We start from the raw sequence: 57,671 nt of genomic DNA, 5'->3' as shown, positions 1-57,671 counted from the left end.
GAGTCATTCGGGGCGAATAAGTTGAAAGATGCTGTATATTCTAAATCAGAGCCGGATGGTATTTCTACAGTTGTAGCGATCGCGCCATCTTCCTGTACAGCAAAAAATGGCAGTGTTCCCGGCTGAGGATTTTTGGCAACATAAATACCTGGAAGCAACTTGGCTTTGCTTTGCAGAACTGTTTGGAGTTCTTGCCAGTAAGGCGCAATGGTGTAATTGTGGGGTGATGGATTACTAATTCGGAGACTTTTTTCTTCGATGTAGGCACAAACATAAAATCCCGCATGATCAAGATAAATCGGGATTTCGTTGGGTTGCCAGAAATGGGGGTTCTCTTTTGCTAATTTGGCTTTGTCGATATCAAATAATTGTAGGTCAATGGCTTCAAACATCAAGTGATGACCGAAGGTGTTGGGATGCGCCGGGTCAAAAGATATCCCCTCCCGCCAGCGTCCCTGGCCATTATCTAATCCAGGCAACCAATTCAAAATCGGCACGCCCCAATTTAAAATTCTGTTGTGGGTATCTTTTAACAGCCAGTAATGCTCAGAAGAATAATTGTTATGAGGATAAACCCCCCCTAAAACTGGCAACGCGCCTAGTTTGCGCGTCATTTTCACCAACTGCTGCAAACCGCTTTCAAACCGCCTTTGTACTGCCCGCCGTTCGTGGGGCGCACAATCAGCCAATCCTTCGTTACCTAAAGATAAGGCAATAATTACGACATCAGGTTGTTCTGGTGTAACTACTGAAGCAAAGCGGGCGATCGTTCTACTGACATTGGCTCCCACTTCCGCTACATTAACTACTCTATGCCCATATTTTTGTTGTAAAGCTTCCTCTAGCAGACTAACCCAACCTTTCAATAACCAAGCTTTATGACCCAAAGCCACAGAACTACCAATCACTACTATTTTTAAACTGTCAGAATCTGCTGTGAATACTTGTTTAGTAGTTGTTGGCTGTTCAGGGTAGCCGAAGGGATACGGCTGTAAATAACCGAATGCCCCATCATCCACAATAATAGTACTGAAATGCTCATGATTAATTGGTATCCAACGATTCCACCCAAAAGCTTCCCATTCCCCATAATCACTAGCATTAAAACGCACATACTTATATTCAACTTTCTGATCATTGCCCGCATTTAAAGATGGCTGAATGTCAACTTCATCTGTCCACCATAAAGGATAGCGATCGCCACTGGTGCGGAGGCGAACACATCTAGTAATATCCCACGATCCCAACTCGGAAGTAGAACCAACCAGCCCAATGGATTCACCAGTTTGGGTATATGCACTAACCTGGAAGCGATACATAAGATTTTTTGTGAATTCTTAGAATAAAATGCAACTGGAAAGGTTGAATCCTCCAGATGCTTTGACAGTATCACATACTACATCTAAAGTCTGTATTCCAAGAACCTTGAGTGCAATCTCATCTAAATAATAAGACCTCCTGCATTTAGCAACTTATACTAAGTTGCGTTCAGAAATAGTATTCCTACTCCCCACTCCCTACTCCCAGCCCAAATGACTATCTTTGATTGCAACTTGGTATTATTTAACAGTTCTTCTAGCTGTGATACTGGCTCAAATAATCTATGAGCTATATTCTTGCAGTTTTGCCGCCAAGTTTAACTAATATCTCTTGCAGGTAAGGCGACTGTGCGAATTGCGATCGCCTGTTTTTTGCCATTACGATTAATGGTAATTTGCATGACATCACCAACTTTGGTAGTTTCTACTTGTTGTTGCACTTGTCTAATATCTTGAATTGCTACACCGTTAATACTGTCAATAATGTCGCCCGGACGCAAACCAGCACGGGAAGCTGGGGAGTTTGGGGCGACTCCTAAAATAATTACACCTGTATCTTGATTAACTTTTAAACCTGTATCACTTTGATTAATTTTGCTGCGTAAATCAGGAGTTAATTCTCCCATTTGAATGCCAACATAAGGATGATCTACTCGTCCTTTAGTGATTAATTCATTAGCAATTCTTTGGGCTGTTTTGATGGGAATGGCAAAGCCTAATCCTTGCGCTCCTTGGATGATAGCAGTATTCATCCCAATTACTTCTCCTTGAGCGTTAAGCAAGGGGCCGCCAGAATTACCAGGGTTAATAGCCGCATCCGTTTGAATAAAATCAACTCGTTCTGTGGGTACTCCTAAATCAGCAACAGAACGTTGAGTTGCACTGATAATTCCTTGGGTAACTGTATTATCTAATCCTAGAGGATTGCCGATGGCGATCGCCCATTCTCCTGCTAACAAATTATCGGAGTTACCTAATTTAACTGTTGGTAATCCTGTACCTTTAATTTTGACTACTGCTACATCGGTTACGCGGTCAACTCCTACTACCTTACCTTGCAGACTACGACCATCTTTTAACACAACTGCGACGTTATCTGTATCTGCTACCACATGGGCGTTAGTCAAAATAATCCCATCACCACTAATAATAAACCCTGAACCAATCCCCCGTTGTACTTCTTCTCGACTCGGCTGTTCGCCAAAAAAACGCCCTAAATAAGAGTCTTGGGGAGATACTGCGACAGTGCGAGTAGAATTGATGCGTACCACAGCTGACCCGACTTGCTGCACTACTTGAGTGATGTAATTGGCATCTTGATTGGCATTGACTGGTGCTGTTGCTAAAGGATTTTTCACTTCTTTATTAGCAACACATCCAGTTAATAGCAAAGTTAGATAAAGCGAGAATTGCGAAATCAGGCGTTTCATTATGGGTTAATGGGGCTATTGAGTTGTAGTAATAACCAAGTTAAATAAGTGCCGAAAGGCCCCCATAGTGCATAAGGCAGAAATAGCCACGCAGCTGTTTGCGAAATTGGTTTGACAACAAAAGCTAAAATGTATACCAAAAGAGTTGCTAAACCGCCCACAATCATACCACCAATCAAACTGCGGAGTTCTACCACCACCGGGCTATACAGCGATGTGAGTAAGGCAATAGCGGCATAAACTAATAGCAAATTCCCAGGGCGAGAACCTTTCTTGCTGCTTTTTTCCCAGACAATAATTGCAGAAATCGTCAGGCAAACCCAAATGAACGTCCAAATAAAGGGAATGAGAAATTCAAAAGTTAACCAACTAGGACGTTGCAGATTTTGAAACCAAGGGTCGCGTAGCGATGTGAACAAACTACCACCAAAAAACAAAGCTGCTGAAGCTGCTGTAATTATCCATCTAGCTTTCACAACGACTCCTGCTAAAGTAATACATTTGTATGTTAAATCGAATCTGCGATCGCTGCACCTATCCTGAGTCTGGATTCATTGGAGGGGTTCAACCTGGATTTCTCACAAGAGAGAAATCCAGGGGTGTGGGAAGGGTGGGAGGTGTGGGAGGGGTGGGAGGATGGTGAAGAAATCTTTCCCCCACACTCCCCACACTCCCCTCTCTCCCCACACTCCCCACACTCCCTACCCATACGTGAGAAATTCGGGTCAAGGGTGTAGGGGTAAAAAAACAAATGACAAATGACAAATGACACAGGACAATACTAACGTCGCAAAAATAACTGCGTCATGTAGTACGTATTCCCAACGCGCCAAATTCCCACACCAGTCTCTTGAAACACCGGACGCAGAACATTAGCCCGATGTCCAGGGCTATTCATCCAACCTTTAATGGCGGCTGGTACAGGTTGCGGTACGTTCGTACAGGTAAATAAGTTTTCTCCCACCATCAAATAAGAGATTCTCCCTGCACTTATTCTGTCTTTTAAGGTGCTACCATCGGCACCAGTGTGACTGAAGAATTTTTGCTGCGCCATCTGGCGGCTGTAGTTGCGGGCTACCTGGGTGAGTTTGTCATTATTTTGCAGAGGCGGAAGTCTGTTTTCTTGCCGTACTTTGTTGATACCTTGGCGGACTGCGGCTTCCATATCTGCAATTTTGGCAGAGGCTGGAGGAATTATAGGACGGGGTGGTTGGTTAGATGGTAATTCAATGTCGGGCAATGGTGGTGCGTATTTGAGCATTTCTTCGCAGCCACTTACCAAAAGTGCGATCGCGGCTGAAGCTAACCAGATAATATGAGGTAGTTTATTTTGCATCTACTTATCACAACCCAATTACCTCACCCGCATAATTCTTTCTCCAGACAAGAACTATCAATTTAGCTGTCATGATGAAGTTGCTGTGAGTTCTGTTCTTAAGGTAACAAAAATCGCCAAATTCAACTGACCTAGATTTGAGAGTTGCATTGCTGGAGAAAGAAAAACAATGAGTCCCAGAGGATGAGATTGGATAATAATCTCACTCCTCTGTTATCTGGTATTTACAGGCGACCAATATTAGTTAGTCCTAAAACAATACCAATGCCAACAATGTGACCAAAGGCCATAGCCGCGATAAAGGTGGTAACACTTACGGGCAACCCTGGTAATTTAGGCCCAACTTGAGGCTGCTCAATGCGGGTAGATAGCAACAGCATAACTACGCTGGTAACGCTAATAATGATGCCAACGGTAGGAGTCCACGCAGGGGTGGCGGGGACATTAGCTGCTGCTGCCAGTAAATTTGATAACATCTAGATTTGGTCTCCTAAATGAAAAAATTCATAAAACCTTCAAAATTATAGAATTAGTGAGTCAGCAACCAAAAATTGTTAGCAAAAATTCGCTCTTTAGAACTATGCGGGTTAAAATCTGTGGCATCACTCAACCACAACAAGCAACTGCGATCGCATCTTTAGGCGCAACTGCTCTAGGATTTATTTGTGTACCTAGTTCACCTCGTTACGTAACTGCCACCCAAATCCGCGCAGTCGTTACCCAATTACCAGATAACATTGATAAAATCGGCGTTTTTGCTAACGCTCACATTCAGGAGATTAACCAGATAGTTCAAGATGCTGGTTTAACTGGCGTACAGTTACACGGCGATGAATCACCGGAATTTTGTTACCAAGTCAGGAAAAATTTCCCCAGTGTCGAAATTCTCAAAGCACTGAGGATACGCAGCCTTGACCATCTGGAACTAGCCGCCATCTACGCTCAATACGTAGATACTTTGTTACTTGATGCTTATCATCCCCAACAGTTAGGCGGTACAGGCAAAACTTTAGATTGGGCAATGCTCGAAAAATTCCACCCCGGCACACCGTGGTTTTTAGCTGGCGGATTAACCCCAGCAAATATCTTAGAAGCTTTAAGTCTGGTTAACCCTGACGGTATCGACTTATCTAGTGGAGTCGAAATTCAACCAGGAAATAAAGATTTAAATAAAGTAGCTGAGTTATTTCAGAAGTTAGGGAGTAGGGAGTAGGGAATTGGGAGTAGTAAATTTCCCATTCCCTACTCCCAATTCCCCATTCCCTACTTAAAAGAATGATGGTTGATGGCGAATCAAGTTGAAGAATTCTTCACGGGTTTTTTGTTCATCTTGGAATACGCCTAGCATGGCACTGGTAACAGTCCAAGAACCGGGTTTCTGCACACCCCGCATTACCATACACATATGAGTGGCTTCCATGACTACTGCTACACCTTGAGGTTCCAAAATCGTTTGAATTGCTTCGGCGATTTGGCGAGTTAACCTTTCTTGGACTTGCAAACGGCGAGAATACATTTCCACAATTCGGGCTAACTTACTTAAGCCCACAACTTTTTGATTGGGAATATAAGCAACATGCGCTCTGCCCATAAAAGGTAGCATGTGATGTTCGCAGAGGCTAAAAAAGTTAATATCTCGGACGAGTACCATTTCGTTATGCCCTTCATCAAAAATGGCACCGTTAACCAGTTCGTCTAAAGACTGGTTATAACCACTGGTGAGAAACCGCATTGCTTCCGCCACACGTTTGGGAGTTTTGAGCAATCCTTCGCGTTCAGGATCTTCACCAACGCCGACTATGATATTCCTGACAGCATCCATCATTTGCTCCATCTGTTCCTCAGAAGGCGGGTGCAAATCTGGTTGTCTGCCGTCGTGGGTGTTGCGATCGGGTCTGGTATTGATGGCATCTGCCAATTCAGAAATCAGAGGAGATTGAAAACGATTGGAACCGTTAGAACTAGCAATAGTCATGATGTAATTTTTAGTTAGTTTTTGGATGTTTGCTATCAGTCATTGGTCATTGGTCATTGGTCATTTGGCCTTTGTGATTCACTCATAACAAATGACTAATGACCAAGAACAAATGACTAAAATGTGCCTGCATTGGGCATCAGAACCAATTCATCAATCACTGCTTGTGGTGGCAATAAGACAGTGTGGAGAATTGACTGTGCCACAATTTCTGGAGTTAACATTTTTGAACGGTCAAAGTTGGCGTGAACGGTGTCTGTGTCCCAAATTTCTGTATTTACAGAACCAGGACAAATGACCGTGACACGGATACCGTGGGCGCGTTCTTCTTGAGCCAGGGTTTGAGAAAGGGCTAGAAGTCCGGCTTTGCTAACACAATAGGCTCCCCATCCAGCAAAGGTTTGCTTGGCAGCGATTGAGGCTACGTTGATAATTGTGCCTGTGCTGCGATCGCGCATTCTGGGTAAAATTCCTTTGATGCACTCAAATACACTGGTGAGATTGATGTTAATAACGTTTTGCCAGTCTTCTAAGCTTGTGTCGCTTAGATTACCTGTATAGCCTATTCCGGCGTTATTTACCAAAATATCTATGTTGCCAAAATCTTGGGCGATCGCGGTAATTTTCGCCGCTACTTGGGGTAATTCAGCTAAATCTAGGGAGTATGCTTGAGCTTCTACTCCGCTTTCCTTGGCTGCTGTTGCTACCGCCTCTAATTTATCTAAAGAACGGCTGACTAGGGCAACATCTATGCCAGCTTTGGCAAATGCCAAGGCGGTTGCTTTGCCAATTCCGCTACTCGCCCCAGTAATCAGGGCGCGTTGTTTCTGCTTACTACCCATAGTTTCCCCCATTATTTTGGCAGTGACTCCAGCCCTTTGCCACCCAATTATTTAAGTCCTTCGGATTGGCTACATTAAAGTAACCTTAAATTCCGATAATTTTTTTTGACAATTGCTATATTGAATTGTCAGTATGGGAAATTTCCCCAATAAAATACCTCCCAAAGATAAAAATTAAGTCTTTATCTGGGAGTTTAGGCTGTCTACTCGCAAAACTAAACGAAATCTCTCATTTAAGTGAGTCGATTGATCACAGATACAAATGCCTGTGGTTAAAAAGATTGTTAAAAATCTTTAAGAACCACAGGCAATTATAACATTGTCTTGAATTAATGACCCAGCTTTAGCTTGCTAGTGGGGAATTTCTGTAAAAACACCGATTTTGCGGAATTTATCATAACGCAGTTGCCGTCTTTCTTGGGATGTTAACTGTTTGAGTTCATCTAAATTATCTAAAAGGGCTTGCTTGAGGGTGGTTGCGGCTTCTAAGGGGTCTGAGTGAGCGCCACCAATAGGTTCTGCCAGAATTTGGTCAATAATCCCTAAATTTTTTAAATCATGGGAAGTAATTTTTAAAGCCATAGCCGCTTGGGGTGCTTTGCCGGCATCTTTCCAAAGAATTGCGGCACAACCTTCAGGGCTGATCACAGTGTAAACAGCATGTTCAAACATCAGTAGGCGATCGCAAATGCCAATCCCTAGCGCCCCACCAGAACTTGCTTCACCAATCACTGTGCAGATAATTGGTACATCCAAGCTAAACATTTCCCGGAGATTGTAAGCAATGGCTTCGCCGGCACCTTGATGTTCGGCTGCGACGGTGGCTAATGCGCCTGGTGTATCGACAAAAGCTAAAATCGGCATTCCAAATTTATTGGCATGTTCCATCAGCCGCATTGCCTTGCGATAACCACCAGGAGCCGCCATCCCAAAGTTCCGTGCAATGTTATCCTTAGTGTCACGCCCTTTTTGTTGACCTAACATCACTACTGGCTGCCCACCTAAACGAGCGACACCAGCAATTAAAGCCGGATCATCAGTCCCACAGCGATCGCCATGCAACTCCATCCATTCATCGGTAATAGACTGAATATAATCCAGGGTACTGGGACGACGAGGATGACGGGCGACTTGTACCTTTTGAGCCGGAGATAATGTACTAAAAATCTCCTCACGCAGTTTTGTGGCGCGTGCTTCTAGCTTGCGAATTTCGCCGGATACATCAACACCATTTTCTTCTGCTAGTTGCCGAATCTGCTCAATGCGGTTTGAGAGTTCGGCTAACGGCTTTTCAAAATCCAACAGTAGTGGTTTACGCTCGGTAGTGGCCATAATTTAGGGATGAGGAACTAGGGATTGGGGATTAAAGAAGTAAAAAGCAAAAAGGCAAAAGTAAAAACATTCTTTTACCTTTTAACTTTTTACTTTTGACTTTGTTAAAGCAGCAAAGGTCTAAAGCCATGTTTCACCGATGCTTGACCAATCTGCTCCATTTTGTCTACGGTAATCTGATTACGCCCCCAAGAAAAGTTCGTATGTAACTTCTCAAATTCCAGCAGCATCGCTTCGGCGAAACAAGCAAATAGCTGACGTTCTGGCACTTCCATATTGACGATTTTCATGATTTTCCAGTCAATATCCAAAGAATGCTCAACAATGCCACCGTTGAGTATATGAACGTCAGGATGTTGAATTTTTGTGGCTAAATTTTTGGGATAGCCGCCATCAATCAGGACACAAGGTTGTTTTAAAACTTTGGAGTCAATTTCGACACCTTTGGGCATACTTGCCACCCAAACCACAATATCAGCTTCGGGTAAGGCTTCCTCTAAGGCCATGATTTTGCCCCGCCCTAGTTCGTCTTGTAAATTTTGCAGGCGTTCTTGGTTACGGGCGATGAGCAGAATTTCTTTGACATCTGTTTTGGCATCTAGCCAACGTGTGACTGCACTACCGATATCCCCAGTTGCACCACAGATAGCCACTGTTGCTTTCGACAGTTCAATTCCAACTTGTTTGGCAGCCGCCTCTACTTGCCGACAGATAATATAAGCAGTATGTGTATTACCTGTAGTGAAGCGTTCAAACTCTAATGTGACGTTACGGACTTGGCTGAACTGCTCTAAATTAAAGTTTTCAAAAATAATTGATGAAAAACCGCCTAAAGCCGTGATATCAATATCATGCTTTTGAGCATGAGCCATTGCATTTAAAATTTTGCGAGTTGCCGCTTTAATTCGTCGATTTGCCAGCATTTCTGGCAAAAAGCACGATTCTACGTACTTGCCTTCGATTGTTTCTCCAGTCAAACTGGTAACTTTAATGTGATCAACAATTTGCGGCGGGGCGCTGCACCAAAAATCTAGACCTTGATCGGCATATTCCGGGTATCCCAATTGTTGAGCTACCGCTTGAGCGTGTTCCAAACTAGTCAGATGTCCAATTAGACCAAACATGTAGTGTGTATTAGGCGTTTGCTGCGTCGAAAGCGTGGAATTGAGTGGTAAGTGAGAATACCTAACCTTAAAAATACAACAAAGTGTGAAGTCTGAAGTATGAAGTATGAAGTGTAAAGTCTGGAATTTTAGCAAAATGATGAATTTAATTCTGACTTTTTAGTTTTTTTTAACTTTCATTACCTCATGCTTCATCCTTCATACTTGTTTAGGCAGCTGAGAGTCCGTAGGCTGATAAGCGCATGATATCTCTGGTTGTGAAGCCAATATTACTTAAAGCTTCACCGTATTGAATCATGAAGTCTTCGACTAAAGCTTCTTTTTCCATTGCTAACACTTCAGCATCGGCCGCCACTTGGTTAAGCATTTTCCAAACAATGGGTAAGTTTTGGCGGTTTGCTTCTTCTAGTTCAGCTTTTGATGCTTCAAAGTTAGCTTTTAGCCAAACTTCACCAAAATTTAAATGACTGTATTCATCTTTGACTACACCCTCAGTAATTTTGCGGGCAAAAGCATCAGCAACGGGGATGTAGATGTTGTAGGCTGCGATCGCAAAACATTCAATAATCAAAGATTGAATCAGTAAGCAGGTGACAACGTTACCTTGGGCGGCGGCGACTTTAAAGTTATCGTGTAGAGGTGCAAAAAACTCCTTAGCAAATTGCAAATCTGGTGTCACGTTTAAATTGCGTCCGCAAGCTTCAAAGCCTTTTTTATGGCGGCTTTCCATTTTCGACAAGCGAATTAAATCATCACGATTATCAGGCAGCAGTTCAGCTAGTTTAATGTAATTCTCATAAGCTTCTTGTTCCCCTTCAATCACGATCGCATTAATGCGACTATAGGCATCTTTATATGTCTCACTGTGGAAATCTATTTCTAATCCATCTGCTAACTGCTGCATGGTATCGTCACTCCTGTAAAATGAATCATTTGATACTAACGCTTAATTTACCCTGTAATTTTAGGGCAATCTTCACTGTTGTTTAATTTAACTTAACAAGTCACTATGTAATAGATTAGCTTTTGCTGGGGGCGATACTCTAGTACTAAAGAAACAAATGCAGAGAGTCGATTAATCGTCAAGAGTCAATCATTAATTTTCTCGTTATTCCCTAGCCTTTAGCCCCTAAGCTCTGCTATCTCACACTTATGATGAAATCAAGTTGGCAAATCAAATTTGGCGATATTTTTAGTTTAGCGGTACTGCTGTTAGGCGCATTCATTGTCTTGCTACCGCTATTTGTCGTATTTTTCACTTCTTTTGCACCCCCTGGCGCGACTCCAGATATCACGATGCCGCGAAATTGGTCGTTAGATAATTATCATGATGCGTGGCAACGAGGGAAGTTCCTTTTAGCTTTTGCTAATTCTACTGTAGTAGCGATCGCAGTCACCGCATTTCAGCTAATCACCTCTGCTTTGGCTGGTTACGCCTTGGCAAGATTGAAATTTCGAGGCAGACAAGCATTGCTGTTAGTTGTTTTAGCAACCCTGGTGATTCCTTTTCAGCTGTTGGTTATACCTATATTCTTGGTGTTGAAGTGGGGACACTTAATTAATACCTATGGGGCGCTGATTTTACCCACGGCTGTCAATGGCTTTGGCATATTTCTTTTACGCCAGTATTTTCAGACAATTCCTGTAGAACTAGAAGAAGCAGCCATCATTGACGGGGCAAACAGGTTACAAATCTTATGGCGGGTGTTATTACCTTTAGCCCGTCCCGCTTTGGTGACGTTGTTTTTGTTCACCTTTATCGCAGAATGGAATGATTTGTTTAAGCCGTTGGTATTTACCACACGCCCAGAATTAAGAACCGTACAGTTGGCATTAGCCGAGTTTCAAGAACAATTTACCAACAACTGGCCTTTGATGATGGCAGCCGTAACTATTGCAACCGTACCAGTGATGGCACTATTTTTAATTGGTCAGCGTCAATTTATTCGGGGAATTGCTACAACGGGAATCAAGAATTGATGTTGTCAAGAAGTTAAGGCCTCCTCCCCTTCCTCTCCCTATCAAATAGGACTGCTAAATCAGCAAAGGGTGTTCTATGTCTTGCCAAAAATCTTTGCCAATAATTTTGGGCTTCAGTTTGGGTGCAATTTTGCTATTACCAATTTCTCCTTCATTAGCAGAAATAGCTGCTGTTCCCTTACCTTCAGATGCGCCGTTGGAACTAGACTTATTAACTAAACCTAACAGCAACGTAATCACAGCGAATACCATTAACCCACAAGGATTAACAACTCCAAGTTTATGGTTAGCGCAAGCTAATTCTGAAAGTAAGTTGTTGGATAATTGGATAGCGTATCCTGCTACTGCAACCACCCCTGGAAGAGTAGATGTCATTGTCAATCAACAAGTTTGGAGCATACTAGATTATCTAGAACGCTACAGCTTTGTCAATCGCCTCGGCAATGTTGCGAGAAAGGATGTTTATAATTTGAGGGTGTTTAATTATCAGCAGGAACTTTTAGGGAGTTATACCTGTAATTTTCAAACTAACCCAACATCATGCCGCATTCAAATTAATTCTTTAAATAGATTAGTATTGCAGCAATCGTCTGAATGAAGTTGATAGGTGATAGGCTACAGGTGAAAATGTTATTAGTATTTTTAGGTTAATTAAACTAAAATTTTCTTTACTTCTGCCTCCTGCCTTTTCCCAACTATTTAATTAACTGGTCTTGATTTTAGTAAACAGAGATTCATACTGCTTTACTGTCGATGCTGATAATGGGAGCAAAAATTCACTTTTCGAGAAAACTTGCTGATTTGTTTGTAATAAACTGCGTATTGGTTCAGCAATATCGGTAATTTTAATATCAGAAATAATCGGTGAATTGGTTTTAGTTTTGGTGGTGATTTGTTTGGCGATTTCCTGTTGCCAACAAAAGTCAATCCATTTAGATGATATGTCGTTTTTGCTGGCTTTAGAGGGGCGTACCCATAAATCTGCCCAAATGGCTGTTCCTGATTTGGGAATGACTACATTAAGTTGGGGATAACGTGACAAAATTGGTAATACATCACTTGACCAACCAACGGCTAACCAAGTATCTCCTGTAATTAAAGGTTCGAGGTAGTTGTTAGAACTGTAGAGTTTTACTTGTTGGTTTAAAGCTTGCAGTTCTTTTTCCAGGTTAGGTACGGTATCGAGGTTTTCTGTGTTGTAGGATTGTCCGAGTTTTTTCAAGACTAGACCGATTACTTCTCTTGGATTATCCAGTAAAGAAATTTGCGATCGCAACCCATCCCGCCATAAATCACTCCAGTCTTGGGGTTGCCAGCCTAATTCTTGAAATTTCTGGCGATCGTATACAATCACTGTACTACCCCAACGATAAGGTGCAGCCCAGACTTGTCCTTGCGGATCTAAGTTTCCTTGGTCATTGCGAGTTACTAATTGTCGCCACCTTTCATCCAAATTCGACCAAGATTTTAATTGTTGGACTTCTGCTGCTGCTAGGGGTTGAATTAATTTTTGTTCAATGGCACTTTTTAACCAGTAATCTCCCAAACCTACCAAGTCTACTACATTAGTTGTTTGGGAATTAATAAATGGAATCCAGCGTGTCCAATTTTGTTTATCGTTGGTTTTTGCTTGTTCTTGCCAATGTTGCAATTGCTGATATAAATTTTGAATTTGCTCAACGGGAGAGAATTTTAACTTTGGCTTTGGCTGCAAAAATTGGCTAAATTGATCAACTACTTGAGCAGGAATAGAATTTTTTAATAACTGAACGCTGAGTTTGGTTTGGTTTTTATTCTCGCACCCCACCAGCAGTTGCGACAGTGCCAATCCACTTATACTGAGTAAAAATGAGCGTCGATCCATTGATTTTGGATATGTAAACTTAGATTCTAGACTATTGTCTTACATTGCAGTTAAAAGTGAGGGAATAGGGAGTGGGGAGTAGGGAGTAGGAATATTACTATTTCTGAAAGCAACTTGGTATAAGTTCTATTCTTTTCCCCACTCCCTTACTCTCGACTCCCTACTCCCTACTTTCAAGGCAGTATTATTCCCAAAATAAATGCCTCCCAGTCATGGAGGCAAAGCGTAAAGCATCCTAATATTTCTGGTGAAACAATAACATAGACGGTGTGAGATTGAATGAGGGCAGTCACCCTTCATTAAACCTGAATTTCTCTCTTGTGAGAAATCCAGGGGTGTGGGAGAAGTCGGAGGATGGTGAAAAAATAAGAAATCTTTCCCCCCCCACCCCCCACACTCCCCGCACTCCCCACACTCCCCACACCCCCCACACTTCCCACACTTCCCACACTCCCCACACTCCCCACACCCCCCACACTCCCCACACTCCCCACACTCCCCACACCCCCCACACTTCCCACACTTCCCACACTCCCCAAACTCCCCACACCCCTATGATCTCTAAGGAAAGATTTTGGCTAAGAACGTGGTGATTTCTAACCAAGCGGAGGTAGCTGCAACAGCATCGTAGCGATAACCATCATCGCGCATAAATGTATGTTCGGCTTCGTATAAGAATACTTGATGAGGTATATTAGCATCTGTAATTGCTTTAATTAATGTATGGCGATCGCTTTCGGGAATGTGAGGGTCAAGAGTACCAAGTATCAGCAGTAATTCGCCTTTAATTTCACTCACTCTATGGATAGTATCTGCTATGCCTTGACCAAGTTTGCCACTGGGGATACCAGTCGGGTAACAGCAAACCGCAGCTTTGATTTCACTGTGGAAGGCGGCGCGAAAAGATAAATGTCCGCCGATGCAAAAGCCAAGAGTAGCAATTTTATCGGGGTTAACCGCAGCGTCGGTTTTAAGAAAATCAATCACAGCCCGACAATCTGCATCATACTCTGCGATCGCTGTTCTGCGTGCATCATCATTACCCCGCATTCTCCCCAAATCATCGGGTTCAATGACTGTACCAACAGTTTCAATGCGGTGAAAAATTTCGGGTGCGGCGACAACATAACCAAACCCGGCTAGGTAGTTAACCAGGCGAATCATCGGACTACCTAATTGATAGATATCACTGTAAAACAAAATGCCTGGGTAAGTTCCGGCTGGTTTAGGAGAGGCGACATACACCCGCATTAAGCTGTCATCTACCCTTAACTCGACATTGCGCTTAGTAATTTGCACTTGTTTGGCTCCCAGTCATAATTGTTTTCATTAGCTTTTACAGAATGACGTGATGATATCGGGATTGTAGAGCGATGCCTCACCACGGAAATAAAGATACATTTAAAATTAGGTAAAAAACTCATATTATCGAAATATGTAAGTACATTGAAGAAGAATTCAGGCTTCTAACTAACTTGTGTTATAAGTTCAAATCAAACAAACCAGAAAAATTAAAATGTCAGGCAAAACTTTATAATCTCGCCAATCTTATGACAGCACTCATGTCTAAGTAAAATATTTATTCAGCATCATCAACTAAAAGCAAAAACACTTCAAACTTTGATAAATAAATTAATCAAACAGTGTTAAGCTGACTATAGGAATCAAAAAGCAAGAACGCAAAAGACTTCAAGAAAAATATTGAGTTTACCTCAATAAAGTCCTTTTGCTCTGGTAAATCCACTTCAATATCGTGACGCTTTTGCCAACGGTAGAAATTAGCCAGGTAAACAGGATTGTAACTTCATTACAAACTTGAAGTCAGTGATAACTTGCTTAGGTAATTACTAGTAATGAATGACTATACAAGCTAGTATTATCAGCCAGAAAAATTACTCTAAGAACCTGGGAAGAAAGACTCTTAGTACAAGCTGGCATTCTGAAAAAATCAGCATGGTTACTGAGAATAATGCAAGCTAAATTAACTCTATCTTTGTCATGAAAGATTGATTTTATTGCATTAATGATCAGCAGATTGAGTAATTGAGCAGGAATCATTGTCAAAAATATCAAAGTAGGAATTACCAGCATAAATTTTGAAAATTTGTGACACATCCAAAACAGGAAATTTGTAAATAAGCACCATTCAGAGTGGAGTGCAATTTTGGTTGGTTGGGTTTATCAAAACCCAGGGAAATGTCAATTGTCACTGTCACCATTCTTAAGGCTTGAGCAACCGATGGGGATTTAATTACACCAGCCTGTAAAGTTTATGTCCAACTTTTCTCAAATTGGCGTTATTGAAACCTGCATTTGGTAATACTTGCAATATTTCTGCAATCCCAATTCTCGTGTATGCCGCCTTTAACCATTATTGACTCTCGAACTTTGCAATCAAATTAATTGTAGGAAAACACCAACCATGAGTACTGACAAAAAAATCAGACAAATCGCTTTCTACGGTAAAGGCGGTATTGGTAAATCTACCACTTCTCAAAACACCTTGGCAGCAATGGCAGAAATGGGTCAACGCATTCTCATTGTAGGTTGCGACCCTAAAGCTGACTCCACCCGTTTGATGCTGCACTCTAAAGCACAAACTACAGTATTACACTTGGCTGCTGAACGCGGTGCAGTAGAAGACTTAGAACTCGAAGAAGTCATGCTCACCGGTTTCCGTGGTGTTAAGTGCGTAGAGTCTGGTGGCCCTGAACCCGGTGTAGGTTGCGCAGGTCGTGGTATTATTACCGCCATTAACTTCTTAGAAGAAAATGGTGCTTACCAAGATGTTGATTTCGTATCTTATGACGTATTAGGCGACGTTGTATGTGGTGGTTTCGCAATGCCTATCCGCGAAAACAAAGCACAAGAAATTTACATCGTGACATCAGGTGAAATGATGGCGATGTACGCTGCAAACAACATCGCTCGTGGTATTTTGAAATACGCTCACTCCGGTGGCGTGCGTTTGGGTGGTTTGATTTGTAACAGCCGTAAGACAGACCGGGAACACGAACTCATCGAAACCTTGGCGAAACGGTTGAACACCCAAATGATTCACTTCGTACCCCGCGACAATATTGTTCAACACGCTGAGTTGCGCCGGATGACAGTTAACGAGTATGCACCCGACAGCAACCAGGCTAACGAATACCGCACCTTGGCTAACAAAATCATCAACAACGACAATCTCAAAATTCCTACCCCAATTGAAATGGAAGAATTAGAAGAATTGTTGATTGAATTCGGTATTCTCGAAAGTGAAGAAAATGCTGCCAAAATGATTGGTAAACCTGCTGAAAGCACCAAGTAATTTTGATGTAGTCATCAAGTCTTTCTAAGCAACCAGAACCTCGTTTTTGTCAAAGTCGGGGTTCTGGTTTTTTTCATTATTACTTTTTTTGCCATCATTCAAGTAAATTGTGTGGTACATGGAGTTCTGAAGCTCAATGTTCAAGTTCTGAGGGTGAACGTTGAGCCTTTTTACTCGAAGGTTGAAGTTCTGAGGGTGAACGTTGAGCCTTTTTACTCGAAGGTTGAAGTTCTGAGGGTGAATGTTGAGCCTTTTTACTCGAAGGTTGAAGTTTTGAGGATGAATGTTGAGCCTTTTTACTCGAAGATTGGTGTTCTGAGGGTGAATGTTGAACCTTTTTACTCGAAGGTTGGTGTTCTGAGGGTGAATGTTGAGGCTTTGAGGTGAAAGTGTCAGGAAATTTTCTGCGTTGGGTGTTGTGGGATGGGAGATTTTCTCACGCAGAGGCGCAGAGGCGCGGAGAGGAAGACGGGAGTTTTTGATTTTTTTGACAACTTGTTTGCGAAAATTGCTGAGTCCGGCATGATTTACTTAACAGTCATCAGTGAACAGTCAACAGTAATCAGCAATATATTTTAAAGTCCCTCACTTGTAAAAGGTGGTAGTTAACAAGAGTCAAATCTTGGACTGAAATTGTGATAACTGTTCCCTGATAACTGATAACTGACTTATACAAGCTGGTGAGTTGACTGTGAAAAAGTTATTCAGTGGGATTAATGCTGCGGGTATTTGTCTTGCACCTTGGATGGTGGTGGGTGCGATGACAACAGGGTTAGTTTTAAATACACCAGTCGCAGGGATAGCCCAACAGCAAACCTCTGAATATTCACCAGAGCAACAAGCAGCGTTAAAAGAAGCGTTAGAACTGTATCAACAAACACAAAAGTTATACCAAGAGGGTAAATACAGTGCAGCCATCCCCTTAGCAGAACGCTCCCTTGCTATCCGAGAGAAGGTGCTGGGGAATGTTCATCCCAATGTCGCCCAAAGCTTAGATAATTTGGCTGCACTGTATGACGCACAGGGAAAATATCAACAAGCCGAATTATTGTTGCTCCGTTCTCTGGCTATTTATAAGAAAGTGTTAGGTAACGAACATTTCTTTGTCGCCACTAGCTTGAATAATTTGGCTGCACTGTACCATGCACAGAGAAAATATCAACAAGCAGAACCATTGTATCAACGCGCTCTGGCTATCTTTAAGAAAGTGTTAGGTAACGAACATCCCAATGTCGCCTCTAGCTTAAATAATTTGGCTTCACTGTATCAAGCACAGGGAAAATATCAACAAGCAGAACTATTGTATCTCCGCGCTCTGGCTATCATGGAGAAAATTTTGGGCAAAGAACATCTCAATGTTGCCGCAAGCTTAAATAATTTGGCTGGACTGTATCAAGCACAGGGAAAATATCAACAAGCCGAGCCATTGTATCTCCGCACTCTGGCTATCTTTGAAAAAGTTTTAGGTGACGAACATCCCAATATCGCCACTAGCTTAAATAGTTTGGCTTCACTGTATCAAGCACAGGGAAAATATCAACAAGCCGAACCATTGTATCTCCGCTCCCTGGCTATCATAGAGAAAACTTTGGGCAAAGAACATCCCAATGTCGCCTCTAGCTTGAATAATGTGGCACTACTGTATCAAGCACAGGGAAAATATCAACAAGCCGAACCATTGTATCTCCGCTCCCTGGCTATCAGAGAGAGGGTACTGGGAAAAGAAAATCCTGATGTCGCCAATAGCTTGAATAATTTGGCTGTACTGTATCAAGCACAAGGAAAATATCAACAAGCCGAACCATTATTACTCCGTTCTCTGGCTATCTTCGAGAAGGTGCTGGAGAAAGAACATCCATTGGTCGCAACTAGCTTGAATAACTTGGCTGAATTGTATAAAGCACAGGGGAAATATCAACAGGCAGAACCTTCGTATATCCGCTCCCTAGCTATTTTAGAGAAGGTGCTGGGTAAAGAACATCCCAATGTCGCCTCTAGTTTGAATAATTTGGCTAGGCTGTATCAAGTACAAGGCGATATCACTCGTGCTGTTGATTTCTTACGCCGTGGATTAGAAGTTCAAGCACAAAATCTCAATCTGATTTTTGCTACTGGTTCAGAAAAAAGCAAACAAGATTACATTAGAACTTTTTCAGGAACAACCGATAGTATTGTTTCCCTATCTTTACAAGAAGCTCGGAATAATCCAACAGCCACATCTCTGGCTTTAACTACTGTACTCCGTCGCAAAGGGCTGGTGTTAGATGCCGTAGCTGACAGTATTCAAATCTTACGCGCTCAACTTGACAAAAATCCCGAAACGCAAAAATTATTCTCTCAATGGCTGCAAGTACAACAGCAACTCTCAGCATTAATCTACTCCCAGTCAGGAAAACAAACCGCTAACTTGAAAACTCAGCTTGAGGAGTTGGAAGCACAAAGAGAAAAATTAGAAGCCGCAATTAGTAGTAAAAGCGCCGAATTTCGTCAGCAAACCCAACCAGTCCAATTAGCCGCCATTCAAGCCAAAATACCCAAAGAAGCAGCTTTGGTGGAGATTGTGCAGTATCAACCATTCAACGCCAAAGCTAAAACGGATGCTCAAAAATTCGGTAAACCGCGTTATGCGGCGGCGGTGTTACGCTCATCTGGCGAACCAAAGTGGCTTGATTTAGGTGAAGCGGCAGAAATTGATAAATTAGCCATTGATTTTCGTACAGCGTTAGCTACTGGAAGAATATTTAAAAAACTCGCCCGTACTTTAGAGGAGAAATTAATTGCACCCATTCGTCCTTTATTGGGTGATGCCAGTCATATTTTAATCTCGCCCGATGGACAATTAACATTAATTCCCTTTGAAGCATTAAAAGATGAGCAAGATAAATTTTTAATTCAAAGTTATGCTTTTTCTTATCTCACCAGTGGAAGGGATTTGTTGCGTTTCAACTCAAATGTTAACAATGGTTCTGCACCTGTGGTGTTGGCAGATATTGACTACAACAACCAAACCCAAACTGTAGCCTCAGCAAAACCATCTGGTGTACGCGGTTCCCAAAATCCCCGTTCTGGTGAGTTGGCTAACCTAGCGTTTGACTCATTACCTGCTACTAAAGAGGAAGCAGCAGCGATTAAAAAAGTTTTACCAAATGCCAAGTTACTGTTAAGTAAAGATGCCACAGAAACGGCTGTTAAACAATTACAAAACCCTAGCATTTTACATTTAGCAACTCACGGTTTCTTTATTACTGATGTGGAACAAAATCTCAACGCTTCACTAGATTTAGAATTAACACCACGCCCAAAAGAAGTGATAGAAGTGGAAAACCCGTTGTTGCGTTCTGGGTTGGCGTTGGCTGGGTTTAATCAACGCAAGCAAGCGACAAATAACAATGATGATGGTGTGCTGACGGCGTTGGAGGTGGCGGGTTTAGATTTGCGTTCTAATCAATTAGTTGTACTTTCTGCCTGTGACACTGGTAAGGGTGATGTGAAAGTTGGTGATGGGGTGTATGGTTTGCGTCGGGCTTTGGTAATTGCTGGTTCGCAAACTCAGGTTTTAAGTCTGTGGTTGGTGAATGATGAAGCGACGAAGGAATTAATGGTGAAGTATTACCAGAATTTACAAGCCGGAAAGGGAAGACATGAGGCTTTACGTGCTGCACAGTTAGATTTGCTCAATAGTCAAGAGTATAGTGAACCGCAATTTTGGGCGGCGTTTGTTCCTTCTGGTAATTGGACTCCTTTGAGTGGTAAGTAGGAGATTTAGATCCCCGACTTTTTTGAAAAGTTGGGGATCTGGTTTTTCCCCACTCCCTACTCCCTACTCACCACTCCCTGAACAAAGTTAACCGTGTATGGTTCCTCTAAAGATTGCTGGGTGCTGGCTTTGACGGCGGCTAAATAGCGACGCAAGGCTGATAATTGCTGGGAGTTGGGACGATAGCTGAGATTACCTTGTTTTTCAAATAAAGGTGCAGTTGCGATCGCCTGATAATCTAAATTCTGAGATGAGTTTAGGGTTAGCCATGCTGACTCCGGTGGTGTGGGAATCAAACCGGCTGGTAATTCTCCTTCTAAAAATGCCAATAATCTCTGCTGACAAATGCTTGTATTAATTCCTCTGCCCTCAAACAACTGAAGCACTTCGTTAAATGATAAACTCCGCTCTGGCAGTAGGCGCAGCAATTCTGTAAACAGAAAATAATCGGTGTACTGTTGTCTTGGTTCTTCTAAAATCTGGGAATGCAAGGGTAACATTGCCAAACCCAATGCAACTCGGCTGCAATTCGGTGCGCCATTCTCTCCTAAATATGAGTCTTGAATAATCTTGGCGTTGGGGAGTTTTTGCCGTAGCCAATGATAAACAACTCCTAAAGATGCGACTCCACCAGTCAACACGGCTTGATTAATGTCTTCTGTGGGAATACCCCGCGCCACGAGTAATTTATTCAATTCCCGGTTCAGGCGGCGCACAAAGGGGACAAACACTTGACTTTCTAAGTCTCGCCGTTGCAATGTCCACTGTTGATCTGCCAATTCTAGGATGAAGTTTTCTTGATGTTGCAAAATTAACTTCAAAGCCAAGGCAGCTTCGAGGGCAGCTTGTCCTAAAACTGAACTTTCCAACCGTTGCTGTAACCGAATCCGCACACCAAGATCAGGCTCTCCCGCCCTTGGTAAATCAAATTTATCTAACCCCAAACTTTGCCACTGCATTCTGTCAACATTGGCAAAGGCTGGTTGCCAATACCCAGAACTACTAGTATTCTTTTGACCATTAACTTGGTTATTTTTCCGTGGTTCTCGGTATTTTGGCGGAATGAGTAACTGACAAATAATATCCTGTTCTATTCCCTTGCTGGCGTAGGGGAAACTGTGCAGCATGAAATCTGTGTGTGCTAGTTGCAGCAGATTTGCTGGGATATCAACCAAAGCCATTTCGCTGGCGGTTGCGCCAATATTAATTACCAAAGTATTGCCGATTAACGGTTCTGTGGTTTCGACGGGACGTAAACCAGTACGATCGCTCACTTGAATGAGTTGGCTGTCACTTTTATCAAATAAACTAATTAAACTAGCGATCGCTTCTTCCACAAAAAAGACTTGCTGGGGATGTTGGACAATTTTGCTAGTTAATAAAGCTTCCCGCACATTAAATCTATATTGTTCTGACCAACTCGCCGGACAAGTACAAATCACCCCAGCGATTTTACTCATAATGGTGTGGAAAGTCTGCTGATTAATTCCCACCGCCATAGCAATTAGACCTTGGGTGGTACTCTGGCGATCGGATTTGAGGGTTAATAGTAATTTAGAAAGCGATCGTACCACCCAAATTAATGGCCCTGCGGAAAATTCATTAAATTGCAGTACAGGTTCCCATTTTTGCTGTTCACCTTTGTAAGGTACAGCTATTTGTAAATAAGGCTTTAACTGTGCAGAACATTGACTACTCTTAACATTACTGTCACCTTGTACCACGGAAGCATTCGGGAGATAAACTTCCGCCGGTAAACGAAATGAATGTTGAAAAGCCGTCGCACCAGGAATATTTTCTGCTGACCAATATATCGGGTATACCACCGACTGAGTGCGATTTAACAACGCCGCAGAAATTCCAGTTGTGCCTAAATCAATACCCAAATACCAAACCGAGTTATGCACATCTACCGGAATTTCTATCTGAGTTGGGGAACCAGAACCCGATTTCTCTTGCTTTTTTTTTTCGTTGGACGGAGAGAAGTTTAAATCAACTTCGGTTTGTGGCGATGATATGGGTGCAACTGGCGCTACAGCCGGACGAGAAAAAGCCACATTTGGCGTATGGTCTAGGGTTTGTGCATTGGGTAAGGTGACATTTGGCGGTTCTTCTATATCTGCCAAAGTGTAGACATCTGTTAACTGATAGTTGAGTAACTCATCAAAGTTTGCTAAATCTTGATTTAATTGCTGCAACTGTTCTTCATTTAAAGAAATATCCGGTATGCTTCCCGACTGCATCACCTCTGGCGCAAGCAAATTCTCCTGGGGAGAAGCCGCAATATATCTATCGGACGCATTCTCCAGCACTTCCCCCTCAGATGTCACTCCCACATCAGGAGTAGGTTCAGGTTCATCTAAAGTCGATGCAATTTCCGTCGGCGACAAACCCGGCCATAAATTCTCTGCACTACTAGCATCGGCAAACAGTTCAGTTAAAGAAGTAATTGTATCAGTATGTTCTGGCTGCACAGGAATATTTTCCCGCATCGCCGGCGAATAGCTGAGTGTAGTATTGGAAAACTCCGGTTCTTCAAAAAATAACTTTTGTTGAAAATCTGAAGATAAATCAATAAATGGCGGCGAATTAGTCGCTGTGTTTTGCGGTGGTAAATGATTTGCTTCTAACAAGCCTGCATCGGACTGAGTGAATATCGACTCTGGTAAGGCGACATTTTCCTCAAATAACGGTGCGGTTGTTGAGTTAACAGCATCTTCTGTGACAGTCGTGAATGATGTTTCTGGTTCTGCGGGAGGAATTTTTGCAGAAGTATCGGGTGTTGGTTCTGTAGAAGTCGGTGGGGTTACAGAACTGGGTTGAAATTGCTGAGTGGATGTTTCGGTCTCTATTTCATATTGGGTTGTGGGATTTTCTGGTGATTGACTGACGTGAAATAAACTGGCGTAAAGTTGATCTACCTCATCATTCAACTCTAAAGTTGGTGGCGACAAATCACTAAACATCCCAGAGATTTCTGGCGGTGGTGTTGCGGCTTCTGGTGTTGGTAAAAGTGTCGGCGCAGTTAATGGTTGTGGGGAATCATCCGCCAATGTTTCTAAATCTTCCAACCCCTCCATTTCCAGGGGAATAGCAGCATCCATTCCTTGGGGAATGCCACCAGTCAATTCCAGTAGCATCGCATCCAAATCATTAGCCGCCACATCAGCAGTAAATTCTACTTCTGGTTGGGGTAATTCTAGTGATGGGTTGGCTACTTCGGTATTGGTAATCACTACTGGTTGAGCAGTTTCTACAGTAGCAGTTTCTAAGGGAGTTGGAAATGGCGATCGCGCTGCTGCTGATGTTTCTTTAACTACTGTCGTTGCTGGTAGATTATTAATCTGTTGCTGCAATTGCTGAGTCCAATTATTCAGGAAACTCACTAGCAATTGTTCACTTTGCAAGCCTGTACTGTGCATTCTCGCCAGTGCTTGCGATAAAGACTCTTGGTAAGTAGTAATATTGCGCTGGAGTGCATCAAATACGACATTTACCGTACCATCCAGCGACAATAAACGTTGGTCTAATTTCGTGGCAAACTGATTTAACTGTTCTAACTGCGCCGATGAATCTAATGTAGGCGTACTTGCAGCCGGGGATAGTTCTATACTGTTGTACTGACTAGGACTAGCAGCACGAAAATCATGGGCTGGTGTTGAGTTAATATGTGGTGCGATCGTAGGGACAAGGCGATTCATCAACACCTGTAAAAATTCCCCAATAATTTGCTCTTGATTGGCTAACTGCTGACTTAAAGAATAATTTTGTAACCTCTTCTGCTCTAATTGCCGAATTTCTTGCATCAAAGTCGAGCGTTCTTGCAACAGCGCCGTTAATTCTGCTTGCAGTGGTTGAATTAATGTCGCTAATTCACTTTTTAGCTGGCTACTCAGTCCAATATTTTCTGCTGACTCAGATGGATATAACTCTTCTGAAGATTGGTGATTAACTTGTTCAGCAAACTTCGCCAACAAAGGTGACTGTTGTACCTGTCCCGTTAGCTGGGGAATATGACCCTGCAAAGCCTCTGCTGCTTGCAAATTCACCAGAAAGTTACGAACTCTCTCTAAAACCTCTCTGGCTTCTGGCGCTTGACCAGACAGCAACTTCGGCAGTCGCTTACCATTGTTAGTGAGTAAGTTATCAATATCTGCGATCAGTTTTTGAATTTCATCAGCGCGGGAAGTCACTTTAGAATTACCTTAGCTAGAACTGGATTTTTAACTTGGGTGAGAAATTGACGCTTATCAAAGTTAATAACGGTAGTAACTGCCCTTCAGACTTCTGATGGCAATTTATGATAACTGGGCATCATGGTAATTAGCTGGAGTGCTAATTGAAGTACCAGGATACAAAAATATTTACCAATTGTCAGCCAAATAAGTTGATTAGGTACTTTGTTTGACCTTTTACCATACAGGCGATGTTACAGCCTCTGGGACTTCACAATTAAAAACATAAAAAAATGCAACAAATCAGCCAGAAGTCCGAACCCAATTAGCAAATTGCCTCCACTTTACATCCACACGCGCCATTAATCTAGCTAAGGAGTTTAGGAATGGCAAGTTAACTAGAACACAAATCAACTTGCGCCCCAAGAGAGTCTGTTAAGACTGGGTGTAGGGGTGTACTTCGACTGCGCTCAGTAACCAGGGTATAAGGATGTTAGGGTTTTGGATACATACACCGTTCCGACGTTCGGCGAAGCTCAGTCGATCTGCTGACGCTCACGGCGAAGCCCTTATCCCCTTGACTTTCGCCTCATCTGACCCTTCCACCCTCAACCCTTACACCCCTGATCCCCAGATAACTGAAACTATCCGAAAATTTTGCGTTAGCAAAAATTAACTAGTTTGAGTATCATTAATGTGGTTTGCCTATATTTTTAAGTAAATATTTTTGCAATGCAGCTAGAGTTTTCAAAATTATCCCACAGGCACTTAGACATTACTTGCAAAAGTTTTGCTTTATTTAAACTGCGTCAGTAAGACAGTTCTGAAAATGCTTTTATTGTGATTTTGTTTACCTGGCTGAACTCTGTATTTTAAAAAGTATTGGCATTGATGGCTTAGACTGCAATTAACTTTTTTGTCTTTTTGTGTGTAACACCTTTAATGAAGATGCCGTAATGGGAGACAGATATAGCTTGCAAGAAGAACCTTTTCACCCGTGGATCAGAACGGCTCCCTTTTTTCAAGGGTTGCCAGAATCTGTTGTCGAACCAGCCCTTATCCATCTTGTGACACGAACACACCCAGCAAATCAAGTGATTTTGTTGGAAAATGACTGGGGTGGTTCTGTATATTTTATCTTTGAGGGTTGGGTAAAAATTCGTACCTATAATTTGGAGGGTAAAGAAGTAACCCTCAATATTTTAGGTAAGGGCGAATTATTTGGTGAAATGGCAGCTTTAGATGAAGTGCCTCGTTCTACCGATGTGATTACCCTAACCACTACTGTTATTGGTAGTTTGCCTGCTCAAGATTTTGTCAAGTTACTCCAAATTGAACCCTTGGCAGGTGTAAGATTATCCAAGTTGATGGCTAGGCGCTTGCGCCAAGTCAACCGTCGTTTGCGGCTGAGAGAATCTGATAGTCAATCGCGGGTAGCTGATACTTTGTTATTCTTAGCTGAAGGTCAGGGAAAACGAGCGCAAACAGGAACAGAAATTCCGAATCTGCCTCATCGAGAATTAAGTAGTTTAAGTGGGTTAGCGCGAGAAACAGTGACAAGAGTTTTAACTAGGTTAGAAAAGAAAGGGCTAATTCAACGGGATCAAGAAACTATTTGTATTCCTGATGTGTCAGCCCTGGAAAGATTGATTGTATAAAAAATTTTCAAAATGAGTATTGTAGATTCTCTGCCCGATGAGCCAGAGGAAAGCTTATCTTCTGCGTCTTTATCACCTAACCAAGAGGAGTTACCCCAAAACCAGAGTCAGTTACAACCTCCCCAACTCAAAGCCGCAGCACCTTTACGGATGGTAGAAACGGCATTTTTAGCCAGTACTGCCAGTTTAATTTGGTTTATTAACTTTTATTTTCCGTTGGGGCCAGTATTGCGGATTTTCTTTCCTGTACCGATCGCTCTAGTTTACCTGCGTTGGGGACACAGAGCATCATGGATGGCGGCTGTTACCTCTGGACTATTGTTATCGGTACTGATGGGGCCTGTTCGTAGTCTATTATTTGTGATGCCTTTTGCGCTCATGGGCGTACTTTTAGGCGCAACTTGGCATCGTCGGGTTCCTTGGATTGTGTCGATTACTTTAGCTACGTTATTAGGTACTTTGGGCTTCTTTTTTCGGATGTGGTTGCTATCTATCTTATCCGGGGAAGATTTATGGATTTATTTAATTAATCAAGTTACAGAAATCTCTGAGTGGATATTTCTCAAACTCGGATTGTTAAACAGTCCCAGTGTATTTTTGATTCAAGTCGGGGCTTTGGCATTGGTGGTGATTAATAATTTTATTTATTTATTTGTTGTACATCTAGCTGCATGGCTACTACTAGATCGTTTAGGCAATCCTATTCCCCGTCCGCCACGCTGGGTACAAGTCATGATGGATTATGAAGGGTAGAGAAGGCAGGAGGCAGAAGGCAGGAGGCAGGAGGCAGGAGTTTTTTCACTATTAACTCTTGACTTTTGATACTTGACTCTTAATTTATGATTCGTATTTATACTCAAATAGAACAAGGTAAAGCCTGGATTGCTAAATATGGTGGTTGTTTACCTGTGTTTACCTGTGTTTTAGGTTTTACAGAAACTGCTTTAATTCCTGGAATTTCGGCGGCTGGACGCACGCCAACCGACCGTAAGTATACGGCTTGTGCTGATGCTGAATTTTTATACTATGGTGCCGAACATCAACCGCAGTATCATTTACCACCACTCACAGCAGGCGCATCACCTGTGTTAATTTCTCGCGCTGTGGTGGAAGGACTCAAAATACCTGTGCGTTTGTTTAATGGGGGATTACCTTTGTTTCCGGCTGTACCTATAATTGATTTGGGTGGTGCGCCTGCGAGGTGTTTAAGTACAGGTCAGGCGATGGAATTAGCCACTGTCAAACACTTGCTAGAACAAGGGCTGATTTGGGGCGATCGCTTGGCGGCTGAAGTTGGACAAAGTTACTTAATTTTGAGTGAATGTGTGGTTGGGGGTACAACAACCGCTTTAGCTGTACTCACGGCTTTAGGCATAGATGCAACGGGTAAAGTTAACAGCAGTCACCCCATTTGTAACCATCAACAAAAATGGCAAGTCGTCCAGTCTGGCTTACAACACATTTCTGATGATGCTGATCCACTACAAATTGTGGCTGCTGTGGGTGATCCGATGCAAGTGGTATTGGCAGGAATGGCGATCGCAGCTAGTCGTCGTTGTGGAGTTATGTTGGCAGGCGGAACACAAATGCTGGCAGTTTACGCTTTAACTACAGCAATTTCTCAAGCTTACGATTTATTTTGGCAACCAAATAAAGTCATCGTCGGAACAACTCGCTGGGTAGCAGAAGATATCACTGGCGGAACTGTGGATTTAGCCCTCAGTTTAGATAAAAGCAACAAACATCCAGGTATAGTCCCACCACTACTATCAACACAGCTAAATTTTGCCAATTCTCGTTACCCACAACTCCAAGCTTATGAGCAGGGTTTTGTTAAAGAAGGAGTAGGAGCTGGCGCAGCTTGCATTGCAGCTTATCTCTACCAAAATTGGCAACAATCTCAACTTTTAGCAGCTATAGAAGACCAATTCCAAAGGCTGAGTAAATTGAACGATCATTGATTCTGAATTCTGACTTCTGAATTCTGCTATGAAAACAAAAATACCGGACTTAACAAGTTCCGGTAAATCTTTGGAAATATCTACTAATGAGCCATTAATGAATTCTTTCGCGGAGTAATTGTTCTTCTAATGCCGCAATTCGATTATAAGCTGCGGTTAATTGCGCTGTTAGTCTTTGTATCTGAATTTCTGGTGTTAAAATCTTATCCCCACCTTGACGATTCATGTCTAAATAAATGCCGTCTGTTAAAACATCCTTGTGTTCTAATTCTTGATTAAAACTGATTTGACCTTTCAACTGATAAGGAAAAGTATCACTATTTTCTTGATAGTTATCTTTTACAGATGTTTTAGCCAAGGAACACTCTGTGAAAGCCTGAGCAACTTTAACATCTAGCTGCTCAATTACCTGGTAGAGGGCATCCAGCTTATGGCTCAAAGTTAGAATCTGGTTTTGTAATGGCTCCATCTAATACCCTCGTCAGTATATTTCCTCCATGTTATTCAATTTACTGGCAATGTTAAACATACTTATGAATTATTTAATTATTCAAATAATTTGTCGAAATGATATAACTAAGTCATTAATTATCAATCTTTCTCCAAAAAATTGGAAGTGAATACCATTACTAATGTTAAAAAATGTAAACTTGAGCTAACTTATTTTTAGAAAATTTTGAAATTTTAAAAATTAAAAAACTATTTACGTATAACTAAAACGATAAAAGTTACTCTAGTCTGGTTTATTTTAGAAACTCTCTGTACAGCCTGAGAGTCGTGATTGGGGAGTCGGGAGTAGAAGAGAGTGTTTTGTGGGTTTACTGTCTTTTCAGAAATCAAAATGTCATTTATGTTTATATTATTATTTTTATCTAGTTCTCTCATAATTGATATTTTCTTGACAATTGTTTTTTAAATACAGTGTATATGCAAGCGAGTAGGTTGGGTGTAGGCGCACAAGACATATTAAAAACAACACAACAAATGTGTATTGCGCCGTAACCCAACACCAAATCATGATATGTTAAGAAAATATTCTGACAGCTAAAATAATTGCAGCATAAATTTTACCGTCGGAATTGAGATATTTTGGTGGTTGGAAATCTTGTGGTTTTATTCATAGCATTTGTTGGCTTCCACTACCATGCGGGAAGCCACCCTTCGGGTGTCTACGTTTCACCCAACCTGCAAGCTTCAGACTTTCACACTTGATAAAGTTTTTCCCAGTCAGGAATCGCCGCACGTTGAGCAATTAATAATTGTTGAATACCTTTTTCGGCAAAATCTAATAGTTGATTTAACTGAGTGCGAGTAAAACTACCTTCTTCTGCTGTTCCTTGAACTTCAATGATTCCCAGGCGATTATCCATAACGACATTGAAATCGACTGTAGCGGCTACGTCTTCTGGGTAATTTAAATCTAGATATGGTTCACCTTCTAATAAGCCTACAGAAACGGCTGCGACTTGTCCACATAAAGGCGATCGCTCTAACACCCCGCGCTGTAATAATTGGGAAATTGCCTGCGCTAAAGCCACAAAACCACCAGTAATGGCTGTGGTTCTGGTTCCTGCATCTGCTTGCAATACATCAGCATCTACCGTGATTGTACGTTCTCCTAACGCCTCAAAATCTAGGGTGGCTCTTAAGCTGCGTCCGATTAACCGTTGAATTTCTTGCGTCCTTCCCGACAATTTCAACAGTTCCCTTTCCTGGCGTTGCTGGGTGGCTGCGGGTAACATTCGGTACTCAGCCGTTAACCAACCTTTGCCACTTCCCGTTAAAAATCTTGGCACTCCCTCAGTCACGCTAACATTACAAAGTACCTGAGTATCGCCGCATCTAGCTAAAACTGAACCAGGTGCAAAGCGAGTAAAGCCAGACTGAAAGCTTACAGGGCGGAGTTCGTAAGGTTGTCTGCCATCGGGACGCTGCCATGCCATTGGATTTGCCTCAAGATTTTCCTATTAGGATACTGTGGGAAGTGTGAAGTCTGAAATTTGCAATCTGAAATTTTATCTTTTGACTCAAAATTCACACTTCGACTCACCTCGACTCCTGTCAACTTCGCTCGCTACAAGTCGCTCAGTATAAAAAACTCAGCACTTAACATTCAGCACTCAAGAGCAAATTCAGAATATTCTGCTCGACCATATCGGGTAGTTGATCACCGTTGATGGTTAACAGGCGGCGGCGACGGTCGTAATATTCTAGGATGGGGATAGTGCGATCATAAAAGAGTTCTACGCGACGCTGGACGATTTCTGGTTGGTCATCTGGTAGAGAACGCCCCAAAGAACGGCTGACCATGACGGCTTGTGGGACTTGTAAATAAATTGCCCAGTCTAAGTTTTGTTCTAAAGTATCCAATAAAAAATCTAATTCTTCTGATTGAAAGGCTGTGCGGGGATAACCTTCTAATATCCAACCACAAATAACATCAGGCTTTGTCAGGCGCAGCCGCATTAATTCAATCATCATTTCATCGGGAACTAACTCGCCTCTGGCTACGTAGGGTTGTGCATGGCGACCAAGTTCGCTATAGTTAGCGATCGCTTCCCGTAAAATTTCACCCGTAGAAATCTGAGGTATATCAAAGTGTCTACCCAGCCTTTGTGCTTGAGTGCTTTTACCTGATCCTGAACCTCCCAGAATCACTAATTTCACTTGACTTCACTCCTCATCTGGTAAAATTCACAACATTCTACTCTGTTTTTTCCAAATTCAGAGTTCTGATGAGACTCGGCTAATTTCATTCATGGCTCCAAATTTTGCGATCGTGTTGCGACTAGTTTCATCCAAAAAACGAAAATGTCAATATCTCATCTGTAAACCTTGACCTGAGAACAAACCTAGTACAATAAGGCAAAAGTAAAAAGGTAAAAGGCAAAAGACAAGTCGTCATTAGTTTTTGCCTATTACAGACAAATTTGTTATAAATAGCTGCAAAAATTCTCGCATTTTGTGTAATTTTCTAAATTTTCCTTATGGTTGCCCAGTTAGAATCTTTCAGCACCAATTCGACAATTTCCTTGCCAAATCCAGTAGAAGGGCTTGTGCAGGTTTTCACCAGTTCTCACCGTAACTTTTTCACCACTGTTATGGCGCAAGCCTTGAGAATTGCTGGTCAAGGCACATCTGTATTAGTAGTACAGTTTCTCAAAGGCGGTATTGGTCAAGGACAGGACAAACCAATTCAGTTAGGGCAGAATCTTGACTGGATACGCTGTGACTTACCTCGCTGTATCGATACGCCACAACTAGACGAAGCCGAAAACCAAGCTTTACAAAAATTATGGCAACACACTCAAAATGTCGTCTACGAGGGTGAATATTCCCTGGTAGTTTTAGATGAGTTAAGTTTAGCCATCAACTTTGGTTTGATTCCCGAAGCCGATGTTTTAGCTTTCTTAGCAAAACGTCCGCCCCACATTGATATCATTCTCACAGGCCCAGAAATGCCCAAATCCCTGTTAGATGTCGCCGACCAAATTACCGAAATTCGCCGGAGCGATCGCCCCTAAACAAAATACTCCGTTCACGATATTCTAGTAGTTCGGTTGGAATTACCTGTGAACTTGTGATTAAGAACGATAAATGGATTACCGAAATGGCTCAACAAGGGATGATTTCACCCTTTGAGCCAAGCTTAATCCGAAAAGTGCAGAAAGAAACATCTGTAGATGCTCAACCCGTTATCAGCTACGGTCTTTCTTCTTATGGCTATGATATTCGCCTCTCCCCGGCTGAGTTTCGGATTTTTCGCCACATACCGGGAACTGTGGTTGACCCCAAAAACTTTAATCCGCACAATTTAGAGTCAACACCACTGCATACAGATGTGAATGGTAGTTATTTTATTTTGCCTGCTCACAGCTATGGGTTGGGTGTTGCTTTAGAACGGCTAGAGGTTCCAGATAATATTACAGTAGTTTGTATAGGTAAAAGCACGTATGCACGTTGTGGTATAATTGCAAACTTGACTCCTGCGGAAGCGGCATGGCGTGGTCATTTAACCCTAGAATTTTCTAATTCTTCCAGTGCTGACTGTCGTATATATGCCAATGAGGGAGTAGTGCAGTTACTCTTTTTAGAAGGAGAACCCTGTGCGATTAGTTATGAAACAAGGCAGGGTAAATATCAAGATCAGTCAGAAATTGTCACCTTAGCTCGCGTCTAGTTCAAATTCAAAACCACAGGTTATGTTTAATTTTACCTGTGGTTTTTGTATTTGTTATGTGCGTAGACGCAAAGCGGCTTGTCGCTAGATATCGAATATATTGCCTCATCAAAAATCTAGGATATAACTATCAATGAGAATTGCAAAAATTCTTGATAGACCTTAAATGATGAATTAAATATAAAATGGGCGCAGAACCTTGGCACTATTTTGTTCCTTACGAGGAAAACGTTAATTTTACATTGCAAAATTTGCGTCAGCAAGAATTTAAAGCTGGAAACTACTATGGTAGTGAATTTAATCCAAAGAGTATAGATGAAGCCGTTGCTAATGTAGAACCTGATGGAACAGCTTCTATTTTAGATATGTTTGAGGTTACGGATCATCCTCAAACCTGCGCTGTTTGTCCAGTCCCTACTGATGATTTAATCAGATGGTTTGGTACTGATAAACCTACGCTTCAAATGGTGCAATCAATTCTTGTAGAAGAAGAACAGCCAGATACTTGTGAGGAATTTTGGGATAGCATCGGGCGAGGTGAAGGGAGATACATAATCATTTACGATGAAGACGAACCATTTGAAATCTTCTTCGCAGGTTATTCTTTTGACTAATTTATATTAATTTATGTTGGGCGAAGTATAGCTTAAACCAACATAAATTATGTATATTGAGGGAAGTAGTCAACCGTCCCAACTTTTTAGTTTTGCAGGTTTAATTAAGAGCGATCGCCTCAACTTGGTGTCTGGTGAAAGCGTTATGATAGAGGCGATCGCAAATCACACTTTATTGGACTTGTAAGGTGTCTGGCAATGACCATCTCCTTAGAACAATTTAGCCAATCTTCTCTGGTGTTTCAGCAGTATGATGCAACTTGGCAAGACTATGAGAAGGTGCGAGATAACCCGGATATTGATTGGCGTAAAATTGCATTTCATCAGGGATGGTTGTGGGTTGATATGGGAACAGAAGGACTAGGACATTCTTCTTTTAGCGATTTGATGACCATGATTTTTGGGTTCTGGGCGTTCCTACACCCAGAGATAGTATTGCAATCTTACGGACGCTGTTTAATTGAAAAGCCCGAAACCCACGCCTGTGCGCCAGATTTAGTTTTGTACAAAGGTGAAAATATTCCGAAATGGCAACCAGGTGAACCCCGTCGGATTATTCTTGATTGTCATCGTCTACCTGATTTAGTGGGAGAAATTGCTGATACTACTTTAGGTATTGATTTGGATGAGCAAAAGCGACTTTACGCCAGTTTAGGAATTGCAGAATACTGGGTAATTGATGTTAAAGGAATGCGACTATTTGCATTTGGTTTAACTGCAACAGGTATCTATCAAGCCATCGAAGTTTCTCAGGTGTTGACAGGTTTACCCATCGCCCTGATTGAACAAACACTGGAAAGATTACCCCAAGAAACTAACACCGCAGCAGCTAATTGGTTGATGCAGCAATTACAAACAAAATAAGTGCAAATTTAGAATAGACAATTTTTCCCTTGCATATACAGTGATAGCAAACGCATAAAATTGGGAAATTTAAGATTAATCTATTCAAATTGACGTACAAAAGTTTACATGAATTTTTTGGGCAGAGTCCCCTTAGCTTGGTTGCAATTGACTCGCTATAAACTACGCCTAGTTGTAGCAATTTTAGGTATTGCTTTTGCAGCCATTCTGATTTTTATGCAATTAGCCTTTTTAGATTCTCTCTATGACAGCCAAACAGCACTGCATAAACTTCTTAAAGCTGATTTGGTTTTAATCAATACTGATATGAAAACTTTGGCGAACACTGGGGATTTTTCCCGCCAATATTTATATCGCGCCCTCAATTTTAGGGAAGTTGAATCTGTAAATTATGTCTATCACGCACGAGATGATTTCCGCTATGGTAGTGTTCGCGGCGGCAAAGGAATTATTATTTTAGGGATTAATCCAGATAATCTTCCTTTTGAGATTAAAGACTTTCAGACAGTTGCACATCTTTTAAAAGCTAGAGGCGTGGTTTTATTTGATCGTAACTCCGACGCAAAAGAATATGGCAGTGTTTTTCAAGATTTGCAAGTAGGAAAACCAATCGCGGCTGAAATAGCTGGACATCAGGTTTGGATTAGTGGCTTAGTAAATTTTGCTGGTGCTTCTTTTGCTGATGATGGTAATTTGATTACCAGTAGTATGACTTTTAACTATCTATTTCCTCATCGTTCTTCTAATAATATTACCCTGGGTTTAGTGACTCTTAAACCAGGAGTAAATTTACAGGCGATCGCTCAACAAATCCGCGCTCAACTGCCTCGCAAAGTGCGGTTGATGACACGCCAAGAATTTATCGAATATGAAAAACATTATTGGGCTACTAGTGCGCCCATCGGATTTGTCTTTACTACAGGGGTTTTTGTCGGTTTCTTAGTAGGAGTAATTATTGTTTATCAAATTCTTTATGGCGAAATTACCGACCATTTACCAGACTACGCCGTTCTCAAAGCTAGAGGTTATAAACATCGTTTCTTCTTAAATATTTTGTTTCAAGAAGCATTGATTTTGGCAGTTTTGGGTTATATTCCTGGTCTCATCATGTCTTTGGGATTATATGCCATCGTCAATGGTGCCACGTCTTTACCGATGAATATGACATGGCCGCGAGCTTCTCTGGTGCTGTTATTAACAATAATTATGTGCTTTACTTCTGGTTTTGTGAGTATGAATAAGCTCAGAGAATCTAATCCGGCTGACCTATTTTAAATTAGTAATTAATCTGAATTATTGTGGTTAATCAAACAGTTATTTCCATTCAAAATCTCAATCACTTTTTTGGGGAAGCCGCACTCAAAAAGCAGATTCTATTTGATATTAATATCACTATTAAAGCCAAGGAGTTTGTCATTTTAACTGGCCCTTCTGGGTCAGGAAAAAGCACATTGCTGAGTTTAATTGGCTGTCTGCGTTCGGTACAACACGGCAGTTTAAATATTTTAGGACAGGAACTCAACGGTGCAACCCAAGAACAATTAGTCCAAATGCGGCGGAATTTTGGTTATATTACCCAATCCAGTAATTTACTCGATTTTTTAACAGTCCAGCAGAATATTCAAATGTCCTTGGAATTACAGCCGGATTTTGCTGTACAAGCGGCGTGGGCGAAAACAATTGCTATTTTAGAATCTGTAGGATTAAGGGAAAAAATCGATGTTTATCCTAAAAATCTGTCTGGGGGACAAAAACAACGGGTAGCGATCGCTTGTGCTTTGGTGACTCAACCCAAGTTGGTACTCGCTGATGAACCAACAGCAGCACTGGATAAATCTTCAGGACGTAATGTCGTCGCTTTAATGCACCGTTTAGCCAAAGAACACAATAGTGCTGTTCTCATGGTGACTCATGATCATCGCATCTTGGATTTGGCTGATCGGATTGTGCATGTGGAAGATGGCAAACTCGGTTTAGCTTTAAACCAAGAACTGTCTTTGATGTTACCTGGTTTTGATGAAACCTTACTAGAAAAAGCCAATACTAAACCAACTGTTTTGACTTACGCATCCGAGGAAATCATTGTTCGTCAGGGAGAACCCGCCACGAAATTTTATATCTTGCTGGAGGGAGATGTAGAAGTTTTCCAAGATTTCCCCGATCAGCCGACTCGCCTGTTAAATCGCCTGAGTCGCGGAGATTATTTTGGGGAAGTTGGTTTACTGCGGGGTGGAAAACGTACAGCAACAGTGCGTGTCACCAAAAATTCAGAAGTGAAAGTGATGGTGATTGAAGAAGAATTATTTCAGTTGTTCGTGAATAACTCGGAATTGACTAGTAATGATGTTGTTCGTCGTTTGCATCAACGGGTAATGACAAGTCATCTATCCAAAGCCTTACCCAATGTTGATCCATCGGAAATTGTGGCGATCGCTTCTCAATCTAAGGGAAGTCAATACAAAGCCAATTCTATTATTGTTCAACAAGGTGAATTTGGCGATCGCGTTTACTTGATATTAGAGGGAGAAGTGGAAATATCCGTAATTGATCAAGGGGAATCCAGAACAATTCAACTCAAATCGGGCGAACATTTTGGGAATGTACAATTTTCTGATGGTCAAAATTATCCTGTTTACCTTCGAGCCATAGCTTGTACTGACGTTGAATTGATGGCAATTAATCGAGACAGTTTCTGTAGTTTGATTTTAAAATCCAATACAAATTCTGATATCGTAGCTTCTGTACTCCACCATCAATTTCTCAACTTGTGATTTCAATTAATCTGAATTGAGGCTCTAACTTGTAACTTATTCAATGTCCTCACCCGTTCACTGTCATCTGGACGTAGGCGAATTTTCACTTTCACGATTCTAACATCGGCTTTGGCGCTGGGATCATCATTAATGATTCCTGGCTGTTCAATTTGCAATCCAATGTGATCTACCTCTCCTTTGATTTCTCCAGTAAATCCACCATATTCACTGACAATTGTTGCTTCCTGACCAATTTTTACATAATGAATATCACTTTCGTAAACTTCTGCAATCACATACATTTGTTGTGTTTGTCCAATATCGACAATCCCTTTACTACCCACAACTTCACCAACTCTGGTGTTAATACTTAAAATTTGCCCAGCTAGGGGTGCTTTCACATAAAGAGATTCCAAGTCAACTTTTGCTTTTTCTAATTGAGATAAAGACTCATTCAATTCTGCTTTAGCAACTAAAATATCTGTGGGTTTGACATGAGCTAAACTATCTAATGTTGCTTCCGCAGCTTTTACACGTTCCTTACCGATGCTCACTTGTTTGCGGAGATTGGCTTTGGCTTCTTGCAATTTTTGTTCCTCAATCTCCACTTGTAAACGTCTCTTTTCCGTTTCAGCTACAGAAACCGCTCCTTTATCTAACAAATCCTTGTACCGTTCATAGTCATCTTGGGTTTTGCGTAATTCAATTTCTTGACTAGCAATCACAGATTGTTGCACCTTAATATTTTCAGTTAATTCCGCTTGTGTTTCTGCAACTTTCATGCGTTGGGCTTCAATTTGTCCAGACTCCTCACCAGCTTGCACCTGCGCTAAACGCGATCGCGCCACGTACACTTTTGCTCTGGCATTTTCTACACTTGCTTGATATTGGTTCACATTATCCATGACTGCAATAATTTGGTCTGCACTCACTTGTTCACCTTCTTTTACCAACAGTTTCGCCAAACGTTGATTTGCGCCTGTCGCAGACAGATGAATAATATCTCCTTGTGGTTCTAATATTCCTAAAGCTGCTACACGAACTATAGACTGTTGACTACTTGATGTTGCTTGTAATTTATTCTGATTAGTATTTTTTGATTGCCTATTGATAATCACAACAGCAAGAATACTAATCGCAGTAATGATAGACAAAGCCATAGTAATTACTTGTAGTTTTGATATCGATTTATTTTGATTAAATTCAATTTTGACCATTGTTTTATCAGGGAAATATGCTGTTATGAAATATCATGATTAGAGGATGTTTTAAAAGCCCTCTCATTGGTAAAAAACATTTTATATCCCCCTAAATCCCCCTTAAAAAGGGGGACTTATACCGTTTCTTGATGAAGATGCACTTTATTCTGTACTGTAGAGAAGTTGCATACAAAGTCTCTACATCATTTATTTGGCGCAACTTCATGGAGAATTGGTGTTAGAAGTATTTCCCCCCTTTTTAAGGGGGGTTAGGGGGGATCAAGAAGTGCTAATAATCACAATCAGCCACTTTTCAAATATCCTCTTACAAACAAAATGAGAAAATCATGTTACTTTTAATGAGTATGAAATATAGCAGTTTTATTTGATATATGAACAATACATAAAAAGGATGTCAGGCGGACAGGGAAGACAAGGGGGAGATATTTGTAAATCATTGAGGATTGCGGTAGATGTATAATTAATATGTTTACCCAGGTATTTCCTAGCTAAAAATATTACTTTGTAGGTTTGTAATTCTAGACATCAGGTTGACCGATTCTTATTTTCAGTTTTCCCTTAACAATGGCTTCGCTAACAATTATCTGGTAAAAGAATTTTGGCACGAGTTTAGTCGGGTAGTGGGTATGTTGAGTCTAGGCTTTGGATCGGGGTTAGTTGGTGGGTATCAATAGGAGAGAGTATGAAGCGTCGTTATCAAGTCATAATTGCAACTACTACTGGAACATTAGCCGCGATCGCTTTTGGCTATTTCGGAGTCCAAATACTCGGCAAAGATACAATGTACAGCATCAGTGCGGGAATGTTTGGACTGGGGGCGGGAGCTTCTGTGAGTCAAGTGGTGAGCAACAGAAAGCCGCGACGGACAGTAAGAACCTAATTAGAAAGTCAATAGCCAACAAAAATACCCCCTGATTGATCAAACAGAGGGTGAAAAAACTGTTTATTTGTAGCTTTATCAGTATTCTTTTGGTACTAAAGTTGTGTTTGCTAGGTTACAAGAAAAAATTTGTCTAATTGCTGAGGAGTCCTCTGAATAAATAATTATTCACTTTCAGAGGCAACAATTCAAGATTTAGATGAAATTGTGAGTATATTGCTCGGAGTCATCTAAAAGCAGCCTCTAAGCTTTTTGATAACATTCGTGCAGGTATATAGAAGCCAAGCATATATAGTTACAAATCCCTGGTTTGGTAACAGAATATTAAATACACCTAATGAAATATTATGGCTCACTTTAATGCTTTAGTCATAATCCCTCCAGATACAAGTGATATTGAAGCAAAAGTCAAGGAATTGATGTATCCTTACTATTCCAATTTGGAGGTTGAACCCTATAAAGAATATTTAAGTCCAGAAGAATTACAACAAGAAATAAATTATTTAAAAACTCTAAGTCAGCAAGAAATTGAGAAATTAGCAGCAGATTGGGAAGTCAATAGTGATGACCTAGAAAATTTAGCCAAAATGAATCTAGAATGGTTTGAAGGAATGATAGACGGTATAGATGAAAAGGGTGAATATAAAATCTACACACACAATCCTCAAGGTAAATGGGATTGGTACACATCTATAGAACAAGAAAATGTTGAGTCAGCAAAACCTATCTTTTACCCGTGTCAAGTTAATGAAATCCCTTCGGTAGTGCCTTATGCAATTATCACTCCTGATGCCCAATGGCATGAGTTAGGTATAGAAGCAGGATTAGAAGCCTGGGTTAAAAATTTAAAATCTGAAACAGCTTTGAGTGAAAACCAAATAAACTGGGAACAAAAAGTTCAGGCAATAAAGGTACGTTATTCAAATTATTTAGCCGTTGCTTTACACTGCCATGATTAATTATGGTAAAAATATGAACCATTTAATTAATGAACTCTTTAAAAAGATAAAATCTGATGATGAGCGTATACGTAGTAATGCAATTACTGACATCTCATTAGTTCTAGAAATGAACTCTTGGCAGCTACCCCTAGAAAAAAGGATGAGTAGATATAGAATCCTCATAAAAGAGGAATTAATAAATATAAATTTAAGTCAGAGCGAAGAGGCGGAAATTATAGAGTTTCTCCAAAAAGAAATTACTGAATTTAATAAATCAACTTATAGTTTATTATTTACAATTGGTCAAGCTTCATCAAGTACAGGACTTGCACCACTACTAGATATTATTAAAAATTATTCTGGTGGATTTAATGCCAATGAGTCTTATCAAGCTTTAGTTTCTTTAGAGAGATTATTATTCTGGGATGATAATGGTATTAATGATTATCAATTATCTGATGAAAAGAAAAGAAACCTTATTTATCAAAGTAATCCCATACCTTTTATTAAAAGTAAATTGGTATGGGCATTAAATAATTCTAATTCAGCTCATTCATCCGGCTTGTATGATACTGCCAAACGTTTACTTGATGCTTTAAGCGAGTTCCTTGACAAACCAAATAAACTCAGCGATTAAGTAAAAAATTAAGATCCGAGCGGAGAGGTTAAGGCTCCGGGAAGCTGATTAGGTGAGTTCCGATGACACGGCTTGTATGATTGCGATATTTTTAACTACATATAGCAGGATACAGATCAGAAGTAACAGTTTAATCACTCCATCTTTTTACTCCAGGTATTTCTAATACCAAATCCGCACCGTAAACATTCCCTGGGGTTTGAAATCCTGGCTTAACTTCACCTTGAATGATGTGTTTAATCACTACTACAGCAGCTAAAGCCGTAAAATCGTAAGCTTCGGGGCCGATGAGTTTCGCTGTTACTTGACGACCAGATTCATCTTCTGCAATAGCAACAACTCCAACTTTACCTTGAGCGCGTTCTGCTGCACTTGGCCCTTGTGGTAGTTGTTTAATTAAATTCGCTAAGGCGCTTTGAAAAAGAGATGAGTTAAATAACCAGCCTAAATACTGACTACTTTCCATCAAGAAACTTACAGGGTTAGGAAAGACTGTGTAAGTTTCGATATTAGGAATATTTGTACTGTGGAATGCGGTAACAAGATCAGCACGCCAAGGGTTAGTTACGGCGGTAACTAAACCAGCACCAAAATCAACTTGACGTTTTTGTTCTGCTGGTCGAGAAGGAATTAGTTTACCTGCTTTGCGGACGACACCCATTTCATGTAAGTTGGGCAGGATAGTATTGGCAGTTCCTTGAGAAACACCGCCTTCAGTTTCATAGATTAAGGTGAGACTGTTGGCAGTTGGTAACTGAGATTTGAGGTAAACTGCCAGACAATCTGTCGGGACTACACCAAACCCAACGCCAGGAAGCAGCATAATTCCTGCATTTTTCGCTTCGTCATTTCGTGCTGCTAAAGCCTGAAATTCGGGAACTTCGCCAGCGATATCTAAATAATGGGTGTGAGTTTGCAAGCAGACATCAACCAATGATTTGGCAGTTTTGGCAAACGGCCCGGCACAATTGAGAACAACTGTAACATCTTGCAGAGATTGTGCGATCGCCTGCGCGTCATCCAAACTAAACACCCGAAAATCAAAGTTTAATTTCTCCGCAACTGATACCAATGCACCTTGATTTCTTCCAGCCAAAATTAACTCTACACCCTGACTTTTTGCCGTTTCTGCTATTAATTTCCCTGCATAGCCAGTCGCACCATACAATAACACCTTTGCTGTCATGATTTTTCCCAAATTAAATATTCACAAATCCCCCCTCTCTCCCCACACTCCCCACACTCCCCACACTCCCCACACCCGCTACCCATACGTGAGAAATTCGGGTTTTTAAGGCTAGGGGGGATCTAAACTTAATTTGACTTAATTATTAACAACTTGTTGCCATAACTTAACTTCCGGTGGCTCTACCAAAAACTCCTCTGCTTTAGCCCCCAGCGCCCGAATATAAGGCTGTTGCAAATGTTGATCCAAAATTGATTGACTAGCCCAATTTTCATGCAGCAAAAATACAGAAGGGTCTTCGACAGATTGATGTAAATCATAATTAATACATCCATCTTCCGCACGGGTGAGCGCAATTACAGGTTCAAATTCTTCTCTAAACCTATCTTCTAAACCTTGTTTGACTTTTAACCGAGCCGTAACTGTAACTTGTTGACTTGACATGATAGATTCTCCTGTTTAATTAGACAAAAATAGGGAGTTGGGATAATAAACTTTTCACCACTCCCTATTCCCTACTCACCACTCCCCTTTTAAGTATTGATACTGTTAATAATTTGGGAAGGTTTGAGGAAATTATAAGGTATAGGACGAGTTTGATTTCTAATATCAATTTGTCGTTCTATATCATGTAAATTCTGTTGGAACTGTACAACTAATTCCTGTGCTAATGGGTCGGCAAATTCTTCATCGTAATAACCCAATTTATCGTAATGGTAAGATGTTAAAATATGTGTCCACATTACTTGGTCAGCAGCTTGCTTAAAAGGTGGCAATAGTTTCATGATGGTTTGCATATCCACACCTTTACTTTCGGGCGTGGGATGATAAGCTGCATAAGGCATATTCGGCACGAAAGCCATGTATTCGTACTGGGCAAAATTTAAAGCCGAATGGAAAGGAGCGCAGGTAAAAACTATAACCGTAATAACTTGAATTAATTGGTCGATAGTTTCAATTTTCTCTGGCATTCCTTTAACCCGTCCACCATCTTGAGCAACTAATTCTCTTGCCCAATTTTGCAATTCATAATCTTCGCTTAAGTCTTGAGGTATTTTGTAATAAAGTTGCAAATAATCTGTGACAAATTTATGAATAGCATTCCAAATCAATATACCATCATCCCGGAATGGAAAATGCGGTAATATATCTGGGTCATCCATATTTTGACTTTTCATTAATGTCGGAAAGACAAATTTATCAACACTCCATTCTTGGTAAGTTTTGACGACAAAAGTTAAAGATTCTTCTAAAGAACCAGCCATAAATTCATCGACTGGGCCACCTGGCTGTAGAAAATGAGTGCGCCCCAAATCGTTATCAAATAACATGAACCGGAAGTGCGGTTTTAGTAGTAAAGCAATGGGATGATTGGCTGCTAATTGGCGTGCTGTGGCGATACAAAATGGAGCCATAACAGCATGAGTATAGGCAAAATGACTGCCTAATTCTTGATGGTTCCCGTCAGCTATTTGCACAGAGGTTTTTGCTAAAAACCAATCTAGATAAGGGTCATCGGGAGTGTAAATCAATCCATCTGTACCAGCATCATTATTTAATTTAATCGCTACTGGACGGAGAGAACCACCATTTGCTACACCATTGCTCTGCCAGTAAAATAAGGCTTGAGGCTTAGGTAAATACTTTCTCGCATTTTGAGAAGTTCCACCTTTAATATCAAAGAGTGTGGGATAATCTAATAGATAAAGTTTACCTTCTTTGAGAGCTGCTTCTAAGTTACTTTCTGTGCCGACAGATTTTTGAAAATGGGCGTTTGTGATACCGAGATTTTCTGGTAAACTATCAATTCTCCGAATTGCTAAAGGGTTAGCACCTGATAATCTTTGCTCGGCGAAACATGAATCGGTTTTATAATTATTCATCACTGCTGGTTTAGGTAGCAGTGTCAACAGTTCTTCGTATTCTTCTAATTCATCTAAAGGGTCAAGAAAATTTCTGGCTTTGGCAGCTAACATATTTGGTGCTAAATTTGCCATACTCGCAAGGCGTTTAGCTGTATATTCTGCCGAGAATAGTTCTTGATGAGGGACTTTATCAATAACAGGAATAGGAGCTAGATAATCATGATTAAATTTATAATCTTCTCGATTTTTTACTAGCTCATCTTTACGGATGTTTGGGTTAGGGTCTACCTGGGGTAAGTATGGTTTCATGATAGTTTTTAAGGAGAAAAAAGAGACAAGGGAGAGAGATATTTATTATGTTTTGCTGGGCAAAGCCCAGCTGATGAATATGAATGATTATTTAGACTTGGAGAGGTCGAAAACTAAACAGATGTGGGAGTTTCTTGTTTGACAACATTAATGATTTCTTGAGTTACTTTGTTGTTGCGCCAGTAGCTACCATGTGCGTCGCCACCAGAAAGCAAGGGTAAAAGTGTTTGTGCAAGGGGGATTTCTAACCATCCGGCGTTGTGGGTGGGGATATCTTGAATATCTAAGTATTTGGTATTGCCATCCACTAAATCGATCATCAGTTTTTGCAGTGGGTAAGCAATTGGATCACCAGGATGAAGATAATTGCGCCAAGGTAGTTTTTTACCTTTGCGTAATTCTTGCAAACACTCTAAAAATTTTTGCAGGTTGGGTGTAATGTCGTGGCTACTGGGTGAATCTGCACTATCTTTACCAGGATTGATATTAGTCAAGCTAAAGATAGCTACAGGTGAACCGAGGGTGTGAATACTTGCAATGGGAATTCCTTGACGACGATCGCTATTTTTCCCAGCTACACCAAAAATGCTATCGCGGATAGCCATCACATCATCTTTACCTGGTGCTTTATCTTCATCCCAACGGCTGGCAAACAAGATATCAAACAAAATCACTGTTCCCCAACTGTGGCTGACTATGTGTAGACGATCATCTGTTTGGGCTTGATGTAACCCGTTGGCGATCGCTTGAGTTTTCATTCGGTTGACAACTTTTGCACCAACATGACGGCTAATATAAAGTGCAGCATCGCCAGCAAAGGGAATAATTTGCTTTTCTCGAAATTCTTTAAACCAAACATCTTTCCAATAAGGTGAGACTCGAAGTTGTCCTAGAAGTTTATTTTCTAGTTCTTCATTCACATCACCCCAGTAAAGAGCAATTTTTTTGATATTTCGTTGGCGATCGCTCGCACTTTTTCTCAGCCGTTCAAACAGTTCATCGGCGTATTTATCGTTGCGAATACTTACACCATGAATAAACAACACATAGTCTGTAGCCATTTCAACACCCCTTTTCTGCAAGTTTGATCGAAACGACGATACTGCTTAGGTCTACAAGGTTTTTAAGTATTCAATCAGTGCTTTTTTATCGTCACTGGGCAAATCGGTGCCATAAATATGTCCCTGATTGGAATTGGCAGCAACGGTCGTATCATATTTAAAACCTACACGTTTAGCTTCTTCTCCTTCGGAAATAAAGCCAACTCTTTGCGAATCGTAAACATCGTAACCCCGATAAAAGGTTTTGGGACGATCCTCTGGTTTTGCTAACAAATCTTGCAGAGATGGGACGGAACCATTATGTAAATATGGCGCTCTAATCCACAATCCATCTAAAGATACAGCCACATAGCCATCAGTTTTCCGTAATTGGCTGAAATCCCAAGGATAGCCATCACCAAAGTGATTGTAGGTGTCGGCGGCTTGCTGCGTCCACATATCTAAACGATGGCGGTCTGTTCCCACTTCTTCTACCGGAATTACTGTACCTGTTCTTTCACCACCAAAGGCGTGACAAGATGCACAGGTGTTAGCAAAAATTTGACTCCCTTTATTAGATAATTTTTCATCCACGGGGAAAGGATATTTAGGTGGCGAGAGTTCGGTGATATAGTCTTCTACTCGTTGCAAATCAGCAACAGGTAAAGAATCTTTAGTTGCACCATCACCAATTGCGCCTGTTTGCACAGTTTCTTTCAAAGAAGTTTCTAAACCATCCCAATGTAAGGCAAATCCCTTGTGTAGTTTCTGATTCCAAATTGGCATCATATCGGAGTTACCGATAGTATCATCTTTGGGCAATTTTAAGGTGTTGAATTTCACCGGATTAAATGGGTCAATTCGACCAGGCCCCCAGTCGGGACGAGAATCCATCCAAGCAAAATCGGCGCTTTGTTGTAGCAGAGCTTTTTTAGTTTGGGGAATAATCAAAAACCGATAAAGTAAGTTTTCGATCCAAGAAAATTCATGATTGTACTTGATTTCATCCAAAATATAGTCGGCGGTAAATCTGGGGTCGCTGGCGGCTGCACCTAAAAAGCGTACATAAGCTTGGGAGTTGAATTTGTTAGAAGGCCCAGCCGGAAAAATATGAGGTTTTTCTAGGGGACTGGTTCTATAGGTAGCTGTGTGACAAACTGCACAAGTAATTCCCACACGAGGAAAACCAATGGTTTTTTTCGTAAAACCAACAGGGGTTTCTTTGCCTTCTTCCCAAGTAATCCCTAAAGAAGTGTAACCGCCTGGCCCTGGTAATTTATCAGGAAAGATGCGTGGTAAAACTAACCAAATCCAATAAGGTATCCCTTGAGCTGGTTCTGTACCAATGGAACTATATTTAAAATGTTCTTCTGGTGATTCGTAGGTAAGTGGCACATCTCGAAATAAATGATACCAGGCTATGTAGCCTACGCCCCCGACTAACAAAACAAAAACTAAAGCAATGCTGGCGAGAATCCTGCCTAATTTCTCTTTAAATATTTTCATAAAATTACATTGCTCCTTGGTAGAAATTAGGAGAATTGTTTGGCTGGTTCTTTGGCGATCGCCTCAGCATTTTCACTCCGCGTCGCTAGAGTTAAGAAAATTGCTTCTACTACACCAAAAAATAAGTCTACAAAGGCAATTGATAAAAAGCCTTTATCTTGCCCAAAAAACAACACGGCACAAATAAAAAATGTTGAACCAAAGGCTCTAGATGGGAATATTGATATCCAAGCAGTTGCCCGATAGCGATTAGGATCTAGTGCGCCCGGAATGTAAAACGCACTAATGATAAATAACAGCATTCCCGCCGCCCTTACCCAGATAATTGGGTCTGGTTGGTGCATCTTTAAAAACCACAACATTAACTCTGGAAAGAAGCAGGAGGGAATTACAAACAACATATTTACAATAATTCCCAGCCAAGTTACACGACTAAACCATTTTGCATAAGTATTCATTCTTTGCTCCTAATTAACGTGTAAAAACTCTCCTCCCACCAGCATGATTTTCTGCATAAGATTTAACTGTTCTGACTTCTGAATTCTTTCTAAAATTACAGTTGCTTCATGTATTCAACCAACGCATCTTTTTCTGCTGGTGAGAGTTCAGTTCCATATACATGGCCGCCGTTGCTGTTTCCAGGTTTAGTCGTATCAAATTTAAAATATTTCTTGCCGTTTTCTTGGGCAACAGTTGACACAAACCCAACTTTTTCCCGATCAATTACGTCGTAGCCCCGATAAAATTCTTTGGGTCGATTCTCTGGTTTTTCTAGTAAATCTCGCAAAGTCGGAACTGAACCATTATGTAAATAAGGGCCGCGTAACCAAATACCATCTAGAGGTGAATTAGCATAGCCATTCGTTTTACGGAAATTATTAAACCGCCAAGGATAACCTGCATACAAAGTATTTTGGTTAGATAAAGTTTCGTAGGTAAAGGAATTTAGGCGATGGGGGTCTGTACCAATTTCTTGAATTGGTACAACTTTACCTACATATTTTCCGCCCAAGGCATGACAACTAGCGCAATTATTTGCAAACAGTTGTTTTCCGGTAGCGGCTACAGTTTGATTAACTGGATAGGGATATTTGGGTTCTGGTAATGTCCACAACCAATCAGCAACTCGTTGAATTCTATCTAAATCAATTGTGGTGGGTGTAACGCCTGCACCTAAAGCTGCACTTTTGTTACGTTCATCAACAGAACTGTTATTCCCATCCCAGTGTAATTCCATGTCTTTGCGCTGTTTTTGATTCCAAACTGAGGGGAAATCTGATGTACCGATTAATTCATCCTCACGCAATTTATCCATTGGGAAATGAAATTGAATTGCTTTATAAGGATTAAATGTATCGACTCTACCCGGCCCCCAATCTGGTTGATCATAAACAAAAGAAAGTCGGCTTCTTTGATTAATTAGTGCGTCGCGGGTTTGGGGAATGGCAATAAACCGATAAACTAGTTTTTCTATTGGGTTCAAACCACCACTGATTTTTTCAATTTCTGGTAGCATCCGGTTGGCAGTAAAGCGCGAATCGATCGCTATATCTGATAAAAATTTAATATATCCCTGCAAGTTGACGACATTAGCAGGCATAGCTGTGATAATTTGGCGATCGCTATTTGGTGTATCACGCATTGTTCCTGTATGGCAAACCGCACAATTCAAGCCAACACGGTTAATAAAAACTCGCCGTTGTGAAAACCCAATGGGTAAATCTTTTCCCTTTTCTTGAATAAATCCCAAGGAAGTGTAACCTTTATCGGGCAATTTATCAGGAAATAATGCTGGCAGAACTTTCCATATCCAGTAAGGTACTCCATTGACCGCCTCACTACCAATGGAACCATACTTAAAATGCTCTTCGATATCAGCATAATCAACTGGGGAGTTAGATATAACAGGCCAAATTAAAAATACAACTACTGCAACCACTCCCACAATTGCAGCCACAATCCACTTAAAAACCGCCTTCGTTCCCTTAACGACGGTGGGAACTAGTGTAGGGCTTGTTTGAGTCATGACAAAATCACTCTCTGGTTAATAGTCAAGAGTCAATGGTTTACCAGTGCGTTGGGCGGGTTTCCCGACTCCCTCACTGGTGTTAGCGCAGCGTTAGCGACACAGGAGCGTCACCCGAAGAGTCAATGGTCATTTATAAATTTGTGTTGTGTGCAACTTTCTCTAAAAAATAAATTGCACACTGCATTAAATCTGAATGACAAATGACAAATTAAATATGTAATGCTGGAACCTCTGCGTCACGTTTTGCCGACTCATCACTATGAAAGACTGACATAACTTCTGCCATCATCGCTTTATAATCATTATCAAAGCGACTGAGTTCATAACAACCCAAGGGATTTTCAATGACATTGAGTAGACATTTATTGCAGTAGGTACATGGTCTATCAGGTAAGTCTTTGCCTTGTTGCAATTGTTTCGGTAAATCGTTATTAGCAATCAACTGTCGAGCAATTGTTACACCGTCACAATAGCCTTCTTCAATGGCTTTACGAATAAATGAACCTTGTTGAAAACCACCAGTACACAAAACTGGAATATTCACGGCTTGTTTAATTGCTTGGGATGAAAGTAAGTTTCTGCCTTGGTTTTCTGCTAATAGTTTTCTCATTTCATCGTCGGCGACATAATCACCAGTAAATACTGGCGGCGGAATTTGTTTCTTCACCCGATTCCATAAGAATTTGAAAATTGGCCGTAGCAGTTTGTAACGGAATAAGATGTAGTTGCGAATTGTTTGATTCCCACTGGAAAGCATTGTGTCATAAGTTTTAGTGATGATATCAAAGTTAAAATCACCAATGGGGTTAAGTGGGTGAGGGAATAAGCTTCCTACAGAGACATGAACAGCATCAGCGCCGGCTGCTTCAGCCCATTTACAAATCTGTACAGATTCTTCTAAAGTATTTCCAGGTTTTTCACAAGGAATTACAGCATCGTTGTAATCAATGGCACTAATTTTAAATTGCAAATGGAAATCATTACCAACTTCTTGCCGAATTGCCCGAATTACATCTAGTAAAAACCGCGCCCGATTTTCGAGTGAACCACCATATTCGTCGGTGCGATCGTTAATTCCGGAACTCAGAAATTGGTTAAATAAATAACCATTAGCACTGTGTAATTCTACACCATCCAAACCAGCTAAACGCGCCCGTCTTGCGCCATCAGCAAACATTTGGATGGTTTCTTTAATTTCTTTCAAGGTCATTGCTTGGCAGCGCAAGCCGTGAAATGATTCAGTACGACTGGTAGAACTTAAGGCCTTTAAATCATCGTTTTCTACACCACCAATGTCTTGCTGTCTTCCTGAATGGCTGAGTTGCAAAATTAATTTACAGTCGTATTCATGAACTTTTTCACCTACTTTGCGCCAAAAAGGAATTCTGTCATCGCAGTGAATTGTGGCATAGTTAGGCATAATCCGGCCGCGAATTGCTACAGGTACAAATGAAGTAATAATCGCGCCAACTCCACCACTGGCAAATTTTTCTTCCCAGTTAATCCTGGCTTGAGTACCTGAACCATCGTAGTTATCCCATCTACCGGATATACTGGAGCGAAAAATCCGGTTCTTGACTGTGAGATTCCGAAATTGCAATGGCTTAAAGATAATATCATTTTCCATACTCTCCCCCCTGTCTGCAATAGAATCAAGTATTAAAATTATTACGTAATCAAAAACTACCCAGATCACTACCATTGATAGATCCTCTGGGGCTTTGTTTGGAATACTTACAAGTTCAAGATTGAGTTTTTCGGATGTGAGGACAAAGATTAAGTTTTGGTTACTTAGTTTTCTACCCAAATATTCAACTAAAGGCTTACCAGTTAAAGGTTAAGCAATTAAATCAGAATTTTTTATGATTGAGTAAAACTAGCATCCTCAACAAAACAAATCTTAAGAAATCCTGTTTTTGATGCTAAGGTTAACGCAACATTAATACACTCTCCCAAATATAATTTGTTACAAAATTAACCTAGTCTAAAATCTCGCTTACACGATAACAAATGATATTTATGATGCCATGATAAATTTACATTTTTTAAATAAATCAGTTGACAAAATAGCGGTTTTTTTAGTGACGTTTAGCTAACTTGTGTAGTAACTTCATATATGACCGTGCCTAAAATTAAGGTGCAATATTCTTTATTTGCCATTTGCCAAAAATATCTGAAGGATAAATCAGGAAATTGGCGAATTAATGGTGAAGCTTTGTTATTAATATGCACCTGATTAGGTTTAGGTGTTACTCATAGAGAGTTGTATGAACAAAATACGCCTACTGTGGAAGGGCTGTTTGGTAGTTTTGGCGGCGATCGCAATTATAATTTGCGGTTGGTACAGCACCCCAACAGCTTTAGCTGGTGAGTATGGTGAAACACCTGCTCCTATCTCTAAAGAGTATAATGATGCGGGTTATGCTGATAACTGCGATGGTATCGGATATCTCCCGCCATATACTAAAGAAAATCTCACCGACTCTGAAAAAAGAGGCCGTTGTACTTGGTACTTATGGACTGGTGGTAATGGCGAATACTATCGGGATATTGCCAAGCGGACTCATGGCAATGTTGACTTACTCCAACTAATTGACTCGAAGTACCATGACGAGCGTTTGAAACTATTTGGTGCAATCAACGATCCCGGATGTGAAAAAGCCACAGAACCAGATGAATATGGGTTGTTGTTGGATAAGTGTAAAGACCCTCTGTCTACTGGTGTGATTGGGTTACGCAAGTTCCCCAACCCCAAGTTTGAACCAGCAAAATGGGATGCTAAAAAATACGTCAAGGATGTATCAATTGAGCCTCCATATCTAATTGGACAGTCTTGTGCTATTTGTCACGTTGCTTTAGACCCACTCAACCCGCCCAAAGACAAAGAACATCCCCAATGGGAAAATCTCGTTCCAGCTTTGGGTAATCAATACATTAAGGAAGCTGCATTATTTTCGCTCAAGCTCAGGGATGATAGTTTTATCAAGCAAGTTTTGATGGCACAACGTCCCGGCACATCTGACACCTCAAGAATTGCTACAGATCATATTAATAATCCAAATGCGATTAATGCCATTTTTAATTTAGGCGATCGCCCCACCTATCCCGAAGTGATGAATGATGGTTCCACTAAAAATGTTAATCACATTCTCAAAGATGGTGCAGACTCCACAGGTGTAGCTACAGCTTCTTTGCGTGTGTATGTCAACATTGGGATGTGTGGTGACTATTGGTTAACACTGCACGAAGCTATGCTAGGCCGAACTCCCCAACGTCCTTTTGATATTGAAAAAGCTAGAAAGGATTGTGAAGGCTGGAGACAAACAGAAGCACGGATGGCTGATGCAGAAGCATTCCTCAAAACTATCAAACCGATGCACCTCAAAGATGCACCCGGTGGTGACGCTTTCTTAACCAAAGATGAAAAGGTTCTCGAACGCGGCAAAATAGTTTTTGCTGATACCTGTGCATCTTGTCACTCCAGTAAAAAGCCACCTGCTGAAATTGCTGCTGACTCCGAACAAGCGAAAAAATGGTACGAAGAATCAGTACTCAGTAGCAATTTCCTCGACCACAACTTTTTATCGGATGACCAACGCTACCCAGTCACACTGCTTGGTACTAACATTTCCCGTGCTTTAGGAACCAACGCGACTAAAGGCCATATTTGGGATCAGTTCTCTTCTAAAACTTATAAAGAACTTCCTTCTCCTGGTCAATTAACGCTGTCTAATCCCTTCGATCAAGCCAAACCAATTAATTTCCAAATACCAGCAGGTGGCTTAGGATATTACCGCACACCTTCACTCATTAGTATTTGGGCAACCGCACCATTTCTCCATAACAACACTTTAGGTTTTTATAACGAAGATCCTTCTGTGAAAGGTCGGATAGAAGCCTATAACGATGCGATGGAAAAACTGCTGTGGCCAGAAAAACGGGAAAACATTATCAGCAGAACTGACCGCAAAACTAAATTAGATTTACCCCCAGGAGATCCAAATCCGAGATTGCGTTTACCTGTACCTAAAGGTACGCCTGTCAACTTGTTGGCAAATGTCAATATGAGAGAAGCAATTACTTCTCTCAATTTGGGTAACTTATTCCAAGACTTAAGACCAGGAGGTGGCATCAAAGGTAAACTCGCCCGCGTATTATTGAGAGCGAATAAATCTCCTGACTTCATTGAAGACAGAGGTCATACTTTTGGTTCCAATTTATCTGATGAAGACAAAAAAGCACTCATCGAGTTTGTGAAAACTTTCTAAACAACTCGTTAGAATGCTGATCATTTAACTATTCGTTCCTAAGTTGTACTTAGGAACGATAAATATTTGGAACAAGAATCAAAAATAAATGATTCCTATATAAACAAATGACCAACAATAAATCATAAATATGGAGGAGATAAATGCAGTATTTACCAATTATTTATGTGCGTGGCTATGCAGGTACAGATAAAGATGTTGATCAAACTGTGAATGATCCATTTTACGGGTTTAATAGTGGTTCAACCCATATTCGTGTGGGAGAAAAAGGTACGCCAGAAAAGTTCTTTTTTGAGAGTCCCTTATTGCGTTTGATGACTGACCACGGCTATCGTCCTGTGTTTGATAATAAGCAATTAAGCAGTAATATCAAAACAATTTGGATTTATCGATTTTATGATATGACTTCACCGAGTTTTGGTGAAGAAAAAACCGTCAGGCTAGAAATGGAGGAAATTGCTGAGGGTTTACGAGATTTAATTAATGTTGTTAAAAAAGAAAGCAGCGCAAACAAAGTTTATTTAATTGCTCATTCAATGGGTGGTCTGGTCTGTCGGAGTTTAATTCAGAAAATTTATCCAGATCATGGTGAACAAGCTGAAGACCATATTGATAAATTATTTACGTATGGTACACCACATGGGGGAATTTATTTTCAAGTCGGTGGCGGTTTAATTGAAGGTATCAGAGATACTTTGAAATGGAATAATTCTGATGATTTTGGCCCACAAAGAATGTATGAATATTTCACTCCAAAAGTGAAATTAATGCCAGAATTACCCCAAAATTTTGATACTCAAAGTCTAGATAATGCTTTTTCACCAGACAGAGTTTTTTGTATTATTGGTACAAATGCCCGTGATTATGAAAATGCTGCTGGCTTTTCACAAAAGGCTGTGGGGCCGCAAAGTGATGGTTTAGTACAGATAGAAAAAGCTTACGTCAGAGGGGCGCATCGTGCTTATATTCATCGGACTCATGGCGGCCGTTATGGAATGGTCAATTCCGAAGAAGCTTATCAAAATCTCCAAAGATTTTTGTTTGGTGATATCAAGATTAAGCTGTCCTTGAGTAATGTGGAATTAATTGACAGCAAAAATACTTTTTATCAAATGGAAGTCCGGGTGGCTTTGCGTGGTCTTCCTACTCCCATACATGAACAAGCTATTGACCGTTATTGTCCGATTACGGTGGAATTAATGCGAGATAAGCCTGTACCTTTGTTTACGGCTTTCTTAATTCCCCGCTATGCAGTTCATAGTGATAATACCTGTAGATATGCAATTCGTTTGGCGCTGCATTCTTTTACAAAAAAAGAAAGAGATTGGTTGTTTGATAGCCACATTGACCAGTTACCTTTATGGTCTGATTATTTAATTGTGGATGTCACAGCCGAAGATAATACATACAAAGCAAAATACTGTTGGAACTCTGAAAGTTTAGAACCAAATATTGATTTAAGTTTAGGTACTGATATTCTCTTACCGCAACGTGGTCGAGATGTTGTTGGTGCAGAATCAGCTATCAAGTTGGAAATTTCGCAATGGCAATAATTGGTGAAACTTTACTGTTCCCTTGTTTCCACAGGGAAAATTTCTTAACTGAACCATATTGAGTAATAACCAAACTATTTTTGTTTACTAGATTTTAACTAAGGTGAAGTTATGCAAAGCGATCGCAAAAAAACTGCCCTAATTACTGGTGCATCGGGTGGGATTGGTTATGAATTTGTTAAATTATTTGCTCAAGACAAATACAATTTGGTCTTAGTCGCCAGAAATGAGCAAAAACTCCATCAAATTGCTGCTGAATTAAGAACTAACTTTAGGATCGATGTCAAAGTTATTGCTAAAGATTTGGCAAATCCTGCTGCGCCAGAGGAAATTTTTGCTGAGTTACAACAAGCATCAATCAAAGTTGATATTCTGATTAACAATGCGGGATTTGCCAGCTATGGTTTGTTTAACGAAACAGATTTAACTGCGGAACTACAAATGCTGCAAGTTAATGTGATGTGTCTGACTCATTTAACCAAGCTGTTCCTCAAAGATATGGTGAAGCAAGGTTATGGCAAAATCTTGAACTTGGCTTCAACTGCGGCTTTTCAACCAGGCCCGTTAATGGCGGTCTATTATGCGAGTAAGGCTTATGTATTATCATTTTCAGAAGCGATCGCTAATGAATTAGAAGGTACGGGTGTCTCTGTAACTGCACTTTGTCCAGGGCCGACAGAATCAGGTTTTCAAAAACGCGCCGCAATGGAAGACTCAAAACTTGTCAGTGGTCAAAAAATTATGGATGCGGAAACTGTGGCTAAAATTGGCTATGATGCCTTGTTTGATAACAAAACCGTAGTTGTTCCTGGCTTGAAAAATAAACTACTTTCTGAAAGTGTGAGATTTACACCCAGAAAACTTGTGACCAAAATAGTTAGAAGTATGCAAGAAAGTAAATAAGACAAGGGGGACAAGGGAGACAAGGGGGACAAGGGAGATAAGAGAGCAGTATTTCTACCTTGTCTCCCCCTCTCAGCACTCAGCACTTTTCTCGTATCAGGATTTACACTAATACACAATCTACTCAGTACGGTGTTAGGCTGAAGTCCTTAAATACCAATTGTGTAAATTCTGATGCCATGTCTAAATTAGTATCAACTTTGTTAATTGCCGCTACTTTACTATTAACCACCAGCCATGACTCGAAAATTTCATTGGCTGGAACTTGTGCTTCTAACTGTGGTAAGGCTCCACTCCAATTTACACCAGGGCAGCGTGTCCGGGTGCAAGTAGTTAACAGAACTCCGCGTGTGTTGAAACTACAAAAGCCTTCCATTACTGACCCAATTTCCCTCAGTCCCGGACAGATTTTATATTTAGATCAGTTAGAAGGTACGGAACCAAACACATCTTTAATATTTTGGGATGAAACGGGTAGATCAATAGAAGCTAATCTTTCTCGACCGAATTTAACTACCTTGCGCGTAGAATTGCGTCCAACTTGGCGCGTTCCTGGCGATCGCTCGGTGTACATTCAAGATGATGGTAGAATCAACGTGCTTTAAATGTGCGATCGCATCTTTCAACACCTCCAGCAAGGTTAACTATCAATTTTTGCGCCTTTACGCGAAAAAAAATCATCCCATTAATCAGCAACACCAGAAATTTCACCGCGATCGCATCTTTCAAAAGCCTCATTAACAGTGTTACTGAAGTTTTGATTTCCCAATTTGAAACACCGAATTTTTACTTAAAAAATATTTCGTAAAATTAAGCATAAGTACGGTGGATAAATGCTGAGATACACAGCACAATAAGATTTATGAAGTTAAGGCAAAGAAGGGTATCAACCGAAACTTCTGATCAGGGAATCTACCTTTTCATGACCTTAAACTTGAGATTGCTTGTATTAGTTGTTCTTCTCGCATTACTCTTTCCATCTTTGCGTTAGTCCAACAAACATCTATGCAAGAACTATTAACCACAATTTTAGATATAACTTTTGAATAGTACCATTTCCATAACTCAATCTTCAGTTAAAGAAAACGGGTTATAAGCTCTAGGTAAGAGCTAAAAGCGGAAATATATACACAAATGAGGTATTCTGTCGCATTTTGGCTAAAAATGATACATTATAAATATTAATAAATCTGTATCAAATGATTCTAATTTAGATTTAGTTAAGAGTTAAGATGCCTTAATTACATTAAATTGTGGTTAATCTACAAAAAATTGTCACAACAATTAATTCATCCTGTTTTTCCAGCCTCGATTTTAAAACTTGATAATGGCTTAACATTTATTCATCAAGAGATTCCAACTACTCCCGTGGTTGTGGCGGATGTATGGGTGCGTGCTGGAGCAGCCAGAGAGCCAGAACAGTGGTTTGGGATGGCTCATTTTTTAGAACACATGATTTTTAAAGGCACAGCCACAATTGCCCCTGGAGCTTTTGATTATAAAATTGAAAACCGTGGTGGTGTGAGTAATGCAGCCACCAGTCATGATTATGCTCATTACTGTGTGACAACGGCTGCACCTTATTTAGAAGATACTTTGCCTTATTTGGCAGAACTACTAGTAAATGCGGCGATTCCTGAAGATGAATTTCTGCGCGAACGAGATGTAGTTCTAGAAGAAATTCGCTCTTGTTATGATGATCCCGAATGGCTAGGATTTCAGTCCTTGATCAAAAATGTGTATCCGCAGCATCCTTATGGACGTTCGGTGCTGGGTACAGAACAGGAACTAATGCAGCAGTCAGCCGATGATATGCGCTGTTTTCATCGCGCTCACTATCAGCCAGAAAATATGACTGTGGTAATTGTGGGCGGAATTGAACAAGCCAAAGCCTGGGAATTGGTAAATCAATCATTTGCTAATTTTGCCCCACCTATTGATTGTCCACCATCGATCACAGTCCAAAAACCAGTGATTCAAGGTATACAGCGTCAAGAACTCTGTTTACCCAGGCTAGAGCAAGGGCGGTTACTAATGGCGTGGACTGCACCGGGAGTTGATCAACTCCGCACCGCTTATGGCTTAGATGTGTTATCTGTATTCTTAACAGAGGGGCGGATTTCTCGCTTAGTGCGTGACTTGCGCGAAGAACAGCAATTAGTGTATGGAGTGTGTAGTAATTTTTCCCTACAAAAAGAATCGAGTTTATTTACTATTACTGCTTGGCTAGAACCAGAAAACATTGAGAAAGTAGAGTACTTAATTCGCAATCATTTACATGATTTGCAAACTGAAGGAATTAGAGAACAAGAATTAGCGAGAATGCGTAGGTTGTTATGTAATGAGTATGCTTTTTCGACGGAAACGCCCAACCAATTAACAGGGCTGTATGGTTACTACAACACTATTGCCAAAGCAGAAGTAGCCACAACTTATCCCCAGCAAGTCCAGTCATTTACTACCCAAGAACTGCAACAATTAGCTAAACAGTATCTTTCACCGCAGAATTATGCAGTTACTATCCTGAAACCATGTTAATCCAGATGTTGTTCTAGAAAAGGCAAGGAAGCAGGAAGGCGGAAGCATACAAAATGACCATTGACTATTGACCATTGACCATTGACGATTAAAAAATGACTCCAACTGTAAAACCTTCCCTGTCTCATTCCTTGATTCATCGCACCGTACTCAACAATGGCATTGTTGTGTTAGTAGCAGAAAATCCGGCGGCGGATATTATTGCTGGGCGAATTTTTCTCCGGGCTGGTAGTTGTTACGAACAACAAGGACAAGCAGGTTTAGCACATTTGCTTTCGGCGGTGATGACCAAAGGCTGTGAAGGACTGTCTAGCTTAGA

The 57,671-nt window shown here is 40.9% G+C and carries 53 protein-coding genes (2 of these 53 running past the window's edge); 26 read left to right on the top strand and 27 right to left on the bottom strand.

Features of this window, described 5'->3' with window-relative positions:
• The 3 genes from H6G74_RS04915 to H6G74_RS04905 form a co-directional block, all read right to left on the bottom strand.
• On the bottom strand, nucleotides 1-1,319 hold the 5' portion of the coding sequence (locus tag H6G74_RS04915) for a DUF1796 family putative cysteine peptidase (protein ID WP_190966612.1). It extends 937 nt beyond the left edge of the window; only the first 1,319 of its 2,256 coding nucleotides appear in the window; the start codon lies at nucleotides 1,317-1,319; the stop codon falls past the left edge of the window.
• Nucleotides 1,320-1,636: 317 nt separating this feature from the next.
• Nucleotides 1,637-2,749 (bottom strand): HhoA/HhoB/HtrA family serine endopeptidase, encoded by a 1,113-nt coding sequence (locus tag H6G74_RS04910; protein ID WP_190966611.1) that lies wholly within the window; start codon nucleotides 2,747-2,749, stop codon nucleotides 1,637-1,639.
• On the bottom strand, nucleotides 2,749-3,225 hold the full coding sequence (locus tag H6G74_RS04905) for a TspO/MBR family protein (protein WP_062293264.1): 477 nt from the start codon (nucleotides 3,223-3,225) through the stop codon (nucleotides 2,749-2,751). Before H6G74_RS04905 ends, H6G74_RS04910 begins: the two co-directional genes overlap by 1 nt.
• 29 nt (nucleotides 3,226-3,254) lie before the next feature.
• Between H6G74_RS04905 and H6G74_RS04900 the strand changes: the two genes are divergently transcribed.
• The gene (locus H6G74_RS04900) at nucleotides 3,255-3,392 is read left to right on the top strand and encodes a hypothetical protein (protein ID WP_190966610.1); all 138 of its coding nucleotides are present in this window, start codon (nucleotides 3,255-3,257) and stop codon (nucleotides 3,390-3,392) included.
• 138 nt (nucleotides 3,393-3,530) lie between these two features.
• On the opposite strand, the gene H6G74_RS04895 is transcribed toward H6G74_RS04900, so the two are convergent.
• Together H6G74_RS04895 and psaK are read right to left on the bottom strand one after the other, a co-directional pair.
• The gene (locus tag H6G74_RS04895; protein WP_190966609.1) at nucleotides 3,531-4,085 is read right to left on the bottom strand and encodes a CAP domain-containing protein; all 555 of its coding nucleotides are present in this window, start codon (nucleotides 4,083-4,085) and stop codon (nucleotides 3,531-3,533) included.
• A 224-nt stretch (nucleotides 4,086-4,309) separates the two neighbouring features.
• On the bottom strand, nucleotides 4,310-4,561 hold the full coding sequence (gene psaK / locus H6G74_RS04890; protein WP_190966608.1) for a photosystem I reaction center subunit PsaK: 252 nt from the start codon (nucleotides 4,559-4,561) through the stop codon (nucleotides 4,310-4,312).
• Nucleotides 4,562-4,665: 104 nt separating this feature from the next.
• Between psaK and H6G74_RS04885 the strand changes: the two genes are divergently transcribed.
• Nucleotides 4,666-5,298 (top strand): phosphoribosylanthranilate isomerase, encoded by a 633-nt coding sequence (locus tag H6G74_RS04885; RefSeq protein WP_190966607.1) that lies wholly within the window; start codon nucleotides 4,666-4,668, stop codon nucleotides 5,296-5,298.
• A gap of 54 nt (nucleotides 5,299-5,352) precedes the next feature.
• On the opposite strand, the gene folE is transcribed toward H6G74_RS04885, so the two are convergent.
• From folE to H6G74_RS04860, 5 genes are all read right to left on the bottom strand, one after another.
• Nucleotides 5,353-6,060 (bottom strand): GTP cyclohydrolase I FolE, encoded by a 708-nt coding sequence (gene folE / locus H6G74_RS04880; protein ID WP_190966606.1) that lies wholly within the window; start codon nucleotides 6,058-6,060, stop codon nucleotides 5,353-5,355.
• Between the two features lie 116 nt (nucleotides 6,061-6,176).
• On the bottom strand, nucleotides 6,177-6,902 hold the full coding sequence (locus tag H6G74_RS04875; protein ID WP_190966605.1) for an SDR family oxidoreductase: 726 nt from the start codon (nucleotides 6,900-6,902) through the stop codon (nucleotides 6,177-6,179).
• A 351-nt stretch (nucleotides 6,903-7,253) separates the two neighbouring features.
• On the bottom strand, nucleotides 7,254-8,234 hold the full coding sequence (locus tag H6G74_RS04870) for an acetyl-CoA carboxylase carboxyltransferase subunit alpha (protein ID WP_190966604.1): 981 nt from the start codon (nucleotides 8,232-8,234) through the stop codon (nucleotides 7,254-7,256).
• A gap of 104 nt (nucleotides 8,235-8,338) precedes the next feature.
• A complete protein-coding gene (locus H6G74_RS04865) occupies nucleotides 8,339-9,358 on the bottom strand; it encodes a long-chain acyl-[acyl-carrier-protein] reductase (protein ID WP_190966603.1) in 1,020 nt (339 codons plus the stop codon).
• Nucleotides 9,359-9,566: 208 nt separating this feature from the next.
• On the bottom strand, nucleotides 9,567-10,262 hold the full coding sequence (locus H6G74_RS04860) for an aldehyde oxygenase (deformylating) (RefSeq protein ID WP_190966602.1): 696 nt from the start codon (nucleotides 10,260-10,262) through the stop codon (nucleotides 9,567-9,569).
• 248 nt (nucleotides 10,263-10,510) lie between these two features.
• Between H6G74_RS04860 and H6G74_RS04855 the strand changes: the two genes are divergently transcribed.
• Nucleotides 10,511-11,338: a carbohydrate ABC transporter permease gene (locus H6G74_RS04855; protein WP_190966601.1), complete on the top strand. Its 828-nt coding sequence runs from the start codon at nucleotides 10,511-10,513 to the stop codon at nucleotides 11,336-11,338.
• A gap of 76 nt (nucleotides 11,339-11,414) precedes the next feature.
• The gene (locus tag H6G74_RS04850) at nucleotides 11,415-11,936 is read left to right on the top strand and encodes a hypothetical protein (protein WP_190966600.1); all 522 of its coding nucleotides are present in this window, start codon (nucleotides 11,415-11,417) and stop codon (nucleotides 11,934-11,936) included.
• Between the two features lie 105 nt (nucleotides 11,937-12,041).
• Here H6G74_RS04850 and H6G74_RS04845 read toward each other — a convergent pair whose 3' ends face one another.
• The 3 genes from H6G74_RS04845 to H6G74_RS04835 all read right to left on the bottom strand — a co-directional run bounded on the left by H6G74_RS04845 (nucleotide 12,042) and on the right by H6G74_RS04835 (nucleotide 14,501).
• Nucleotides 12,042-13,202, bottom strand: a complete 1,161-nt coding sequence (locus H6G74_RS04845; RefSeq protein ID WP_190966599.1) for an extracellular solute-binding protein — start codon at nucleotides 13,200-13,202, stop codon at nucleotides 12,042-12,044.
• Nucleotides 13,203-13,501: 299 nt separating this feature from the next.
• Complete coding sequence (locus H6G74_RS04840; protein ID WP_190966598.1) at nucleotides 13,502-13,750, bottom strand: hypothetical protein; 249 nt, start codon at nucleotides 13,748-13,750, stop codon at nucleotides 13,502-13,504.
• 13 nt (nucleotides 13,751-13,763) lie between these two features.
• The gene (locus H6G74_RS04835; RefSeq protein ID WP_190966597.1) at nucleotides 13,764-14,501 is read right to left on the bottom strand and encodes a dienelactone hydrolase family protein; all 738 of its coding nucleotides are present in this window, start codon (nucleotides 14,499-14,501) and stop codon (nucleotides 13,764-13,766) included.
• 1,123 nt (nucleotides 14,502-15,624) lie between these two features.
• Between H6G74_RS04835 and nifH the strand changes: the two genes are divergently transcribed.
• The 3 genes from nifH (at nucleotide 15,625) to H6G74_RS04820 (ending at nucleotide 20,272) form a co-directional block, all read left to right on the top strand.
• Nucleotides 15,625-16,515, top strand: coding sequence for a nitrogenase iron protein (nifH, locus tag H6G74_RS04830; RefSeq protein WP_190966596.1), 891 nt, complete (start codon nucleotides 15,625-15,627; stop codon nucleotides 16,513-16,515).
• A gap of 111 nt (nucleotides 16,516-16,626) precedes the next feature.
• Nucleotides 16,627-16,902, top strand: a complete 276-nt coding sequence (locus tag H6G74_RS04825; RefSeq protein ID WP_190966595.1) for a hypothetical protein — start codon at nucleotides 16,627-16,629, stop codon at nucleotides 16,900-16,902.
• Between the two features lie 304 nt (nucleotides 16,903-17,206).
• Nucleotides 17,207-20,272 carry a CHAT domain-containing tetratricopeptide repeat protein gene (locus H6G74_RS04820; protein WP_313888451.1) on the top strand — a complete coding sequence of 1,022 codons (3,066 nt, stop codon included), beginning with the start codon at nucleotides 17,207-17,209 and terminating at the stop codon, nucleotides 20,270-20,272.
• A 56-nt stretch (nucleotides 20,273-20,328) separates the two neighbouring features.
• Here H6G74_RS04820 and H6G74_RS04815 read toward each other — a convergent pair whose 3' ends face one another.
• The gene (locus H6G74_RS04815) at nucleotides 20,329-24,465 is read right to left on the bottom strand and encodes a hypothetical protein (RefSeq protein ID WP_190966594.1); all 4,137 of its coding nucleotides are present in this window, start codon (nucleotides 24,463-24,465) and stop codon (nucleotides 20,329-20,331) included.
• Between the two features lie 938 nt (nucleotides 24,466-25,403).
• On the opposite strand from H6G74_RS04815, the gene H6G74_RS04810 reads away from it, so the two are divergent.
• The 3 genes from H6G74_RS04810 to cobT all read left to right on the top strand — a co-directional run bounded on the left by H6G74_RS04810 (nucleotide 25,404) and on the right by cobT (nucleotide 28,066).
• Nucleotides 25,404-26,105, top strand: a complete 702-nt coding sequence (locus H6G74_RS04810; protein ID WP_062293301.1) for a Crp/Fnr family transcriptional regulator — start codon at nucleotides 25,404-25,406, stop codon at nucleotides 26,103-26,105.
• A gap of 12 nt (nucleotides 26,106-26,117) precedes the next feature.
• Nucleotides 26,118-26,858 (top strand): DUF2232 domain-containing protein, encoded by a 741-nt coding sequence (locus H6G74_RS04805; RefSeq protein ID WP_190966593.1) that lies wholly within the window; start codon nucleotides 26,118-26,120, stop codon nucleotides 26,856-26,858.
• A gap of 86 nt (nucleotides 26,859-26,944) precedes the next feature.
• Nucleotides 26,945-28,066, top strand: coding sequence for a nicotinate mononucleotide-dependent phosphoribosyltransferase CobT (gene cobT, locus H6G74_RS04800; RefSeq protein WP_190966592.1), 1,122 nt, complete (start codon nucleotides 26,945-26,947; stop codon nucleotides 28,064-28,066).
• Between the two features lie 94 nt (nucleotides 28,067-28,160).
• On the opposite strand, the gene H6G74_RS04795 is transcribed toward cobT, so the two are convergent.
• From H6G74_RS04795 to H6G74_RS04785, 3 genes are all read right to left on the bottom strand, one after another.
• The gene (locus tag H6G74_RS04795) at nucleotides 28,161-28,535 is read right to left on the bottom strand and encodes a hypothetical protein (protein WP_190966591.1); all 375 of its coding nucleotides are present in this window, start codon (nucleotides 28,533-28,535) and stop codon (nucleotides 28,161-28,163) included.
• Nucleotides 28,536-29,268: 733 nt separating this feature from the next.
• Nucleotides 29,269-30,009 carry a ribonuclease PH gene (gene rph, locus H6G74_RS04790; RefSeq protein WP_190966590.1) on the bottom strand — a complete coding sequence of 247 codons (741 nt, stop codon included), beginning with the start codon at nucleotides 30,007-30,009 and terminating at the stop codon, nucleotides 29,269-29,271.
• A gap of 163 nt (nucleotides 30,010-30,172) precedes the next feature.
• Nucleotides 30,173-30,733: an adenylate kinase family protein gene (locus H6G74_RS04785; RefSeq protein ID WP_190966589.1), complete on the bottom strand. Its 561-nt coding sequence runs from the start codon at nucleotides 30,731-30,733 to the stop codon at nucleotides 30,173-30,175.
• A gap of 320 nt (nucleotides 30,734-31,053) precedes the next feature.
• Between H6G74_RS04785 and H6G74_RS04780 the strand changes: the two genes are divergently transcribed.
• From H6G74_RS04780 to H6G74_RS31710, 7 genes are all read left to right on the top strand, one after another.
• Complete coding sequence (locus H6G74_RS04780; protein WP_190966588.1) at nucleotides 31,054-31,590, top strand: P-loop NTPase family protein; 537 nt, start codon at nucleotides 31,054-31,056, stop codon at nucleotides 31,588-31,590.
• A 56-nt stretch (nucleotides 31,591-31,646) separates the two neighbouring features.
• Nucleotides 31,647-32,246 carry a dCTP deaminase gene (gene dcd / locus H6G74_RS04775; protein WP_190966587.1) on the top strand — a complete coding sequence of 200 codons (600 nt, stop codon included), beginning with the start codon at nucleotides 31,647-31,649 and terminating at the stop codon, nucleotides 32,244-32,246.
• Between the two features lie 185 nt (nucleotides 32,247-32,431).
• Nucleotides 32,432-32,860 carry a hypothetical protein gene (locus H6G74_RS04770; protein ID WP_190966586.1) on the top strand — a complete coding sequence of 143 codons (429 nt, stop codon included), beginning with the start codon at nucleotides 32,432-32,434 and terminating at the stop codon, nucleotides 32,858-32,860.
• Between the two features lie 49 nt (nucleotides 32,861-32,909).
• Nucleotides 32,910-33,047: a hypothetical protein gene (locus tag H6G74_RS04765; RefSeq protein WP_190966585.1), complete on the top strand. Its 138-nt coding sequence runs from the start codon at nucleotides 32,910-32,912 to the stop codon at nucleotides 33,045-33,047.
• 11 nt (nucleotides 33,048-33,058) lie between these two features.
• On the top strand, nucleotides 33,059-33,724 hold the full coding sequence (locus H6G74_RS04760) for a Uma2 family endonuclease (protein WP_190966584.1): 666 nt from the start codon (nucleotides 33,059-33,061) through the stop codon (nucleotides 33,722-33,724).
• Nucleotides 33,725-33,832: 108 nt separating this feature from the next.
• Complete coding sequence (gene devC / locus H6G74_RS04755) at nucleotides 33,833-34,999, top strand: ABC transporter permease DevC (protein WP_190966583.1); 1,167 nt, start codon at nucleotides 33,833-33,835, stop codon at nucleotides 34,997-34,999.
• A 23-nt stretch (nucleotides 35,000-35,022) separates the two neighbouring features.
• On the top strand, nucleotides 35,023-36,495 hold the full coding sequence (locus H6G74_RS31710) for a cyclic nucleotide-binding domain-containing protein (RefSeq protein ID WP_190966582.1): 1,473 nt from the start codon (nucleotides 35,023-35,025) through the stop codon (nucleotides 36,493-36,495).
• Nucleotides 36,496-36,497: 2 nt separating this feature from the next.
• On the opposite strand, the gene H6G74_RS04745 is transcribed toward H6G74_RS31710, so the two are convergent.
• Nucleotides 36,498-37,694: an HlyD family efflux transporter periplasmic adaptor subunit gene (locus H6G74_RS04745; RefSeq protein WP_190966581.1), complete on the bottom strand. Its 1,197-nt coding sequence runs from the start codon at nucleotides 37,692-37,694 to the stop codon at nucleotides 36,498-36,500.
• A gap of 685 nt (nucleotides 37,695-38,379) precedes the next feature.
• Between H6G74_RS04745 and H6G74_RS04740 the strand changes: the two genes are divergently transcribed.
• The 3 genes from H6G74_RS04740 to H6G74_RS04730 all read left to right on the top strand — a co-directional run bounded on the left by H6G74_RS04740 (nucleotide 38,380) and on the right by H6G74_RS04730 (nucleotide 40,155).
• The gene (locus H6G74_RS04740; RefSeq protein WP_190966580.1) at nucleotides 38,380-38,577 is read left to right on the top strand and encodes a hypothetical protein; all 198 of its coding nucleotides are present in this window, start codon (nucleotides 38,380-38,382) and stop codon (nucleotides 38,575-38,577) included.
• Nucleotides 38,578-38,924: 347 nt separating this feature from the next.
• A complete protein-coding gene (locus tag H6G74_RS04735) occupies nucleotides 38,925-39,536 on the top strand; it encodes a hypothetical protein (protein WP_190966579.1) in 612 nt (203 codons plus the stop codon).
• A 13-nt stretch (nucleotides 39,537-39,549) separates the two neighbouring features.
• Nucleotides 39,550-40,155 (top strand): hypothetical protein, encoded by a 606-nt coding sequence (locus tag H6G74_RS04730; protein ID WP_190966578.1) that lies wholly within the window; start codon nucleotides 39,550-39,552, stop codon nucleotides 40,153-40,155.
• 130 nt (nucleotides 40,156-40,285) lie between these two features.
• On the opposite strand, the gene H6G74_RS04725 is transcribed toward H6G74_RS04730, so the two are convergent.
• The 8 genes from H6G74_RS04725 to H6G74_RS04690 form a co-directional block, all read right to left on the bottom strand.
• Nucleotides 40,286-41,341, bottom strand: coding sequence for a saccharopine dehydrogenase family protein (locus H6G74_RS04725; RefSeq protein WP_190966577.1), 1,056 nt, complete (start codon nucleotides 41,339-41,341; stop codon nucleotides 40,286-40,288).
• Between the two features lie 138 nt (nucleotides 41,342-41,479).
• Nucleotides 41,480-41,785, bottom strand: coding sequence for a putative quinol monooxygenase (locus H6G74_RS04720; RefSeq protein WP_190966576.1), 306 nt, complete (start codon nucleotides 41,783-41,785; stop codon nucleotides 41,480-41,482).
• 89 nt (nucleotides 41,786-41,874) lie between these two features.
• Nucleotides 41,875-43,515, bottom strand: a complete 1,641-nt coding sequence (locus H6G74_RS04715) for a lipoxygenase family protein (protein ID WP_190966575.1) — start codon at nucleotides 43,513-43,515, stop codon at nucleotides 41,875-41,877.
• Nucleotides 43,516-43,628: 113 nt separating this feature from the next.
• Nucleotides 43,629-44,576, bottom strand: coding sequence for a hypothetical protein (locus H6G74_RS04710; RefSeq protein ID WP_190966574.1), 948 nt, complete (start codon nucleotides 44,574-44,576; stop codon nucleotides 43,629-43,631).
• Nucleotides 44,577-44,627: 51 nt separating this feature from the next.
• Entirely contained in the window at nucleotides 44,628-46,061 is a 1,434-nt protein-coding gene (locus H6G74_RS04705) for a c-type cytochrome (protein WP_190966573.1), read from the bottom strand.
• Nucleotides 46,062-46,087: 26 nt separating this feature from the next.
• Nucleotides 46,088-46,519, bottom strand: a complete 432-nt coding sequence (locus H6G74_RS04700; RefSeq protein WP_190966572.1) for a hypothetical protein — start codon at nucleotides 46,517-46,519, stop codon at nucleotides 46,088-46,090.
• Between the two features lie 95 nt (nucleotides 46,520-46,614).
• Nucleotides 46,615-48,087: a c-type cytochrome gene (locus tag H6G74_RS04695; protein ID WP_190966571.1), complete on the bottom strand. Its 1,473-nt coding sequence runs from the start codon at nucleotides 48,085-48,087 to the stop codon at nucleotides 46,615-46,617.
• Between the two features lie 211 nt (nucleotides 48,088-48,298).
• Nucleotides 48,299-49,717 carry an NADH:flavin oxidoreductase gene (locus tag H6G74_RS04690; protein ID WP_190966570.1) on the bottom strand — a complete coding sequence of 473 codons (1,419 nt, stop codon included), beginning with the start codon at nucleotides 49,715-49,717 and terminating at the stop codon, nucleotides 48,299-48,301.
• A 640-nt stretch (nucleotides 49,718-50,357) separates the two neighbouring features.
• On the opposite strand from H6G74_RS04690, the gene H6G74_RS04685 reads away from it, so the two are divergent.
• The 4 genes from H6G74_RS04685 to H6G74_RS04670 all read left to right on the top strand — a co-directional run bounded on the left by H6G74_RS04685 (nucleotide 50,358) and on the right by H6G74_RS04670 (nucleotide 55,419).
• Nucleotides 50,358-52,358 carry a hypothetical protein gene (locus H6G74_RS04685; protein ID WP_190966569.1) on the top strand — a complete coding sequence of 667 codons (2,001 nt, stop codon included), beginning with the start codon at nucleotides 50,358-50,360 and terminating at the stop codon, nucleotides 52,356-52,358.
• 143 nt (nucleotides 52,359-52,501) lie between these two features.
• Nucleotides 52,502-53,911, top strand: a complete 1,410-nt coding sequence (locus tag H6G74_RS04680; protein WP_190966568.1) for an esterase/lipase family protein — start codon at nucleotides 52,502-52,504, stop codon at nucleotides 53,909-53,911.
• Between the two features lie 111 nt (nucleotides 53,912-54,022).
• Nucleotides 54,023-54,814 (top strand): SDR family NAD(P)-dependent oxidoreductase, encoded by a 792-nt coding sequence (locus tag H6G74_RS04675; protein WP_190966567.1) that lies wholly within the window; start codon nucleotides 54,023-54,025, stop codon nucleotides 54,812-54,814.
• Nucleotides 54,815-54,993: 179 nt separating this feature from the next.
• Complete coding sequence (locus tag H6G74_RS04670) at nucleotides 54,994-55,419, top strand: hypothetical protein (protein WP_190966566.1); 426 nt, start codon at nucleotides 54,994-54,996, stop codon at nucleotides 55,417-55,419.
• Here the strand turns inward: H6G74_RS04670 and H6G74_RS04665 are convergent.
• Nucleotides 55,406-55,552, bottom strand: coding sequence for a hypothetical protein (locus tag H6G74_RS04665; RefSeq protein WP_190966565.1), 147 nt, complete (start codon nucleotides 55,550-55,552; stop codon nucleotides 55,406-55,408). The two genes, H6G74_RS04670 and H6G74_RS04665, sit on opposite strands and share 14 nt — an antisense overlap.
• A 534-nt stretch (nucleotides 55,553-56,086) precedes the next feature.
• Between H6G74_RS04665 and H6G74_RS04660 the strand changes: the two genes are divergently transcribed.
• Both H6G74_RS04660 and H6G74_RS04655 read left to right on the top strand, forming a co-directional pair.
• Entirely contained in the window at nucleotides 56,087-57,352 is a 1,266-nt protein-coding gene (locus H6G74_RS04660) for a M16 family metallopeptidase (protein ID WP_190966564.1), read from the top strand.
• 95 nt (nucleotides 57,353-57,447) lie between these two features.
• Nucleotides 57,448-57,671: the beginning of a M16 family metallopeptidase gene (locus tag H6G74_RS04655; protein ID WP_190966563.1), read on the top strand. The gene runs 1,060 nt beyond the window's last position; only the first 224 of its 1,284 coding nucleotides appear in the window; it begins with the start codon at nucleotides 57,448-57,450; its stop codon lies off the right edge, out of view.

Origin of the sequence: Nostoc spongiaeforme FACHB-130 (assembly GCF_014698475.1) — a bacterium.
Lineage (GTDB): Bacteria > Cyanobacteriota > Cyanobacteriia > Cyanobacteriales > Nostocaceae > Nostoc_B > Nostoc_B spongiaeforme.
Note: the sequence above shows the minus strand (reverse complement) of the source record. Positions and strands in the feature narration are given on the sequence as shown.

What these genes read in the sequence shown, in the direction of transcription:
- H6G74_RS04910 (WP_190966611.1), bottom strand. Translation starts at nt 2,749, where the DNA reads ATGAAACGCCTGATTTCGCAATTCTCGCTTTATCTAACTTTGCTATTA.
- H6G74_RS04900 (WP_190966610.1), top strand. Translation starts at nt 3,255, where the DNA reads ATGTTAAATCGAATCTGCGATCGCTGCACCTATCCTGAGTCTGGATTC.
- H6G74_RS04895 (WP_190966609.1), bottom strand. Translation starts at nt 4,085, where the DNA reads ATGCAAAATAAACTACCTCATATTATCTGGTTAGCTTCAGCCGCGATC.
- psaK (WP_190966608.1), bottom strand. Translation starts at nt 4,561, where the DNA reads ATGTTATCAAATTTACTGGCAGCAGCAGCTAATGTCCCCGCCACCCCT.
- H6G74_RS04885 (WP_190966607.1), top strand. Translation starts at nt 4,666, where the DNA reads ATGCGGGTTAAAATCTGTGGCATCACTCAACCACAACAAGCAACTGCG.
- folE (WP_190966606.1), bottom strand. Translation starts at nt 6,060, where the DNA reads ATGACTATTGCTAGTTCTAACGGTTCCAATCGTTTTCAATCTCCTCTG.
- H6G74_RS04875 (WP_190966605.1), bottom strand. Translation starts at nt 6,902, where the DNA reads ATGGGTAGTAAGCAGAAACAACGCGCCCTGATTACTGGGGCGAGTAGC.
- H6G74_RS04870 (WP_190966604.1), bottom strand. Translation starts at nt 8,234, where the DNA reads ATGGCCACTACCGAGCGTAAACCACTACTGTTGGATTTTGAAAAGCCG.
- H6G74_RS04865 (WP_190966603.1), bottom strand. Translation starts at nt 9,358, where the DNA reads ATGTTTGGTCTAATTGGACATCTGACTAGTTTGGAACACGCTCAAGCG.
- H6G74_RS04860 (WP_190966602.1), bottom strand. Translation starts at nt 10,262, where the DNA reads ATGCAGCAGTTAGCAGATGGATTAGAAATAGATTTCCACAGTGAGACA.
- H6G74_RS04855 (WP_190966601.1), top strand. Translation starts at nt 10,511, where the DNA reads ATGATGAAATCAAGTTGGCAAATCAAATTTGGCGATATTTTTAGTTTA.
- H6G74_RS04850 (WP_190966600.1), top strand. Translation starts at nt 11,415, where the DNA reads ATGTCTTGCCAAAAATCTTTGCCAATAATTTTGGGCTTCAGTTTGGGT.
- H6G74_RS04845 (WP_190966599.1), bottom strand. Translation starts at nt 13,202, where the DNA reads ATGGATCGACGCTCATTTTTACTCAGTATAAGTGGATTGGCACTGTCG.
- nifH (WP_190966596.1), top strand. Translation starts at nt 15,625, where the DNA reads ATGAGTACTGACAAAAAAATCAGACAAATCGCTTTCTACGGTAAAGGC.
- H6G74_RS04810 (WP_062293301.1), top strand. Translation starts at nt 25,404, where the DNA reads ATGGGAGACAGATATAGCTTGCAAGAAGAACCTTTTCACCCGTGGATC.
- H6G74_RS04805 (WP_190966593.1), top strand. Translation starts at nt 26,118, where the DNA reads ATGAGTATTGTAGATTCTCTGCCCGATGAGCCAGAGGAAAGCTTATCT.
- cobT (WP_190966592.1), top strand. Translation starts at nt 26,945, where the DNA reads ATGATTCGTATTTATACTCAAATAGAACAAGGTAAAGCCTGGATTGCT.
- H6G74_RS04795 (WP_190966591.1), bottom strand. Translation starts at nt 28,535, where the DNA reads ATGGAGCCATTACAAAACCAGATTCTAACTTTGAGCCATAAGCTGGAT.
- rph (WP_190966590.1), bottom strand. Translation starts at nt 30,009, where the DNA reads ATGGCATGGCAGCGTCCCGATGGCAGACAACCTTACGAACTCCGCCCT.
- H6G74_RS04780 (WP_190966588.1), top strand. Translation starts at nt 31,054, where the DNA reads ATGGTTGCCCAGTTAGAATCTTTCAGCACCAATTCGACAATTTCCTTG.
- H6G74_RS04770 (WP_190966586.1), top strand. Translation starts at nt 32,432, where the DNA reads ATGGGCGCAGAACCTTGGCACTATTTTGTTCCTTACGAGGAAAACGTT.
- H6G74_RS04765 (WP_190966585.1), top strand. Translation starts at nt 32,910, where the DNA reads ATGTATATTGAGGGAAGTAGTCAACCGTCCCAACTTTTTAGTTTTGCA.
- H6G74_RS04760 (WP_190966584.1), top strand. Translation starts at nt 33,059, where the DNA reads ATGACCATCTCCTTAGAACAATTTAGCCAATCTTCTCTGGTGTTTCAG.
- devC (WP_190966583.1), top strand. Translation starts at nt 33,833, where the DNA reads ATGAATTTTTTGGGCAGAGTCCCCTTAGCTTGGTTGCAATTGACTCGC.
- H6G74_RS04745 (WP_190966581.1), bottom strand. Translation starts at nt 37,694, where the DNA reads ATGGTCAAAATTGAATTTAATCAAAATAAATCGATATCAAAACTACAA.
- H6G74_RS04740 (WP_190966580.1), top strand. Translation starts at nt 38,380, where the DNA reads ATGAAGCGTCGTTATCAAGTCATAATTGCAACTACTACTGGAACATTA.
- H6G74_RS04735 (WP_190966579.1), top strand. Translation starts at nt 38,925, where the DNA reads ATGGCTCACTTTAATGCTTTAGTCATAATCCCTCCAGATACAAGTGAT.
- H6G74_RS04730 (WP_190966578.1), top strand. Translation starts at nt 39,550, where the DNA reads ATGAACCATTTAATTAATGAACTCTTTAAAAAGATAAAATCTGATGAT.
- H6G74_RS04725 (WP_190966577.1), bottom strand. Translation starts at nt 41,341, where the DNA reads ATGACAGCAAAGGTGTTATTGTATGGTGCGACTGGCTATGCAGGGAAA.
- H6G74_RS04720 (WP_190966576.1), bottom strand. Translation starts at nt 41,785, where the DNA reads ATGTCAAGTCAACAAGTTACAGTTACGGCTCGGTTAAAAGTCAAACAA.
- H6G74_RS04715 (WP_190966575.1), bottom strand. Translation starts at nt 43,515, where the DNA reads ATGAAACCATACTTACCCCAGGTAGACCCTAACCCAAACATCCGTAAA.
- H6G74_RS04710 (WP_190966574.1), bottom strand. Translation starts at nt 44,576, where the DNA reads ATGGCTACAGACTATGTGTTGTTTATTCATGGTGTAAGTATTCGCAAC.
- H6G74_RS04705 (WP_190966573.1), bottom strand. Translation starts at nt 46,061, where the DNA reads ATGAAAATATTTAAAGAGAAATTAGGCAGGATTCTCGCCAGCATTGCT.
- H6G74_RS04700 (WP_190966572.1), bottom strand. Translation starts at nt 46,519, where the DNA reads ATGAATACTTATGCAAAATGGTTTAGTCGTGTAACTTGGCTGGGAATT.
- H6G74_RS04695 (WP_190966571.1), bottom strand. Translation starts at nt 48,087, where the DNA reads ATGACTCAAACAAGCCCTACACTAGTTCCCACCGTCGTTAAGGGAACG.
- H6G74_RS04690 (WP_190966570.1), bottom strand. Translation starts at nt 49,717, where the DNA reads ATGGAAAATGATATTATCTTTAAGCCATTGCAATTTCGGAATCTCACA.
- H6G74_RS04685 (WP_190966569.1), top strand. Translation starts at nt 50,358, where the DNA reads ATGAACAAAATACGCCTACTGTGGAAGGGCTGTTTGGTAGTTTTGGCG.
- H6G74_RS04680 (WP_190966568.1), top strand. Translation starts at nt 52,502, where the DNA reads ATGCAGTATTTACCAATTATTTATGTGCGTGGCTATGCAGGTACAGAT.
- H6G74_RS04675 (WP_190966567.1), top strand. Translation starts at nt 54,023, where the DNA reads ATGCAAAGCGATCGCAAAAAAACTGCCCTAATTACTGGTGCATCGGGT.
- H6G74_RS04670 (WP_190966566.1), top strand. Translation starts at nt 54,994, where the DNA reads ATGTCTAAATTAGTATCAACTTTGTTAATTGCCGCTACTTTACTATTA.
- H6G74_RS04665 (WP_190966565.1), bottom strand. Translation starts at nt 55,552, where the DNA reads ATGAGGCTTTTGAAAGATGCGATCGCGGTGAAATTTCTGGTGTTGCTG.